The sequence below is a fragment of the Psychrobacter sp. UBA6739 genome (assembly GCF_002453835.1).
Lineage (GTDB): Bacteria > Pseudomonadota > Gammaproteobacteria > Pseudomonadales > Moraxellaceae > Psychrobacter > Psychrobacter immobilis_A.
Genome location: NZ_DKHR01000051.1, coordinates 1 through 57,671, shown reverse-complemented (window position 1 = coordinate 57,671; position 57,671 = coordinate 1). Strand labels below are relative to the sequence as shown.

The following is a 57,671-nucleotide window of genomic DNA, read 5'->3' as shown; positions in this document are numbered from 1 at the left end:
GATGGCAAAGTAGCTTATAAAGGTGATGCCACTTATATTGGTAATAGTGAGCAAGAAATCATTGGTGTTAATCCGATTATAGGTACCTCTGAGTTTGATGTGGACTTTGTCGACAGTCAAATAGATGGTACGTTATCATTTGAAGGTTCTAATGTCAGTGAGAAGAAAATCAAAGCCGAGATTATTGGAAATACCTTTGCTGGTAATTGGAATGGGGTTGATACTAAAGGGGGTTTCTTTGGTGAAGATGCAGGTCTATTAGGTGGTGTTTATCAAGTTTCTGGTGGTAAAGGCACTTATGGCGCTAGCAAAGTAGATCCAAGCGCTGCTCCTGCTCCAGTAGAGTCTACAATGACAGGCTTCCAATCTACCGCCTTAAGTAGCAAAAATAAAACATTACCATTGGGTCAAGGTCAACTGGTAGACGCGATTGGTTATGTGGAAATCAGAGATGATAAATCGGCATGGACAGAAACGAACGTTAAGGATGGTTCTAATGTCCCAATAGACAATCGCAAAGGCAACAATTTCAATAGCTTTAGTAAAGGCAAAGTACTTGCTGATATGGTTAAGCCAGACACGGTCCTTAAACCAATAGAGGTGTCTTTGACCAATGCAACTGGCGCAGTCACAGTTGATGCAGGGAGAGGTAACCTTAATCCAAGTTATCAATACAGCGCTGTTTATGAGAACTTTGACAATCAAATGCAGATTGGTCATGTATATGGCAATCTTAACTCATCGTTTGCAGGCGATGTCTCACGTGCAGCCAATGTATATGTACAAGGCTACTTAACCTCGCAAGCAGGTATGGACAGTCTGAAAGGTGTTAATGATGGTAAGGCTCAATATACAGGCAGTGCGACTTATATTGAAAATATCCATTTAGCGGATAATGCTTCGACAGCCCCAGTTAATGGTACTTCTGCTTTCAACGTTGATTTTGTCAATGGCTCAGTCGATGGCACATTATCATTTACTGGTACGGACTATAAATATATGCCTGCTGGCAATCAGATCAAAATTGATGCAGATATTGCGGGCAATACTTTTGTGGGTAATAAAAATGGCATCGATACCGCAGGTGGTTTCTATGGTGAAGGTGCGAAGTTCTTAGGCGGTATTTATCAAGATGTATCTGATCAAGGTGGAAAAGGAACTGCAGCTGGTACGGGGACTAAATTCCAAGGAACGTTCGGTGCGGCAAAGCAATAAGATAATATGACTGTATGATACAAAAGAGAAAGCGTCCTAGGGCGCTTTTTTGCTCGATTAAACCATTAAAATCCCTTAGGATGACTAAAGTTGGGAAAGTGTTTGGAAAGTTAATGATCGTACTTAGGTAAGGATACCCATGAATAATCAATATATACGTAAACCGCTCACCGCTTCTGTTTTACTATCGATGATGGCGATTTCTCTACCCGTTATGGCAGCACCAGAATTACCAGAAATAAAACCCGATCTTGATCAAGCTGCGGAGTTGCTTAGACGCGAAAATCAGACTTCTGTGTCAGATCCTACTGCACCCTCTACCGCTATATCAGATTCTGAAGCACAAGATGCTATTAGAAGTCGTCAGCAACTTGCCAAGGCAACGGCTTATAATCTAGAAGCGCTAAAAGCCAATCCAGCAGCGTTTAGCAAGTATTTAAATGATGCATTGTCTGCACAAGATATGGTAACGGTTAAAGAGTTATTGCCGCATTACAAAGCGTTAAAAACCAATGATCCAATGCTGATCAAATTCGCTGATGCGCTCATATATCGCAGTGAAGCCAAAAACAAACAAGCCATTACCATTTATCGTGACATGCTTGCAACTGATCCAGACTTTCATCCGGTACGTTTGAATATGGCCATTGCCATGCAAGCAGACAAGCAGTATGTGGCGGCAAAGGAGCAGTTTCTAAAATTGCAGGCAGTTGAGTTACCAGCACCTGTCATGGCTAGGGTGCAAAACTCATTGGCGCAGATCAATAGTTCAGAAAAATGGCAATTCAATGCCTCTGCCAGTTATGTAAGAGAGAATAATATTAATGATGCGCCATCGTCATCTATTCAATCTGACTTAGGGCGCTCGATTGAGCAAAAATCAGCCAATGGCCTTCAGGTGTCTGCTAGCGCGAATAAACGCTTTAACTTACCGAATAATTTCTATGCCACAGTGGGTGGTAATGCATCCCTAAAAGGATATTGGGATGAGCCTGACTATAATGATTATCTATTCACTGCCTCTACTGGAGTCGGCTACGATGATGCCAAAAACGACGTTTCTTTGACCCCATTTATCACCAAACGCTATTATGATGAAGCGCCCTATAGTTTGCGTAAAGGCGCAACTGTCAGCGGCTCACGCTGGGTTAAGCCCAAGCTAAAACTGTCAGCGACTGGTATTTTGTCCAAAGAAACCTTTGAAGATGATAGCAATGCAAATCGCGAAACAGATGGCAGATTCCTTGGTTTAAATGCTTTTTATATTAAGGATGCCAAGGAATACTTTTATGGGGGTGTAGGTAATTATCGAAACGATGTGCCCAAGTCGAGTATTATTAGCTATGATCGTAATTCTATAAACGCTGGTTGGGGTCGTGAATGGAGGCGTGGACTCTCAACATTAGCAACAGTAGGTTATGGTATCAAGGACTATGACGATCCTGCCGATGCTTATCCAGCAGGAAGTGGCGCATGGAAAGGCTATTATAATGCGGTAGGCGGCGTGCCGGGCTCAACCAGAGAAGACAAATCCACTTCATTAGGTTTGCAAGTCTGGAAACGTGATTTTACCTTGTATGGTTTGACACCGCGTTTGGTCTTTGATTATGAAACAACTTCAAGTAACTTTGCTTACTATGATGATCGTGATGAAAAGTCTGCAACGGTGTTATTAACAAAGACCTTTTGACGTAACCTATTTGACGCTTTGAGCCAGTAATAAAAAAACCTCACCAATGATGGTGAGGTTTTTTTTATAGTGATGATTGTAGCGATAAGCCTATTTATTTAAATTGAGTTCCATTTCTTTAAATTTCGCAGTAACAGAGGCTTTTGGACCGCCTGTCATGATACTTACCGCAAAAATGGCGATTGTACTTAAGATAAAGCCTGGAACGATAGCATATAACCAGCTATTGAGTGCCATGCCGTTCATCTGGAAAGGACCATAAATCCATAGAATAACCGTCAATGCACCGACGACCATACCAGCAACTGCACCGTTACGGTTCATACCGCGCCAGATTAGGCTGAAAATAACCAACGGTCCAAATGCGGCACCAAACCCTGCCCAAGCGTTAGAAACCAAATTCAATACTGAGCTTTCTGGATTAGACGCCAGTAAAATGGCAACAACGGCGACAATGATTACGGAAATGCGGCCGACCAATACTTGACGCGCCTCAGGTGCATCTTGATCAAAAAACAACTTATAGACATCTTTAGTCAATGAGCTTGATACCACCAATAGCTGTGATGAGATGGTACTCATAATCGCAGCTAAAATTGCAGCTAATAAGAAGCCTGAAACCAATGGATGGAATAAAAACTGCGTAAATACTAAAAAGATGGTTTCAGGATCATCTAAAGTCATCGCTGTCTTTTGCACATACGCACGACCAGCAAAACCTGTCATCAGTGCCCCGATAAGGCTGACAATCATCCAGCTCATACCGATGTTACGGGCAGTAGGAACATCTTTGACTGAGCGAATGGCCATAAAACGTACAATGATATGTGGCTGACCAAAATAACCTAAACCCCATGCCATCAATGACACAATGCCAAGGATACTCATCCCATTAGTAATGTTAAGCAAGCTTGGATCAATATTTCTAACCGCTTGTGTGGTGGCTGAAATACCACCCAGATCAGTGAAAGCGACGACAGGAACAATGACCATCGCAAACAGCATGATGATACCCTGTACAAAGTCAGTCATCGAAACGGCTAAGAAACCACCGAATAACGTATAAGCAACGACAACGCCAGCGGTGACCCATAGACCAGTGCTATAAGAAAGATTTAGTGAGCTTTCGAAGAGTTTACCACCGCCTACTAGGCTTGCAGCAGTATAAACCGTGAAGAATAAAATGATAACCACGGCTGAGATAACACGCAGCATGTGCGACTTATCTTCAAAGCGGTTGGCGAAATAATCGGGTAGAGTGATGGCATTGTCAGCCACTTCGGTATAAACGCGAAGGCGAGGTGCCACGATAAGGTAGTTTAAAAATGCACCAAGTGTCAAACCAAGTGCGATCCATATACTCACGACACCGTCAGCATACATATAGCCGGGCAAGCCAAGTAGTAACCAACCTGACATATCTGATGCACCTGCCGATAGTGCAGTGACTGCGGGACCTAAACTGCGTCCTCCTAACATATAGCCTTCAGTATCATTGGCTTGCTTAAAGTAAGCGTAAATGCCAATACCAATCATCACTAAAAAATAGGCGCCAAGTGATACCAGCACGCCACTAGAAACTCCGTTCATATAAATTGTCCTTAACCAACATGGTTGGCGGTAATTATTTTAACTATAAAGATTAAGTGTTATAGGACGATGTCCCAAACAATATCTAAAGACGAAAAAAGCCATTAAGTAGGACATAATGGCTTTTATTCAATATCTGCTGTTAGTTTTATATGATTGATGCTGTTCTAGGGCTAATACGAATTCGCAGTGCTTAGAGATCAATAAGAATGCCATATTACATCGACTGCTCGCATTTGCGACTCATTTATCAGTATTGGCCACCTATATAACCAATCATTTAAAACCATTAAACCTACTGTTAACCATCATATATTACTCGAAGTGTTCAATATATGACTATCAGTGTTCTTATAGTAAATTTTTGTTATAAAAACAACGTCAAGCGTATTATAACGCATGAGGGTTGTAAATGCGAATAGCGTGCTTTTTAGATTCCATAGCACGCTCTAATCCTCATTTAGCGAGAGTCTTATTCAATAGGCGCTAACAAGTCTAACAAAGCAGTAACGCTGCTAGATTGCGTCAATTTCGGATTGATAACCACACCCAAATAGCGTTGTAACTCTATATTGTCTGCCATATCGATACGTTCTAAATCTTGACTAATCATGGTTTGCGGTAATACAGACCATCCCAGACCAACAGAAACCAGCATGCGAATAGACTCAAGAGGATTGGTGCTCATCGTGGCATAGGGTTTCAGATTGTGCTTAGCGAATTCAGCCAAGGTAATTTGACTGGTAAAAGTGTTAGCAGACGGTAAAATAGCAGGATAGCGCGCCAATTGCTCTAGTGTCACATTAGATTTGGTCGCTAAAGGCGATAGCGTACCTGTCATAAAGTAAAGAGGGTCTGACCATAGCGTATGATAGGTCAAGCGCTTATCATAAACGGGCGGCAGTGTTAAAAATGCTAATGATAAATCGCCATCGAGTACGGCTTTGTGCGCTTTTTCTGAATCAACAAAATGTACTTCTAGTTGTACGGCAGGATAAGCTTGGATAAAATGCTTAAGTACAGGCGCTAAATGGTGCAAGCCAATATGATGACTGGTGCCGATCACTAATTTACCAGATACGATATGCTGAGAGTGTTGCAGATTAATCTTAAAATTCTCATAATCTTCTAGCCACCGCTTGGCATGCGGCAGCATTTCATTGGCTGCTTGGGTTGGTACAATGCCGCGTCCCACCGTATCAAACAAAGTAATGTTGAATTCATCTTCCAAATTTTTGATGCGTTTACTGACGGCAGGCTGTGTGATAAACAGTTTTTCTGCGGCACCTGAGATGCTGCCAGTGTGCATAACGGTAACGAATGTCGTCAAGTTTGTGGTGTTCAAACGGATGTCCTTAGCTACTTTGCGAGCTATAAATAAAAGTTGGCTGACCCAATCACAATGTATTAGAAATAAAAGTTTGCGTCTGGGCAAAAATCATCAATTATTATTATAGGATTAGCCTGCTATAATCACAAGACATCAAGACGTATTGTGACATATTTATTCTATTAAATTGACTATTCGCAGCTCATCGCACGTTTTAAGCGCTGATAATGGTCATCAATGTAAAATCACCAATATAAAAATATCGATTTTGATACAAGCGCCGCTGACGATGCCGCTGATAATAAAGTATCGCGACGTATAAAATTCAAAGAAAATTTTTACCATAGACTATAGTCGAGTCAACTTAAAAGTAGTACAAGGCAACCGAGTGTAGATGTATATTTAATGCTTCAAGCGAGGTTAACGCAGCAATACTTTTATAGTGGAATGACTATAAGCAAGTAAAAAACCAGTAATTAGCAACCAATAAAGGATAGCAACATGGCCGGTCAAACGTTATATGACAAACTTTGGAATGCTCACGAAGTCACCAAGCGTGACGATGGTTCGAGCCTGATTTATATCGACCGCCATCTGTTGCATGAAGTGACCAGTCCGCAAGCATTTGAAGGCTTGGAGCTGGCCAATAGAGCACCGTGGCGCCTGTCGGCTAACATCGCCAGTCCTGACCATAACGTACCCACAGTCACTAAAGAGCGTTTAGAAGGCGTGCTTGGTATCAAGGACAAGGTATCACGCTTGCAGGTAGTGACATTGGATGAAAATTGCGCCAAATTTGATATCGCCGAGTTTACGATTAATGATGCTCGTCAAGGCATTTTACACGTCGTTGGCCCTGAGCAAGGTTTGGTGTTACCGGGTATGACAGTTGTTTGCGGTGATTCGCATACTGCTACTCATGGCGCGCTGGGCTGCTTAGCGCACGGTATCGGCACATCAGAGGTTGAGCATGTATTGGCAACTCAGTGCTTGATTCAAAAGAAATCAAAAAATATGCAAATTCGCGTCACTGGTAAACTTGGTGCTGGCGTGACTTCAAAAGACGTGGTACTTGCTATCATTGCAAAGATTGGCACGGCTGGTGGGACAGGGCATGCTATCGAATTTGCTGGGCAAGTATTTGAAGAGATGAGTATGGAAGGTCGCATGACCGTCTGTAACATGGCGATCGAAGCAGGTGCTCGCGTGGGTATGGTTGCAGTCGATGACACGACCATTGAATATGTTAAAGGTCGTCCTTATGCGCCAACATCTGAGCAATGGACGCAAGCGGAAGCTTACTGGCGTACCTTATATTCAGATGATGACGCGGTATTTGATACTGTTGTTGAGTTGGATGGTAGCCAAATAGCGCCACAAGTCTCTTGGGGAACCTCTCCTGAAATGGTTGTCGATATCACTCAATCTGTACCAACACCTGATCAAGCGGTAGATGAAGCACAAGAAGAAGGCTGGTTACGTGCTTATACCTATATGGGTTTAGACGCTGGGCAAAAGATTACCGATATCCAGCTTGATCGCATTTTTATTGGTTCATGTACCAATTCGCGTATTGAAGATTTGCGTGATGCCGCCGCAGTCATTAAAGGTCGTAAAGTCGCGGACAATATCAAAGAAGCCATCGTTGTGGCAGGTTCTGGGCAAGTGAAATTGCAGGCTGAAGCAGAAGGCTTAGATGCCTTGTTTACTGAGGCGGGTTTTGAGTGGCGTGAGCCGGGTTGTTCGATGTGTCTTGCCATGAATGCTGATAAGCTTGAGCCACAAGAGCATTGCGCTTCAACGTCTAACCGTAACTTTGAAGGTCGTCAAGGTAATGGCGGTCGTACCCATTTGGTCAGCCCAGCGATGGCAGCAGCAGCAGCATTGGCGGGTCACTTTGTCGATGTAAGAACGTTTTAACTTTGCATTTCTATAGAGCATAAAAATGAAAATGCTGTTTGTTTTATTTTGCTTATTGGGTAGCTCTCAGCTAGCGATGGCTCGTGATTACTGTAATGGAAGATTTGCCTATTGTGTCGATGTGCCAAATCAACTGATATGGTTGCCTGAGGCAGATAATGGTGATGGTCGTCATTTTAAGTTACCCAATTCTAATGCCACTATTTTGGTCTTTGGGAGTAATACACCAACTGTTTTCTTTTATACAGATAGTGATTATCTACAAGAGAAGCAGCATCGATATAAAACAGGCATGACAGTTACTTACGAGCTGTTAAAAGACAAAACCTATACAGCAAGCGGCTATAGAAAAGACGGTCAAGTTTTTTATCATGTTATTAAAGTTAAGGATGGTCAGGAAGCAGTATTACATCTGAACTATCCTGAAAGTGAAAAAACTAAAATGACAAGTATTGTTAAACAAATGGCACGCTCTTTTAAGATTCATTAGACCGTCAAAAAATTTTACGTTAGTAATTGATACTTTAAGGAAAACTCATGCAAGCTTATAACACTCAAACGGGTATCGTTTGTCCATTAGATCGCGCAAACGTCGATACCGATCAAATTATTGCAAAACAGTTTTTAAAGTCTATTAAACGCACAGGATTTGGCGTCAATTTGTTTGATGATTGGCGTTATCTTGACGAAGGATATCCGGGGCAGGACAATAGCACACGCGTTATCAATCCAGAATTTGTGCTAAATAAGCCGCGTTATCAAGGCGCGACTATTTTGCTGGCACGCCGCAACTTTGGCTGTGGCTCGAGCCGTGAGCATGCGCCTTGGGCGTTGTCTGAATATGGCTTTCGTACGGTAATCGCGCCAAGCTTTGCAGATATTTTTTATAACAATTGCTTTAAAAATGGCATGCTACCAATTGTCTTGGACGAGGCAATTGTAGATACATTAATGAAAGACACGCTTGCTAATGAAGGCTATGAGCTAACCGCAGATCTTGAACGCCAAGTCGTCGTTACTTCGACAGGTGAAGAATATGCATTTGACGTAGATGCGTTTCGCAAACACTGCTTGTTAAATGGCCTTGATGATATTGGTTTAACTTTGCAGCAAAGCGATGCCATTAAAGATTATGAGCATAAGATGATGCAAAAAACACCATGGATATTTAACGATGTACGAGCATAAATCATGAATCTGCAAGCCATTACTTATAAAACTGCTGAACAGTAATAATGTAACGTTGAGTTATGGCGGTGAACTGGCTAAAATGAAGGGTAGTTTTTTTACGATATTTTATTATTTCTCTCATAAATAGTAGCCGCCATTATGAATAAAAAACGTTATGCTTTATGGACAAGTACGGTTGTTGCCGCAAGCTTATTGTTGTCAGGCTGTCAGCTATTGACTGGGTATCAGAAAATAGATGAGGCAGAAAATGCCAAAGCATGGGCAGGTAAGATTCAACCGATTGCGGGTGAAGTCAATATTGCCTGTATTGGAACTTATCATTGTGAAATTGCACGGATAGATAAGACACGAGTGATAGGGGCTGATACGCATGAGCCTATCAATCCTGCCATGCTGGTCGCGATGAAAGATATGAGTGCAAAGGGCAAAAGTCATACCAGCAATAAGCATGCACAAACATCAATGCACGCAAACATAGATATGACACCACTCGCTCATAAAAATGAGATTAAAATTGTACCTTTGTCTGCCTCAGGCATGCCGGGTTTAACCAATTATTATGCGCGGGTAAAACCTGCAAAACGCGAAGTACAGGTGAATTTCTATCCAGAAAACAATCTGGGCTATGTTGAGCGTTTTACTTTAATTCACGATTTTATTGACGCTGATACTTATCAATTACGCGCTTATCAGAAAAAATCTAACGATAATTCTGGCAGTTTATTAGACACCGCTTCACCACAGCCGCTATGTGTTGACCTGTATCAAGGCAACACTGTACAGCGCCGATTTTGTAAAGAGCTGTCTGCTGAGCATCAAGGAGAGTTTGTAGAAACTCGTATCGTGAAAGCATTGCCTGCATCATCGAAAGTAAAAGCCAAAGCTTAAAGCCTATTTGATTTTCAAAAATAGTAAATTGATCACGGTTTTTTGTGCTATTGAAGGCACTAAAAATCGTTTTTAGGAAAATATCGTAAATTTGTAGTATTAGGGCTTGTCCTCAATTCAATCGATTATCCTCTAAATGAGTTGAAAATGGCTAAATTTTGCCAAACATCGTTAAATAGCTTATCAATATCTCGATATTATTTGCGCTACTTTCCTTGTTTGACGGCAATTTTTATCACCATTTTTAAAATGAGGACATGCCCTAACATAAATAAAAAACTACCTACCCACAAGGATTAGTATGGCAACGATTTTAACATTAGCGGGCGATGGTATCGGTCCCGAAATCATGACTCAAGCCATTGACGTACTGAATGCGGTCAATAAGAAATTTGCGTTAGATTTGACACTTGAATCTGGATTGATTGGCGGTGTGGCCATTGACGCAACGGGCGAGCCTTTGCCAGATGAAACGCTAGACCGTGCCCGTGCAGCAGATGCGGTATTGTTAGGAGCGGTCGGTGGCCCTAAATGGGATGGTATTGAACGCAGCAAGCGCCCTGAACGTGGTTTACTTAAAATACGTGGTGAGCTTGGTTTGTTTGCTAATCTACGTGTGGCAAAGCTTTACCCGCAGTTGGTCAATGCGTCTAGTATCAAACCTGAGATTATTTCAGGCTTGGATTTGCTTATCGTTCGTGAGTTGACTGGTGGTATCTATTTTGGTGAGCCACGTGGAATCCGCACACTAGAGAATGGTGAACAGCAGGGCTACAACACCATGGTCTATAGCACAAGCGAGATTCAGCGTATCGGTAAAGTTGCTTTTGAATTGGCAAAAACGCGTGCGCAAGCAGCAGGCACAGCAGCGAAAATTTGCTCAGTGGACAAGGCAAACGTATTAGAAGTCACCGAGCTGTGGAAGCAAACGATGACCCAAATGCAGCAAGCAGATTATAGCGACGTAGCGTTATCGCACATGTATGCTGACAATGCTTGTATGCAATTGATCAAGAATCCTAAGCAATTTGATGTCATGGTGACAGGCAATATGTTCGGTGATATCTTGTCTGATGAAGCTGCTATGCTCACTGGATCTATCGGTATGTTGCCATCAGCCAGTCTTGATGAAGCAGGCAAAGGGATGTATGAGCCGTGTCATGGTTCAGCGCCTGATATTGCTGGGAAGGACAAAGCCAACCCATTGGCGACTATTTTATCGGTTGCGATGATGCTGCGTTATACTTTTAAGCAAGAAGCAGCGGCACAAGCGATTGAGCAAGCAGTGAGTGATGTCCTTGATGATGGTTTGCGTACGCTTGATATCTTGGACAGTAGTGAAGCTGGATTGAAGCAAGTGGGGTGCCAAGAGATGGGTCAAGCAGTGTTGGCTAAATTACTCTAGTCCCACTATAGTGATATAGATTGAATTTTCCCCTGTTTTATTTCGATAGGGATAAACTCTCATCTTTATCTTTAATCGTCGTTCTAAACCCATAGTTTGCTCAGCAAATTATGGGTTTTTTTTATGTTCATTTTAATCACTTTCTAGCGGTAACACACTAAACCAGATAGTTGTAAAAAAGTACTTGTTTTAACACAGACACCGCAGGACAAGGGCTTTATTAACATAAAGCTGTTATATGCTCACAAGGTAATATGACACTATAACAGCTTACAAACCACTAGAATCGCAGACTTTCACGTTAGAAGAGAGCTGATGAAAAGGTGTTTGAGTAAAGTTGGTTATGAAGGCGTTACAACTCAAAATAACAAGCCTTGATGACAACATAACAAAATAAAACTTATTATTTTTATAAAAATTAGGAGCATGAGGTGTATCAATTAAAAAAAATCAGCACAGCAGTAGCGATGATTGGTTTTTCTACGGCAGTTTTTATGGGGCAAAGCGTTGCAGCACCACTGGATAGTGTAAATGCTAACAATCAAGCAACGACCAATAACTTTGACAAACAAGCACCGACCAATAACGATGAAGCCAGTATTAGCAAAAATAATGCTAATAAGGCGAATGCTGCTGAAGAAGTCAGCCCTGTGACCAATGGCGTTAGCCAAAAGCTAGAACGTGATAGCAAAACCGCAAATGCTTCGAACAAATTTTTACCTACCATCAAGTACACGACAGACAATTTATCAGTTGCTGCGCAAAAGGTGAATGATGCCACTTGGAAAGAGGGGATGAATATCGACCGTATCATCGGTACTAAATTGCAAGCCTTATTGAATTGGCACCACAATGGTGTGGGTCCTGTTGATGGTTATTGGGGCAAAAATACCCGAAAGGCCATGCAAGCGTTTCAACAAGCAAATGGTTTGGCAGTCACTGACACGCTAAACAACGAAACATGGCAAGCGCTGACAAAGAATGAAAAACTCGCGGTGCAGCCAGTGCTAGTCAGCTATCAGATAACTGATGCGGATGTTAATATTAAAATGACAGAAATACCAGCTGGTGCTGAAGCCAAATCCAAACTTGAGGGATTGTATTATGAGAGCATCACGGAAGGGTTAGCAGAAAAATTCCATATTAGTGAAAGCTATCTCAAAGCGTTAAACCCTAAGGCTAGCTTTACGGCGGGTGAAACCATCACAGTTTATAATCCTGGCAATCCAAATACCAAGCCTGTCAGTCGAGTCGTTGCTGATAAAGCCACTGAAACGCTATATGCCTATGATGATAAAGACAACTTAGTTGCCAGCTATCCGACCACAGTAGGTAGTACGGCAACACCGTCACCAACAGGGACGCATACGGTAGAGGTGAAGGTACATGAGCCTAATTATACTTATACTGCTAAAGACGGTAGTAAGTCTATTCTTCCACCTGGCCCTAATAATCCAGTGGGCTCGGTATGGATCGGGCTTAGTAAGCCTTCTTATGGTATTCATGGCTCACCAGATCCTGACCGTATCAGCCGTCAAGCCTCAGCGGGTTGTATACGCCTGACAAATTGGGATGCACTTGCTTTGCTAGGGGTGATTCAAAACGGTGCGACTGTCGAGTTTAAATAGTACCTCACTATTTCTAAATCATGCTACTTATTAATCATGATTTAGAAATTTGAAAGTAAGTCAACTCATAAAATTTAGACAAAAAAATACCGCTGAAATTTAGCGGTATTTTTTATGATAAAAACAAATAACTAAGACTGAATAACTAAAATATTGATAGGCAATAATGAGCAGGTTAGCATTTTCATTATTATTATCAGTTAAACCACCCAAGCGTCTATATCAGCTATCAGCGAAAAGAAGCTATTTAGCAACCAGCTGTATTTATATAAATGCTTTTATAACCATTTTAGTGTGTAAGAAATTAGTTTTTGCCACGATAAGTAATACGACCTTTTGATAGGTCATAAGGTGTCATTTCGACCTTAACTTTATCACCTGTCAAGATACGGATATAATGCTTACGCATCTTACCTGAGATGTGAGCAATGATTTCGTGTCCGTTTTCTAAACGAACTCTAAACAGGGTATTCGGAAGGGTGTCAATGACTTCGCCTTCAAATTCAATAATATCGTCTTTTGCCATAGTTGGTATCAATCAATTAAAAATAAGCCCATATTATACGTAAGTTAGCGGATTAAAGCAATACAGCACTAGGTTTTTACTTGACAGCCTGTAATCGTTATGTATGCCAACTCCTATTTATTTAGTCAGGTAAATTTAGCCAAATGGGGGTTAAAGGAGCATTTGGCAGTCGTTGTTGAAAATGCTCAGGATAGTAAGCATTGATAAAATATAGACCATCACCAGAGGCAGTAGGCGGTGCGATAGTACGATCTTTTTTGGCTAAAATATCTAAAAAGGCTTCCGGCTGCAACTCGTGGCGACCGATGGCATACAAGGTGCCCATTAAGTTACGAACCATATGATGCAAAAATCCATCTGCTTGAATATCAAAAACGATAAACTGACCATGGGCAAAGAGTCTTGCGTGACTGACTGAGCGTACCGGTTGATTAGACTGGCAAGCAGCGGCGCGGTAGCTACTAAAATCGTGAGTACCGACGATCTCAGCCGCCGCCAGTTGCATCGCTGCTAAATCGAGCGGTTCATAGATGTGAGTGACTTGGTGATTCAAAATAGCAGGGCGCTGTGCTTGATTCAGCGTGATGTAGCGATAGCGACGGGCAATGGCACCAAAACGCGCATGAAAGTCGTCAGGCATTGGTTGAATCCAGCGCAGGGCGATATCATCAGGCAATAGACTGTTTACTCCGCGCAGCCAGTTATGAGTAGGACGATAGGCACGTGTCGTAAAGTGGGCAATCATATTACTGGCATGGACGCTTGCATCGGTACGACCAGCCGCGACGACTTCTACCGCCTCATTTGCGACTTTACCGATAGCGGTTTCTAATGCTTCTTGTACGCCTAATACTTCTCGTTGTTGCTGCCAGCCATGATAGCGCGTGCCCAAGAACTCAATTGCAATGGCTAATGTATAGGTTGTGGGCGTTTCAGCGTTGCTGCTGTTAATCTCGGACATGTTAATCTCGGACATGATTGGTATTGGACATGATTGGTATTGGTTCTTATAAAGTAAACATATTTAACGATAGTCTAACGTTTTTTGATAGTGGTGCCCGCCTGATTGACATTGTTCAACCAACGTTGTCTGCGCCGAGCGGGATTGTCATAACGCAGCAATAGCCATAATAATCGTGCATAGATAGCAGGAATCGTTAAGCGTCCGCCAGCAATCACATGATACTGGTATTGCCAACTACCAGCCGCATAGCTGTCACTGACACCGCCAAATGGAGACTGGCTGGCACATATCACCATGTGGCCGTTTTTATAAGCAAGCTCTAGTGCCTCTGCTAGCGCTTGAGAATAAGGAACATTACCTGCGCCAAATCCTAACAGGATAATGCCACATGGCGGCTGTGATAATAACGCCTGTAGCTGGCTAGTCATTACCTCAGTGTCGTTTGGCAAGCAATATAAAGCATGAATGCGTGCTTGCTCAGCCCGAGATTCGATATGGTCAATCATTGCTTGCTGATCATCGAGCCAATGCTGGCGGCGGGTATCCGGTAAGTTTTTGATATAACTATTGGCAGGATAGGCAGCTCTAGAGTGACCCGTAAATGCCATCAAATCATGGCTATGAATTTTTTGTACCGTTTGCGCAGGCCAAGACTCACCGCCAGAAGCAATCTTCACACCCGACTCACCAGCAGCAGCCAGTTTTAGTGAATCGCTGAGGTTATCCCATGCGTCGCTATGGTCATCGATATCATAGGAATGTATCACCTCGCTGTCTAACAATGGGCGCATACTACCAGTGACGATTATACAAATATCACTGCCAGCAAACGCTTCTGCTAAAAACGCACCCAAATAACTCAAAGTATCTGTACCAGTGATGAGTACAAAACGCCTGTCACCTTGTGCATAGGCTGCTAGCAAAAGCTGATAAAAATGTACAAAGTCGTTAGGGGTAAGCTGGCTACTGTCTTTAATTAAGTCGTTATCCAGCCATGAGATTTGAGACAAGTGGTTAGCGTTATCTCGGTCAGTCAATAGCTTTTGTAAAGTCGGTAAGAATATTTCTGCTGATAACGGTGCTAAGGGTCGTCCATAGCTACCAAAAGTACCGCCAGCATAAATGAGTTGGACAGGATTGGATAATGTATTTGTCATAGCAGAAAATGGCATAGTATGAGCCGTAATAAAGAAGTATGTGATAAAAAAGAGAAATTAAGGTTGGATGCTAATAGCGCTCAGTAATAATAAATAGTATAAAGGTTAAATGCAAAAAAAATCAGCAAGTATTCTTAGTGTTATAGAATACTTGCTGACAAAAGAACGATGGGGCTTTTACGCAGTACGATCTAGTAAGACTTTTGCTTGGTTCTGTTGCTCACTAGTGCCCTGAATTAATACCTCATTTAATAAGCGTTTGGCACTGTCGTATTCACCCAATTGTAAATATTGGCCTGCCAAATCTAGCGTAACTTGAGTGCTATCTAATGATTTTACAAAGTCAAAGTCGGCCGCAAAGCGGGAGGAGAAGTCTTCTGCTGTTTCAGCGGCATCTTCGGCGGTAAGGGTAGACTCGTCCTCAATTGGAGCAACTGGGCTGAGTGCTGTTGAAGAGTGAGTATCGAATTCATTGTCTAATAAAGAGTTATCATCGAACAGCAACGGGGCTGTCGGTGTGACACTAGATTCTTCAGCAAGAGCATATTCTGAATCATTATTATCAAGCGATTGTGCTTCGAGATTAATATTTTCAAAGCTCTCAGTTTCAAAACGATCTTCTTCAATAATGAAGTTATCAATATCACTATTTTCTTCAAGTACAGGCGCTTCGCTTTCTATTAATGTTTCTATGTTGTTTGGCGCATCGAGACTGTCTAAAGACAAAGTGAAATCATTTTCTTCGTCATTCTGGACAGTGTTGATAGACAATGCTTCAGCAGTTTCGTCAATATCTTTATCGACATCAGTTGCTAGATCATCAAAGTCTAAAATGAACGCGTCATCTTCTAGCGTCATTTCATCGTTAATACTATCAGGGCGTTCTGGAATGACAGAATCCGTTGCCTGCGCATCAGTTTCTTCAGATGAATCAAAGCTGAAGTCAAAATCACTAAGATCATTGAGATCATTATCTTCTGCGGACACCGCGACATCATTATCAGTTCTGTCGATATTGGCAGTGTTTAGGCTTTCATCATCTGTCATCTCTAATGATGAAGTGACTGGCGCCGTATCAGTCGCCTCAGATGCGCTAATATTACTCTCTAAATCACTCAGCGTAAGATCAAAGTTATCTTCTACATTGTCGCTAGTAAGACTGGACTCATAAGATGTGTTTGTTACTGCCGAGTTAGACAGGCTGTCATCTATCAGCGTACCATGGTTATCTTCAGAGGTTGCTGGCTGATCAGATAGCGCGTTCTTACTATCGATTTGATTAATCGGTAAGTCAAAATCTATGCTTTCAAAATGGCTATTATCTTCTACGGGTGCCTCTTTTGCTGCGACTTGATTCTGCTCTTCCGAAAATAAAGCTTTTAACTCATCAGCTAGCGCAAGACTTTTTGAGTCGCTTTGCGTCTTGATGGCATCATAAACTTTGTTAAAGTTCTCTGGCTGATTAATAGTCGCGTAGATGCTGAGTAATTTAACAGATAATTGACCATCATTCGGTTTTTCGCTTAGGCCGCGACTGAGGGTTTCAATGGCTTTGTCATAACGCTGTTGATCCATGAAGCGCTGGGCAATCGTAATATGATCAAACTTATTGTCATCATCTTTGTGGCTTTGGGCAGGAGTGTTGTGATCCGTTTTTGGCATCGGAGCTGGCGTGGCGGTACTCATTCCCAGCTGCGCTGAGGGCTTTTGCGCTTTCTTTTTGTACAATAGTAAACCGGCTACTATTAGAATAAGTACCAATCCGGCGATGATATATAGCATATTGTCCATAGTTACTCCCACGCCTATGATCACAGCACACTGCGTTGATCAGTTAGGCAATTATTGATTGCGTAGTTTTTTGAGACGAGCTTGGAGCTCAGCCAGTTTTTGGTTTTGTAATTGAATTTTTCTTGTATAGCTATCAAGTGCACTGCTGGTTTTTGACAGCTGCTGAGCTTGAGCTGCCGTACTTTGTCTTGAGGCCTTGAGCGTGGCTAATATATCTGTGCTGAGACCATTACCTGTTGCCGCTGCTGATGTTGCTTGGGTGCCATCTGCGTTGCCATTACGACCAGGTGCGAGCACTGAAAATTGTGCTTTTGGCAGCGTTTGTGTTTTAGTAATCATGGGTTTTTTGCGCTGTTTAGCGACTTGATTTGTTTCAGACGGTTTTTTAGAGGGTGCTTTTGCGGCCTTTTTTACCACAGGTGTGTTTGCTCTGCGGCTATATTGTCTTTGCGCCTCAATCGCCGCTTCTAGTTTTTGTTGTGATGGTACAACATCGTAACTGGGCAAGCTAAGCTTGGCATCCGCTTTGAGTTGACCCGCGTCTTTATTAATAAAGGCGTCAGGGTTTTGCTTCTGAATCTGCTTCATTACTGTTTGAATGTCTAAGTTATTTTCTTGCGCAATTTGCTGTGCAATAATCCATAGACTGTCGTTGCGCTGTACTTGATATTGGGACGCAGTAGTAGTGCTGGCTGCCGTACTGATAGAGGCGTTGTTGGTGACACTAGATGGGACAGTGGCGATAGCTGTATTGCTGGTATCAAGACTGGCTTTTGGTGTACTCGCTTTGTTGTCACTCGGCGGTGGCATAATAGGAGAAGCGGCCATCATGCCTGCTTCTGATTTGCTACTCGGCTGTATCTGGCGAGTGACTTGGATCTTCAGAATATCGAGCTGTTTATCAGTGACAGCTGTAGCTGATAGACTATTGTCTATTGGCATGGTGTTGTTATTGACTAGGGCTGTATCATTCGCTACATTCTTAGCAGAATTGAGGTCGATATTGCTGTTACCCATTGTGGTAACGTTGCCATTTGCACTCAAGCGACCATTGTCTAATCGACTGGTTGGATTACGATTATTGTCGTTAGCGTTAAGAGTGTTGTTAACGTTGTTTAAACGACCGTTATCTAGCCGGCTAGGCGCATAAGCAAGATTGTTGCCTTGCGAGGTAGGAGTCGTTGTAGGTGCTTGGATATTAGGTGCTGGCAATTTAGACGCCACCAACTCGCTCGTTGACGAGTGAGTAGTCGCTAGTATGGGCGATAATGTTAATGGCGGCGGTGCACCTTCTCTAACAGTCAACGGTTTAGCCGTATTAGAGGACACGCTGGGTAGATTCGGTTTTTTTGCGCCAGTAACGATGTGTTTAGGCGCGTCAATGGGCAAACGGCTATTGAGCGGCATCAACAATGTCTTGGGAATGACGTTGCGTTGACCCTTATCATTTATGTTTAAAACCACATCAGCAAAAGGTGTAGATACAGGTTTTGAGGTAGTAATAAATACTTGACCGCTGGTCGCTGAGGTAGGCTTGAAACGTACGGTCATCGAATCAGTTTGGGCCAAGCCCATTTGCTGATAAATAGTAGAGTTTGCCAAACTTGCTGAAAAGTCAGCGGCTCGAATATCACTGACCACAATGCTCGCAGCTAGCGGCTCATGTTGGGCAGAGGTGACTACAGTCTTACCAATCGTTGCAGCTTGTGCACTCGATACGAGAGCCGCATAGCCTACGGAACAAAGTAGTGCCATCGAGACCGCGCGATGTACCGTAGTCAACCGATGAGATAAATGACAAGACATGTGCAGACCTTTAAGATATAAGTTATCTGTGCTGTTATAACAAAATACCATTTAGTTTACCAGTTTATTTCACAACTGTTGTGGACAATACAAAAAATGTTTGAGTATTGTTTAATATGGCTTTCTATCCAGCAGCATTGCATCGCCATAACTAAAGAAGCGATAGTGTTCTTTAATCGCATGTTGATAAGCATGCTCAATGGCATCTTTACCCGAAAATGCCGACACCAGCATTAACAACGTTGATTTGGGTAAATGGAAATTGGTCAACAGTCGATCTATCACACCAAACTTAAACCCTGGGTAAATGAATATATCGGTATCACCTGACCAGCTGGAGAGAGGCTGCCCATTAACGGCTGTTTTTTGATAAGCCGTTTCGAGCACGCGTGTGACCGTGGTGCCAATAGCGATGACTTGTTTACCATTCGCATGGGTTTGATTGATGAGCTCAGCGGTTGCTTGTGGTAAATGTGCATACTCACTATGCATGGTGTGATTGAGCAAGTTGTCCGTTTTTACTGGCGCAAATGTACCAGCGCCAACGTGCAAAGTCACAAAAGCAGTACGAATACCTTTTGCCGCAAGTTTGCTCAGTACCGATTCATCAAAGTGTAAGCTTGCAGTCGGTGCAGCCACGCTCGCAAGCTTGGTTGGATCATGAAAAACCGTTTGATAACGAGTATTGTCTGTCTCATCCGCATGGCGTTCAAAGTAGGGGGGAATAGGCAGTTCGCCATAAAGCTCTAAATGCGGCAAGATCGGCGCATCAAACGCTAAAATAAATAAGTTGTCTTGACGACCAATCATCACCGCCTTCATATGACCGTCAGCAAGCTGCAAGTGTTGTCCAAGTTTGAGCGCTTTACTGGCTTTAACATGGCAAAGTGCAATATGTTCTTGATTCACGGGTTTGTCATTTACAGCTTCTACAGATTTTTCAGCTTCTACATATAAAGTCGCTGTCTCTAAATCTGAGATATCAACCAAGCGTTCAATCAATACTTCAAGCTTACCGCCAGTATCTTTTTGTCCAAAAAGACGCGCTTTCATCACCTTTGTATCATTAAATACAATCAAATCACCTTCATTTAATAACTCAGGTAACTCAGTGAATAAGCGATTTTCTACAAGCGTAGAGTCTTTTTGATTATTGGCGGGCAAATACAAAAGTTTTGAGGCAGAACGCTGTGAGAGAGGATAGCGTGCAATCAGGCTATCTGGCAGCTCATAATCATAGTCATCAACGCTCAAATAATTCAAACCATTGTTGTTTTTTTCGGCATCAATTGAGGCGGCAGTAGTAGAGTCTATAGTGTGAAAATCGGTCATAATTAATCTTTAAATGAATGTAAATTTTGGCGTAATTGTAGCAGAAACGATGTCATGAAAGGACAGTTTAGTAACGACTCATGCGCACAAAACGGTTTGTATATTAAATAGCCTAAACATTAATTGTTAGAATGAGTAATTAATAAAAGCGATAAGCGTCAGTATGTTATTCAAACAAATTTAACTGCGGCAACAATTGGGCGGCAGGTGCTAATGAAGAGAAAGTAACACCGACTAAGCGGATAGGTAGCTCACGAGGAATGTCTAAAAACAGTTTGTCTAACCAATAATGGGCAGAATCAGCACTGTTAAAGGCAGTCGATAGCGTGTGTGAGCGGGTGATTTGAGTGAAGTCTGCGTATTTAACTTTTAGAGTAATAGTATAGGCGACCAGCTGTTTTTGTTGCAGTTGATGAAAGGCATCGGCATTCTGTTCATAAATTTGTATACGTAATTCATGGTTATCACTTAGATTGTCTTTGAATGTGGTCTCAGAACCCACAGATTTATGCGCGCGCTCAGATTTGACAGCACGCTCATCACGCCCATGGGCAATATCGTGATAAAACTGCCCACGCTTGCCGAACTCCTGCACCAAGACAGCCGCTTGCATTCGCTTGAGATCCGCGCCAGTACTTACACCCATCGCATGTAAGCGCTTGGCAGTGGCTTTACCAATACCATGAAAGCGCTCGATAGGTAGCGTACTGATAAAGGCATTAGCGTCCGCTGGCGTGATGATAGCCGTACCATTGGGCTTATTGATATCAGAGGCAATTTTAGCCAGCATCTTGTTAAACGACACACCTGCTGAGGCCGTTAATCCAGTATGCGCTAGTATTTGTGCCCTTAGCCAGTTCGCCATCAAGGTCGCTGAACCTTTATGGACTTGTAGCCCTGTAACATCGAGATACGCCTCATCTAGAGACAATGGTTCAACATGTGGCGTTAAGCGGTACATAATCTGGCGAATATCGCTACTAACTGCGCGATAAACCTCAAAACGTGGCCTTACAAAAATGACTTCTGGGCAACGTTTACGCGCCTCATAACAAGACATGGCAGAGCGTACACCAAATTTACGCACCTCATAGCTGGCTGCTGCGACCACGCCGCGACCACTTGGATCGCCACCAACCACCAGTGGCTTACCGCGCAGTTCAGGAAAGTCACGCTGCTCCACACTGGCATAAAAAGCATCCATGTCTATATGAATGATTTTACGAGGGCTAGCATTTATAGAAGTTGTCATACTCACTATTTTACCTGATTCAAGCGCTTTGATTGAGTGTCAAAATTTGGATTTATCGATAGACTCCTTTGCTAGGTTAGCAGGACGCTAGCAACAGGATATGAATAATTTTATATGTCATAAATATTATATATCATAGAGTTAGTTAATGATAAACAGTGGTATTAATTCAAAAAAAACGTATTTAGCAAACATATTTTTGCTCTTGAATGATCTAGGTCTACTGTAAATCAAACTCATTTGTACTCTTGCACCACCTGTCGTATCCACCTCACCGTTTGTCATAAATCTCACATTTAGATGTTACAGTTTTGATTCTGGTGTTTTACAATATAGTATCCGTGCTAATGGATGACTGTAAAACAATAAGTAATGCCTTGTGCGCCTCTACGACCATGTAAAAAAGACATTGCTTATCGCTCATGCCAAGATCGAAAATGGAGTTTTGGTAAAATTAACTCTTTAAGAGCTTGATGTTAGAGAGTTTAGAATGACTAAGGAGCTGATGATGAATAATGAACTAAAAGGGAGCGATTTAACAAGGGCGATGCTAGCACGCGGCGATAAAAAAGTATGGTGTGCGGTTTGTGATGATAGTGATGAGCAAGCAATGATGGATCATTGTGGTAATGATTTTACGGCTTATATCGTATCATTTCGTGACGGACATTTTTATTGTAATGCTGGCATGCCGTGGGAGTTTGCCGTGCCCATTAAGATAATTGCGGTGCTGCAATCTGAAATAGAAATAGAAATAGAAATGTAAGTATAGCAATAATATTACCGGCACAAAAAAACCTCCTAATGAGGAGGCTGATTTGTTACTAATATTGGTACCAGTGGTCGGACTCGAACCGACACGCTTATTAGGCAACGGATTTTGAATCCGTCATGTCTACCAATTCCATCACACTGGCATGTTAGAAGATAAGGTCTATTAGATAGAGATTATCGAATTGGGCTACAGAGTTAACTCTGTATAGGCTGCGTATTATAGCAGCCTATTTTTATCCGTCAAGAATTATTTGATATAATTTTCAATTAAATCAAAAAAAATGGTTTAGCCTACAAAAGCACGTTCAACGGCATAATCTGCTTGGACACCCATGCGTGGTGAAACAGTCAAACCAAAATCATCCAAAATCGCTGAAATTTCAGCATTAAATGGCATGCTACCGCAGATCATGACACGGTCGTCTTCTTTATTCATCGGCGGTAAGCCAATGTCTTCAAAGAGCTTTCCTGAGGTCATTAAGTCAGTCACGCGACCTTGATTTTTGAAATCTTCACGAGTCACTGTTGGGTAGTAGATGAATTTTTCACGATACCATTCACCAAAGATCTCGTCGTTAGGTAATTCGTTTTCAAACATATCACGATACGCCAAATCATCGACATGGCGCACACCATGTACCAAGATGATTTTTTCAAAGCGTTCATAGACTTCAGGATCACGTGCCAACGATAAAAATGGCGCCAGTCCAGTGCCTGTAGAGAGCATATAAAGGTTTTTGCCAGGCAGTAAATCATCTAGTACCAAAGTGCCCGTTGGTTTTTTGCTGACCAACAGCTCGTCACCAACTTTGATATGCTGCAAGCGCGAGGTTAATGGACCATCTTGAACCTTGATAGAAAAGAATTCTAAGTGATCTTCGTAGTTCGGGCTAGCAATCGAATAAGCGCGCAATAGCGGTCTGCCATCGACAACGATTCCGATCATCGCAAATTCGCCATTACGAAAGCGCAGGCCATCGTCGCGAGTTGTCTTGATGCTAAATAGAGCGTCATTCCAGTGATGAACCTCTGTGACCGTTTCGGTGCGAAGTTTTGACATAAAGTCCTCGTTAATAAGTTGCTATCGGTTTTATTAAGTTTAAATGAGTGTTAAATTAAAATTTTCAATGAAAAAGGGTATAGAAGGGTAGTAAATTTTCAATCACTATTGGAACAGCCAATCGTTTAAAACCTCTGTCATGCAAAGTAAGTAGCATAGCCGATGTTTTAATCAATGTTGTGGGGCGATATTCTAACACCTTATTAAGCATTTAAAATCAGGAGAGGGACTTATAAAGTCTAAGGATAGATATGATTTAATCTGTCTCCTGTAAAACCACGGCAATGGCTGTTGCTGTAGATGGCTTATAAGGATTGAAAAATAAAGGCTCTCATCGAATTTATGGCTCATAATACCAAAATTTAAAATAAAAATCCGTCTGGCAGCGACGATGCGGCATGATAAAATGGAATATCGTTAGTGAGTAATTTTGTATCACTGGATAATATGCGCTAAACGCTCTCATAAAAGTAGATGCTTACTATTGAACGGTTTTTTGGAGAAACATGATGTCCGATGATAATATCTCTTTGGCGGGTTACCACCGTGCGCCAATGATTGGCTACCATCGTGCGCCGCTATCACAGAAATTTGGTGCGCCACGCCAGCCGAATTTGGTTGCGCTCACCAGTATCATTGAGGTGATAGCGCCTTATGACTCGCCAGCAGCATTTGCCGGTTTAGACGCGTTCAGCCATATCTGGATCAGTTGGCAGTTTCATCATAACTATACCAATAAAGACACTCATATTGGCAAAGGCGGCACTGGCTTTCGTGCGCAAGTTCGACCACCAAGGCTCGGTGGCAATCAAAAAATAGGGGTGTTTGCCAGTCGCAGTATGTATCGACCCTCAGCGCTTGGGTTATCTGTCGTTAAGCTTGAAAGTATCGAGGTTTGTGATGGGCGCGTGTTACTTATTATTAGCGGTGCAGATATGATAGATGGTACGCCGATTATCGATATTAAGCCCTATGTCGCTTATAGCGATGCGCTCAGTAATGCAAAAAGCGGGTTTGCGCCAACTGCGCCAGATTTATTAGAGATAATTATCACGGAGTCTGCTTACGAGCAATTTATGACGTTGGTTGACGCTAGACGATGCGATAAAAATGACAATGAGACTGAAAATAAAAATAATAAGAAAGCTATTCATGCAAAAAATAATAGTGTAGCGACGCTTATTCAACAAATGCAAGAGCAATTGCTTATTGCTGATATCGAGATTATTAAAGCGTTAATTGCGCAAGACCCGCGTCCAGCTTATCGTCGCGCGGAGATAGATACGCCGTTTGTCATGCGCTATAAGTCTGTCGATGTGAGCTTCCAGTTGATAGAATCAGGGCAGTTACAGATAACAGCTGTTGTCAAAGTGAGCTTATAGTGCTCAGCAATGCCATTACTGCCGCATGAATTATCCATAAATCATTCCTCAATAAATAACGCATCAATAATAAAAGAAGAACAATATGTCTGCTCAGAAATATTCAATCGTGATTGATTTACGTTGGTGCTTAGATGAACTATTGGCAGATAAGGTGATTGACCAGCGTGGCTACAATTTAGTGATGACGAGCCGCCGTGATAAAGCGCAGCATCCACTCCTGACCATCAGTGAATTTGGTCTGCCAAACGGTCATGCACTGGATAAAAATGTTGAGCATAAATTGACTTTGGTATGGTTAAATCAATGGTTGGCGGCCAAAGCAGGCATGGCACTTGTCCGTATTGATCCGTTAAAAGTCGATGTCCCAGCTGTAACTCAGTTGATGTCCTTTGAATATGCCCGCTCACAGCATATTTTGCCCATTGAAGTGACGAATGATGAAGTCGTCATCGGTACAGACCAGCCGTTTTGTACGGAGTGGCAGACAAGTATCGAAAAATTAATCAAGTCTAAAAGCTATCGTACGGTTTATATCAATCCTGAGCAAATCAATCGCTACCGTCAAGAGTTTTACCAAGTCACCCAAGCGATTGCAGGAGCAAATAGTGTCCATAAGCGGGCGGCGGCTGATGTCACCAATGTTGAGGCATTATTGCAACTGGGCGACAATACCAACCCTGATGCCAACGATCAACATATTGTCAGAGTTGTCGATTGGTTGTTGCAATATGCTTTTGAGCAGCGAGCCAGTGATATCCATTTAGAGCCTCGCCGTGAGACGGGTAAAGTCCGTTTTCGTATTGATGGCGTCCTACATACCGTTTATGAGATGCCATTGGCAATTATCGTCGCGGTGACGGCGCGGATTAAAATATTAGGACGACTGAATGTGGCAGAAAAACGCAAACCACAAGATGGTAGGTTGAAAACCCGTACGCCAAAGGGTCTGGAAACTGAGCTGCGCTTATCGACGATGCCGACAGCCTTTGGAGAAAAGCTGGTGATGCGGGTATTTGATCCTGAAGTGCTGGTGCGCTCGTTTGCTCAGCTTGGTTTGTCAGGTAAGCAGCTCGATACTTGGCATGAGCTGACCGCGCATCCCAACGGTATTATTTTGGTCACAGGGCCAACGGGTTCTGGTAAAACCACGACGTTGTACAGTACGCTTAAGCAGCTCGCCACAGAACAAGTTAATGTTTGTACGATTGAAGATCCCATCGAGATGATTGAACCAGCTTTCAACCAAATGCAGGTCAATCCAGGCGTTGATTTGCATTTTGCAGATGGTATTCGCTCTTTGATGCGCCAAGACCCAGATATCATTATGGTCGGTGAGATTCGCGATGCTGAAACCGCCAATATGGCCGTGCAAGCATCACTCACTGGACATTTGGTACTCTCGACGTTGCATACCAATGATGCACCAAGCTCACTTACTCGCTTGCATGATTTGGGCATTCAGCCGTTTTTGACCTCAGCGACGATATTAGGCGTCATGGCGCAGCGTTTGCTACGCACCTTATGTCCGCATTGCAAAAAAGCTCTAGACGTGACCCCAGACAGTGAAATTGCTGTGCAGTGGCAGGAATTGGTTCAGCCCTGGCGTGCGCCCGCTCCAGCGCAAATTTATACGGCGCAAGGCTGCGAGCATTGTCGCCATACGGGCTATCAAGGTCGCGTTGGTTTGTACGAGATCATGCCGTTGTCAAATGAGCTAAAAAAACTGGTCGCCGCCGATGCCAATTTAGATGTGCTTAAGCAGCAAGCGTACCGCGAAGGTGTGCAGCCATTGCGCTTATCGGGCGCAAAGCGTATTAGTGAAGGGGTAACGACCATAGAAGAAGTAATGAGAGTGGTGCCATTGCATTGATGTCAAATAGCCAGTGCTTGCTTTAGCAAAACGTTGCCTTGTAACTTAACTCTTTAACGCTCCCAGCGTACATTTTTGCGAATAATTTTGGCTGGTGTACCAGCAATCATGCAGTTGGGCGTCTCAACTGGTTTATTGACAAATGCCCCTGCTGCAATGATACAACCACTGGCGATAGAGACGTTTTTAGAAATGGTCACATTGGCGGCAATCCAAATATGGTCTCCTAAAATGACGTCTGTATGTGCCTTATTCACTCGCGCGTTAGTGTCTATATCATAGACCTTGTGAACGTCAGTCGCTCGAATTTCGATACCACGTGATATCATGCATGATTGACCAATGGCCACACTTTTATCACGCGCCAAAATATAGCAATCAATAGCGGTGGTATGATTGCCGATATAAATATGCAGATGATTACCGACAACCAATAATTGCCCCGAGAACTTAACTTTCTCTCCAATCGTGACTTGATTGTGATTGCCGTTGATGTCAATTTTTAACTCATTAAATTTGCCGCCCTTACCGATAGTAATTTGATTGTCATGACCTTTACGAATGGTAATGGTCGAATTGCCAATGATGCGTGCATCTTTGGCAATACTGATATGATTATTGAGCCCTTTGTCTTGTAATAAAAACCGCTTTTTATAGAGTTGTTTGGGTAATAATGTTTTTATAATCGGAGAAAGGCTGATGGTTTTTTTATGGTTCATAATAATGGGCTTATGAAAAGTGAGTAAAAGGCGTAATGTTTTCGCTAGCGAATGGCTTCTATGGTTGATTAGCTGTATTTATATCAAGACTCATGTCAAGAATATAGTCAGTTTTGATACCGTTTCAGACACGGTGAACCATAATTCTGATAGTGTACCGCTAAACTTTGCTTGAAAACAGTTGCCTTTGGAGCAATCAATACTCTAAGGTTTTAAACCTAATATTTTTTATTCATTCATGTTTATTAACGAGATTATTTATGTTTACTGATAGCCATTGTCATCTTAATCGCTTAGATTTAACCAAGTATGATGGTCAATTGTCTGGCGCGATTGACGCGATGAAAGCTGCCAATGTCACTCGGGCAATGGCGATTATGTGTGATTTTGCTGAATATGATGAGATTGCTCATATTGTCAGCACCTATAGCGATGAGGCGCTAAATCTTGGCATGAGCGTCGGTATTCATCCTTGTGAAGATATTAGTGTCTTGCAATCAGCGACGGTCGAGCGTTTGATCGAAACGGCTGATGCCGACCATGTATGGGCGATTGGGGAGACAGGATTAGATTATTACTGGTCAACGGAAAACAAAAAAGAGCAGCAAGCCAGTCTTGCTCGTCATATTTATGCCAGTCAAAGCCTGAAGAAACCACTCGTCATTCATATGCGTGATGCTAAAGAAGATACGATTGATATCCTAAAATCAGAAGGCGCTGAGCACGGTATTATTCATTGTTTTACCGAAGATTGGGAGACGGCCAAGCGTGCACTTGACTTAGGGTTTTATATCTCATTTTCGGGCATTGTTAGCTTTAAAAGTGCTCAAATGATTAAAGATGCAGCAAAAAATATGCCTAGAGACAGACTGCTTATCGAAACCGATAGCCCTTATCTAGCACCGGTGCCCAAGCGTGGTAGACCGAATGAGCCTGCCTACGTACCTTATGTCGCCAGTTGTCTGGCAGAGATGTATGGCTGTAGTAGCGATGCCGTTGGGGCATTAACTGCAAAAAACTTTGAGAATTTACTAGCACAGTATCACTAAAATGGTTATGCTATGACCACTCAGTCATTTATGATACAGTCCTGTTGCTTTACGTTATTTGCACTTATGATGTGGAACGTAAGCCTATGATTATCAATGACTATTTAGAAAACATAAGCATATCTCCTTTGGTGGTTTTCGAGCAGACTTTGTATGATGTTATACGCTTGTCGCCGATGCATTCATCCACAGGATGGTCATATGCTTAATCTTGTCAGGTTTTAGGAGAGATTATGAGTCGTCAGCATCAGTTCAAGGCACGAGAAGAGAATATCTTAGCGATGGCAGAGCAATTGCTACTTGAGTCGGGCGATGGTGATATTACTTTAGACAGTTTGGCAGACCAGCTGGATCTGGCTAAAGGTACACTGTATAAGCATTTCTCCAGTAAAGATGAACTCTATTTGCGTATTATTATCCGCTATGAAGAACAACTGTTTGAGATTAATCGTATTGATGATTGTCCATCAGCAGGCGTTGCTCGTATGATCTTTCAGCAGTTATTTAATCCACAAAAAGCCATGTTGCTCAATCAAATCGAAGAGCGTTTGGCGGCATCAGTGACGGGTCTTAATCGTTTATTTGGTGAGCTATATGATATTCGCCGTCAGCGTATGAAACGCTTGATTGACATTATCAGCGCGTATTTACAAGAGCAGCACAGTAGTTTGAGCACGCGCGACTATTTGTCCTCGATTTGGGCGATGGGTCAGGGCGGTGCTGGACTATTAAATTCAAGCTTTTACCAGCGGTATTTGGGTCGCCGTGATACCCTACGTTATGCTTTCGTTCAGCAAATGCTTGAGTTGCCGAGCCATTATCCTGCAGCTGACGATGAGGTGATGGATGAAGATATGCAGGAGTTGGTCGAGCAAATCGATACTGAGTCAGAAGAGCACCGTAATACCAGTTATTAATATCTTTGTTTAACTTATGGTCTTTTAACCCAAATTTTTTAAATTCGTGTTGCTATATTCGTTATCGCAGCACGGTGCATCCATGCTAAAAATGGATACATACTTACCAGCTTTAGCGCCCAATCATAGTTTTATTCTTTATACCACAACCTACTTATAGGTTTATAGGTGCAATATGCCGGTCACTGCCAAGACTCCGTCCAGCTCAGCGGTCACTTGCTATTCACACTTAAGTCATCAATATTTGCAATATAAAAACACGGATAGATATCTCTTACCTCTGGTTTATCAGCATAAATCCTTTCCAGTACAAAATGCTCACGTTTCCCCTTATAAATCCTCAAACTTTGCTCAGGTACAACAGGGCTTCACCCTTGTCGAAATTGTAGTGGTGGTCGTTATTCTGTCTATCTTTGCTGGCATGATGAGCTTGTCGGTGGGTAGTAGTGAATCGCGTAAAAACCGTGCTTTTTATGAGCATCTAACGGATTCGTTGAGCTATGTACGGTTGTTGTCTGCTGAGCGTATGCAGCCGATGGGTTTGAGCTTGCAAGCAGATAAACAAGGTCAAGTAGCTCCTGTGATTGTTACTTTATCAAATCCTTATATTGCCTATGAAACCAATGATACCCCGTCAAATAGCATGGACAGCACGCCTAAAAATTCGATGGAATTGTCTGCTGACCTGACAAGTAGGTCGGGGGCGATGGGAACGCAACAGCCAGTACCTAGCTGGGAGATTGAGCCAGAAGTCAGTTTGCCAGAGTTACCTGCTGGGGTTAGTTTAAGGGTGCAAAGCTTGGAGGCTGGCAATCTATCAATGCCTGAACAGGGGCAAACATTGCAGCCTTGGTTTGCCAATCAAGCAGTCCCACAGATATTATGGTTTGGTACAGGGCAAGCAACGCCTGTTACCATTGAGGTGCTGCACAATTCGCGTCTGGTGGGCGAGGTCATTACCATTATGCCTGATGGTAGTATGACGATCGGACAAGGGATGTAGCTGATGATAGATAAGGACGGCATTCTATCTGCTGATATAAACAAAAAGCCAATGCTATCAAAGCATGAAAGCGGCTTTACTCTGATTGAGGTAATGGTAGCGTTAGCGATTTTAGCAGTTGTTGCTGTGGCTGCTAGCCGTGCCAGTAGTGCTTATCTCAGCTCAGTGGATGTCTTACGCACACGCACACTGGCACATTTTGTCGCACAGAATGCGGCCGCTGATTTGCGTATTCAAGAGACTTGGCTGACGGCCAATCGCACACAAACAATCAATGCTCAAGGGCGTGATTGGCAAGTAGTTATGACGGTCAGTGATGCCATTACGCCTGCTTTAAAAGAGGTGAATATCGCTGTCGCACCCATTATAGATGGACAGACGCGTACCGCCGTGACTGATATCAACGTAATATTGAGCAATGCAGAGCAAGACATTGGTAGTTTGGACTTAAGCAGTTTGGGCGCTGATATTGCAGGGCAGTCTGGAGGCAATCCGTGAGGTCGCAGCGTGGATTTACGCTACTTGAATTGATGGTTGCCATGGCAATATTTGCGATGTTGGCAGTGGCTGGCTGGCAGGTGTTTGATAGCGTCAACCGTGCTCGCGAACGTGCACAATTTCATGCTGATAACTTAGCTGTTTTGCAATATGCTTATTTGCAACTACAGCAAGACATGGGGCAAATTATCCCTTATCAAATACCAAGTACTCAAAATATCAGTGTGAAAAATAACAGTACAAATACCAGTGATAGCACAAACAATAGCGCCCAAGCCAGTGAAACAGTGCCTGAGCCTTTTATGAGCTTGGATGGTGAGCATGTCAGCTTTGTTCGTTTTGCCGACCCCGATCCACGTTATCAAAGTAGCATGAGTGTCCAGCATATCGAATACATTTTTGCCGATGAGCGTTTAATTCGCCGCCAATATACCAGCATCGATGGTGGGCGCGATAGCATCAGCCTAGATAGTGTATTGCTCGAAGGCGTCACCGCAGGGCGTTGGCAAGCATATTTACCTGAATTGAGCACCAAATTCCCAGATGCAGACAGCAGTAATAACGGCAATAGCAGTACAAATACAACCTCTGGGCAGACGGTTAATGCCATAAGCGCCAAGCCAGCAGTGGTTTTATTGCCCAAAGGCATTGCTGTCAATTTTACTTATCAGGATATGCCCATCACTTGGCAGTGGGCGCTTGCGCCCCAACCAATGCCAATTAACAATACCAATAAAAGCAATAACAATGCTGCTAATAATGGCAATGGTAGCAATAACGATAGTAGTGATAATACTAATAATGACAACCCGAATAGCAATGTAAATAACAATGTAAATAACAATGCAGGAAGTAATATTTAACATGTACCATTGGGTTAATAATAAAGGCGGTTTAATTTAATGACAGCGCACTTTCAGCGCGGAGTAGCGCTGCTCACTATCTTACTATTGGTGGTCAGTATTACCGTGGTGGCGGGGGCGATGCTTGCCAGTCAAAAGATTGCTATTAGGCGTAGCGACTTATTGTTTGATCAAAATCAGCTGTCACAAGATATCAATGCTGGTCAGCAATTGGCCATCACGATGATTCGTGCTGACGATAAGCTGAATGACACAGATAGCGAGCAAGATATTTGGGCGCAGCCATTACCGCCCTATCTTTTAGCCGATCATAGCATCAGTATTGAAGTGCGCGATGAAGCCAGTCGTTTTAATATTAATAACTTATATCAGAATGGCGCGGTTGATAGTGCCGCCTTAGCCATATTTCAAAGACTGTTGACACAATTAAATCTGGAACCTGATATTGCCATTGCTGTTCTTGATTATCAAGATACGGATAGCGACGTTTATCAAGATGGTGGTGATGAGAGTGTGGTTTATTCTCAGCAATCAAGTGGCTCAGCGAGTAAGACTTTGCCCAATCAAGCATTGGTCAGTGTCGATCAATTGCAAGAGATTCCAGGGGTAAATGCTGAAGTACTAGCGGCACTACGTCCTTATATTACGGCGGTTCCTTATTATGTGCCTATTAATGTCAATACTGCCAGTCCAGTTTTGCTGGCTGCACTGATAGATGGCGCAACCAGCCAACAGATGCAGGGATTGGTCGATATGCGGGCAAAGCAGGCGTTAGCCTCTATCGATGATGTATGGCGATTACCGATGTTGAGCAGCCTAAATGATGATCAGCGAAAGGCATTAAAACCACTGCTCGCAGTCGATAGCCAAGCCTTTATGGCGCTTATTACCGCAACGGATAGTGCAAGTCTTGGTCAACAAAGACAACGGTTTGCAACCGTATTGATTAGTAAAATTGCGACTGATACTGGCGCGGCAGCAGGGAGTAATGCGAATAGCAGCACGCCTAACAATAATAATGGCAATAATAAAAAAGCCAAAGAAATTAAAGTGGTGACACAGCGTTTATGGGCATTTAGACCCAGTTTCTAACGTTGAGCCACCTAAAAAGAGTCTTGCTTAATACCGAGGTAGAATAGCTGACGTCACCTAATCTCCTAAGTGCGTCTCTTCCGTAGACTTCCAGTTATAAGCCCCATAAAACAGCATCTGTGCTTGGCGAGTACAATTATGGAGCATCAGCTGTTTATTTTCTTCAATCTCATTCAGATCGATTTCATCATCATGGTCTTCAGTATAAGTCAGCTCCAACCAATCGATAATCCAAGAAAAGAACATATTTACCCCAGCTTCAGCCAGTAGGCGACGGTCATAGGCATTGATATGAGTAAAAGCAGGCTGTAGCGCTAAATCATCAGCCAAGCTTTGAGCATGTTTTTTGACAAGTTCATTAATGGCTTTGCGTACAGCTTCTGAGCCACCGTAGCGCTCACTGACTAAAAATTGCCAGTAATAAGGCTGATCACTAACCATATACAAGAACAGCTGAATGCTCTTAGCAATTTGGCGATCAAAGCTACGCTTGCGCCCAATTTGCAAGCTATCGCTTAGGATCGCCAGCGTACCGCCTAGCTCTTCTACCACCAATGCTCGACCAAGCGATTCCATGTCATCAAAATGCCGATAAAATGCGGTCGGCACCACGCCAACCTCACGCGTTACTTGCCTGAGGCTGATTGAGCTAAAAGACTGCCCTGTCATACATAAGTCAAGCACAGCATTAAAAAAGGCGTGCCGAGTTTGAAGTTTCTTTTGTTCGCGACTGCTCATAATATTTCAAAATTGTCCAATAAGGGTTTATCATACTCATTTCAGCGTAAAAATACGACTGAAATACGCAACTTGTGTTAATTTACTAGACCTGCACGGGTCTTTTAAACCATCGTACCCCAATGGCCTTGTAACTCTTGTGCCAATCGATACGCCTCATGATCATTCATTCCAGTGATAAAGTCCAATATATTTAAGATATTATGATAGACATTATCTGATAATAGCCGCCGATGCTCATCTAGATGTGGCTGTAACAACATTAGTAGGCGCTGCTGCTCAAAGGACATGGATTGAGGATCAGATGTTGCTCTACTACTTGTCCAAGCTAATGGCATAAAAGCATCTAATAAACGATGCAAGCATTGATTGGCCATTAGCTCCATTCGGACTTTGCTTGGGTGATTGAATATTTTCTCACGTGCCAACTGTTTGGCTTGGTTGATGCCACTTTGCACACTGATATCACAGTGGTCAAATAAACTGCCTTGCAGTGTACCAGCCAGCAATGCATCACTGTTGGCAACAAAGGCATCGGTCACCGTGTTTACCAAACGCATCATCGCACGTGCTCGCAATGACGCTAAGCTCTGCCTGACAGACATGTGTACGGGCAGATTGATACTGTTAGGGCGCTCACCAATCAGCTCATAAAATATGGCGGCAACATCACTATAGGTCAGCATATTGAGATTGATACCATCTTCTAAATCGATCAAGGCATAGCAAATATCATCTGCCGCTTCTAGTAAATAAGCCAGCGGATGACGCGCAAAACCATCGTGCTGTGTTGAACGTGGTAAATGCAAACAGGCTGCCAACTCTTCTAATTGTGCTGACTCACTATAAAAGCAGCCAAATTTTTGTATATTTTGATGATGTTTGTCATTGACATCGTTGCTGTGAGAGGCAAGCCACGGATACTTCATAAAAGCGCCTAAGGTCGCACAAGTGAGACGCATACCACCTTTATCGGGATGGTGCTCATTACGCGCCAACAGTCGAAACCCTTGTGCATTACCTTCGTAGGCCAGTAAGTCCAAGCGCTCGTTGCTACTTAACTTTTGTAATATCGCTTGAGGGTCAGGCTGCCTAAACCAATCTCGAATGGCATACTCTCCCGCATGACCAAAAGGCGGATTGCCAATATCGTGAGCTAGGCAGGCGGCTTGTACAATGACACCGACATCGGCTGGCGATACGCCTGCTGGTAGACCGCTGGCCAATTTATCATGGAGCTTTTCTGCTGCCATCATTGCTAAAGAGCGTCCAATAGAGGAGACCTCAAGCGAATGAGTCAGACGTGTATGGATACCGAGCTGATTGGTCAACGGATGGACTTGGGTTTTTTGATTCAACTGCCGAAAGGAGTGCGAAAATACCAGTCTGTCGTAGTCTTTGTGAAACTGAGAGCGAGTGCTCTTATTAGCGTTGAACTTCTTGGCAGCACCAAGACGCTGCGAGTTGAGGAGATGAGACCATTGCGTAGTAGGAGACGGCAAAGAGGTTGGAGTAGTTAGCATATTGAAACATCCGAAACCAAGGGAGCCTCTAGCATAGCAAAATAGCGCCCTTGATACAGATATATAGTCAGAGAACTACATTAAGATTTTTGGCAGTTAAAAAGCACTTCTTCTTTTTCAATAGCGACATTGCTGTCCAATGTTTTATTGAGCAAGATTGCTTTGTCACCATTTACTTGCCATATGATGCCATGGGTATTATCCAATCCGATATCACTGGTATAGATGTTTTTTTCAGTACTGGCGTCGCTATCAGAGGTAGCGGTCAAATCGTATTCGATACCATCGATGAGTAGGTGCACTGTCTGCAATGGAGCATCATCATGGTAGGACACGCCGATAGTAGCAGTAGGCTCACAAGAGAATGGTGTGCTGTTACTGGCATGTTCTGCATGGTCGTGGCCTGCGTGCGCGCTTTCTTCGTGGCTATGACTTTCATGATTGTGTCCTTCATGACCTTTTTCTATAGCATCGTGCTCTTCATGAGCATGTTCAGCGTGATCGTCTACGGGCGTTACTTCTTCGGATACTACCGTATCACTTTCTGCATTAGGCTGACAGCCCAATAGAGAGCCTGTCATGATACTTCCTACCAGCGCAACACTGGCAAATCTAGAAAAAGAGAAATAGTCAGTCACAGTATAAGTCCTCAAATAGTAAAATAAAGATATGTTATAATATAACAATGTTAAGATAAAATAAAGCCGATGATGGAGAATTTCCAACATCGGCTTATTAACTATCAGTCAGGATGTACCGCTTAACGTTACACGTTAAATCTAAAGTGCATGATATCGCCATCTTGTACGATATAGGTTTTGCCTTCTAAGCGTGATTTGCCAGCGGCAGCTGCGCCTTTTTCACCGTTGTATTCGATAAAGTCATCATAAGCAATGACTTCGGCACGAATGAAACCGCGCTCAAAATCGGTATGAATCACGCCAGCTGCTTGCGGAGCCGTTGCGCCAACTGCAACCGTCCAAGCGCGCACTTCTTTAACACCAGCAGTAAAGTAAGTCTGCATATCTAGCAAATCATAACCACCGCGAATGACTTGATCAAGACCGGCCTCGAGCATATCCATCTCAGCTAGGAAGTCTTTTTTGTCGTCTTCATCAAGCTGAGCGATTTCAGATTCGATTTGGTTGCATAGAGCGATAACGATAGAATCTTCGCCAGTCGCATAGTTGCGTACCGCATCAAGGTAAGGATTGTTTTCAAAGCCATCTTCACTGACGTTAGCGATATACATGGTTGGTTTTAGGGTGATTAAACCATAACTTCTGATGAGCTTTTTCTCATCAGCATCTAGGTTCGCTGCGCGTGCCGCTTTACCTTCTGCTAATAAAGGCTCAACTTTTTTGAAGATATCAAGCAATGCTTGCGCGTCTTTGTCGCCACCTTTAGCCTTCTTGGTTTGATTGTGAATGGCACGCTCAATGGCCTCTAAATCTGCCAATGCCAATTCAGTATTAATGGTTTCGATATCATCGATTGGGCTGACGCGACCATCAACGTGGACGACGTTGTCATCATCAAAACAGCGCACGACATGAGCAATCGCATCAGTCTCACGAATGTTGGCTAAGAATTGGTTGCCCATGCCTTCGCCTTTCGAAGCACCAGCGACTAGACCTGCGATATCCACAAACTCCATCGTCGTTGGCAATACGCGCTCAGGCTTAACGATATCAGCCAGTTTCTTTAGGCGTGGGTCAGGTACTGGTACGATACCTGTGTTGGGATCTTTGGTACAAAATGGAAAGTTTTCAGCGGCGATACCCGCTTTGGTCAACGCATTAAACAAGGTGGATTTACCCACGTTTGGTAGGCCGACGATGCCGCAATTAAAACCCATAACATTCTCTCAATATAGTAATAAAATCAGTTGGTATAAAGATTGGTTAAATGATAAATCAAAATTGGGCACATTGTAGCAAATTTACCTGAATAGGGGTGAGGTTGTTGTGTTGTATACTGAGATTTTGCGTTTGGTCATGACTGGTAATTTTGCTGTTTTATCGATTATGGTAAGCTGTGCTATAAAACGATAGTTTGGCTTGTAGGCGTATGACAGGTAAGCGCCTACGACTCGTTACACTGTACGAGTAATCTTCATTATGAACACCAAGCGCTCTCAGTCAAATCTGCAAAACACTATGTATAAATGCGCCGTCTCGATAAAGGCCGCTAAAATAAAATGAAAGGCAAAATCCTATAATGACCAACACGATTTTTGATACGCGCCACTACAATTATCCGCAAAACTTCATCGAGATTAAGCCTAAGCTGGCACGACTTGAGCAGGCAATTAAAAAGCTAGAGGCAAATTTAATCGATGCTAATAATGCTGTAAATATTGAGCTTTTAACTGAAAGGCTGAATGGTGAATTAGGGTTAAAAATAGACTATGCCCGTGAGTTAAATCCTGACCAATTATTAGCAGCCACCACTATCGAAGGCAAGGTGCTAGTCATTGCTGGTGCAGGCTCTGGCAAGACTAAAACGCTCACGTACCGTACCAGTTATTTATTAGAGAACGGGGTCACGCCCAAAAGCATCTTGCTACTGACTTTTACGCGTAAAGCCGCCAATGAAATCAAAAGCCGCGCCAAAACCTTACTTGCGAATACCTTATTTGATAAACAGTCTGATGAAGACTTGGTAAAGGATAAGCTGCCAACTGATAAACGGCTCAACGATATCACCAGTGGTACTTTTCACTCATTCTGCAATATGCTGCTGCGTCAATATTCAGGTTTATTGGGCATCAATCCGCGATTTACGATTTTAGACACGGGCGATAGCGAAGATGCCATCGACTTAATTCACAAAGAAAAAAAGTATCCCGCGCAAAATAAGAGCCAAGCATTCCCGCGCAAAAAGACACTGCAAAATATTATTTCTAGCTCTCGGAATAGACGTATTCATATCCGTGATTTAATCGAAAGCAGTTATCCTGATATCGCCGTGCATATTCCTATTATCGAACAATTGGCAGTCGATTTTCATGAGTATAAGCGTGCCAATCATCTCTACGATTTTGACGATATTATCAGTCAGGTCGTGCGCCATTTGAAGACGAATGATACCTTTCGCCAAATGCTACAAAACCAATATCGCTACATCATGGTTGATGAATATCAAGACACCAACATTCCGCAAAAGCAGCTGATAGATTTGATTGGTGCATCTGAGTCCGTCTCGCTGATGGTGGTCGGTGATGACAATCAAAGTATTTATGCTTTTCGCGGTGCCAATTACGAAAATATTCTGTTATTCGGTGAGACCTATCCCGATGCCAAGCTGATTAAGCTCGAACAAAACTATCGCAGTACGCCTGCTGTTTTGGATTATATCAATGCTCTGTCAGCGCAAATCACGCTAGGCTATCAAAAAAAATTGTACTCTGGCGTATCGATAAGTGGGGATAAGCCAGTGTTTAGCCGCCTAAGCAATGAGACGAAAGAAGCAAAATATATCGCTGATAAAATCATCGAGCTAAAGTCAGATCATGATTACAATGATTTTGCGGTACTGTGCCGAACCTCGTTTCAGTCCAATTATGTACAGTTAGAATTTATGGAGCGTCATATTCCATTCATTGTGGTGGGCGGTATCAAGTTCATTGAAAGGCGACATATCAAAGACGTTTTGGCATTCGTTAAAGTCCTCTACAACCCGAATGATACGATTGCTTGGCATCGCATTTTAACCTTATTCCAAGGCGTGGGAACAGTAACCGCGACGCGTTTGACCCAAGCCATTAATGCCGATAACAACTCCTTTGAGCCACTACTCACGCCAAATTTTGCTAAAAAAAGCGCACAGCTTGAGCCTTTATATAATATGCTGACTAAGGCAAATCAGGCTGAATCCGTCGAGACGGTTATTGAGCTGATTTTAGAGTTCTATATTCCTGTCCTAAAAACGATTGAGGAAAATTGGCGAGAGCGCAACGAGGACTTTCGTGTGCTCAAAAATTTGGCAATAGAACATAGTAGCCTTGATAACTTCTTAGAAAATTTGGCACTCGATCCACCCAATGACTCGGTAGCCACAACCAGTCAACCTGATGATAATAACAATGATAAAGTTACTATTTCGACCATTCACAGTGCCAAAGGGCTGGAGTGGCCAGTGGTGTTTGTTAACTCATTGGTCGATGGTATCACACCGCATCATCGCTCTTTGGATGACTTTGAGGCGCTAGAAGAAGAACGAAAATTATTCTATGTTGCTTGTAGTCGCGCCAAGAGCAGACTGTATCTAACGGCACCTGATTACTTCGCCAGTTATTCAGGGTATTTTGACAAGCCGTCGCGGTTTATCGCTGAGTTGTCTGCTGATGAAGTGACGGTAGAAAATTCTAAACAAGTGAGAGAAGAGAGTGATGATCCAGTGTGGTGGTGATTTTTTTGTTTATCGATAAATAATGTAAAAATACAGGCATAAATAATGCACGTTTGTTGTTAGAATGGTATCGGCGACCGATTCTTTACACCAACATTCGTACTACTCAGCATGGACTTTATCATTAATGAAAAATTTTATTGCCGACGTGAAGGCACTTTTTAAACAAAAATATGATGCCGACGCTCAAGGTAATAAAGCAAATAAGCCCGCCTTTATAGACTTGCCACCTGATATCAAGCCCGATAACCGGCATAGAGTAAGTCAGTCTAGTCAAAATGATGATACAGATGATTTCGCGTCATTTATCATCTCATCTGGTAAATCCAACAATGCTTCTAGTGCTTCAGCCAACAAGCAGTTAGGACGCTGGTTCAAAGAAAACGAATCCTTTAATATTAAAGGACGTTCTATTGAGCGCGGTTTTTATTATGTTGGTGGTCAGCTCACAATGCTAACGGGGTTCGGTACTGAGCCTTCGCTAGTCGATGACAGCTTACCTGCCAGCTCCCCAAACGTCATCCACAGTATCTCACGTATTTATCATGATGAGTCGCTTGGTTATTGGCCAAGTTATGAGCGTTTGTCCGCCAAATGCCGAGGCACTTATCTTGATTGGCTAGCCTCAAATCGCGCGTACCCAAGTACATCTATCGGTTATGTGTTCATTTATTTTGGCGGTTTTGAGCGCCGTAATTATTGAACATATTAATGATGATGTTGTTTCTGATGCTGAGTTTATTGCTATCTATGAAGAAGTGGCTCGAATCAATCGCGTCTATGGCATCCAGTCTGCTTCATTCGACAGTTATTCAGCGCATTTTTTAGCATTTATGACCCTTATCCGTTCCTTGTTATTTGAAGATAAAGCACAAACGGAGCATTTACCGTCACCGCCTGTCACTAGCCAAAACCTAAACTTTAAGATGCATTTAGCAAAGACAGTAGCGTTGCAATTGCCTATTCCTGCGTCACTAGCGTGGGATTGGTTGGTATATTCCAATGAATACAACTTTAAAACCCCTGCCAAGCGCTGTGAAGATACATTCAAAGATTTATTTGAAATTCTTTATCATAGTGATTATCCAAACGGATTCGTAGTTCCTGCTAATAAGACTAGGCTCAAGCTTAGCTACACCGCTGCGAGTCGTTCTATCGTTAGCGTAGAGCTTACGCTTGATGACTTGCCGGACCCTAGCGTCCTGCGAGCGCCTGTCAAAAAATTTATAAGTATCGCTGAGCAATGTAATGATGCTTTAGATGCTTACAGTCGTTATTTGGGCAAGGAAGGGAGCTCGGCTGATGATATTGCCGCTATTATGTTACTGCCAAAACCCTTACTTCATAACAGTCGTCACCCTGTCATTGAAAAATTTAAGATATGGGCTGAGTCTGTTATAGAAAACAATGAAGGGCTGACAACGACTAAAGAGTTATGGGTATATTTGGATGAACCATTGCCACAGACAGCTAGCAAAGCGCTGAGTAAAAAGCAAAATGAGCTGATTATTGATTTGGTAGAGCTTGCTGGTTTTGGTGTTGCTCCAGACCAACGTTATCATCAGACGCGCTTGCAATCGGATGGTTATGCCGTACTATTTTCTGGCGGTCATAGTACGCATTATGAAGATTTTGAACCGAGCTCGTCGTTCTATCAGGTCAGCCTAGCTATGAGATTAGGGGCAATGGTAGCGACTATTAATGGTTATGTTGATAAAAGGGAAGTGGATACACTATTGACGCTGCTCAATCAAGACAGTCAACTGACCACTATTGAAAAAGAATCGCTGACTGCTTATTTGCTATGGCAGTTAAATACCCCAGCAAATATGGCAGGTCTAAAAGCGACATTGGCTGATCTTGACGCGCAATATATTGGCTTTATCAGCCGTTTTATCATTACTGTTGCTTTAGCGAATGGCAATATTGAACCCAGTCAAATCAAACAAATCGAAAAATTATATCAAGCTTTAGGTCTGGATAAAACGATGGTGACTAGTGATATTCATCAGCTAACGACGAATAAAAAAGTAAACATAGGCATAAAAAATGAGCCCGAAACCAAAGATAATAGCAGCAAAAGTAGCCGTTCATTTAGTTTTGATGCTGAACTGTTGGCGCTACATGAACGTGAGACTGCAGTGGCTAAAGCGATGCTAAGTAAGATCTTTGCTGTAGAAGATGAAGAAAGCGAAGATGATATAAAAGATAGTGTACTATTAAAAATAAGCAGTAAGACGGCGACTGAGCATCAGAGTAACGTGCCTGTTAACAAGCATAGTTCAGGTAATGAGGCGGTCATAAAGGGACTAGATCGTAGTCACAGCCAACTGTATCAAGAGCTTATTAGTGCCGAAGTATGGCAACGTGAAGCCGTCAACGAATTATGCGAATCGTTAAATCTAATGATAAATGGCGCTATCGAAACCATTAACGACTGGGCATACGATAAAGTTGATGCACCCGTATTAGAAGATGATGATGAAGTGGTCGTTGATTTTGAGATTGTCGACGAGTTAAAAGCGTTGAATTCATAGCACATAAAAATTAGCACACTAAAAATAGTGGATTAAAAAGGAATAAAGATGAGTGGTAAAAAAATTAGAGCCAAAGAACGCGACGCGATTATCCAGTCGCTCAAGGCTGGCGTTACCCCCAAAGTTGGTATTCAGCATATCCAAGTGGGACGTATTAATGAGCTCAAAGCTTTGATAGATGATATTGAACGTGTGGCTGATGGCGGTTCTGCGTTTCGGCTGATTATTGGGGAATATGGGTCGGGCAAGACTTTCTTTTTGAGCGTGGTTCGCGCCATTGCACTTGAGCGTAAATTGGTCACGGTGAATGCGGATTTATCGCCTGACAGACGCATTCAAGCATCGTCAGGCCAAGCGAGGAATTTATATTCTGAGCTGATGCGTAACTTATCGACGCGCAATAAGCCTGATGGCAATGGGCTTGCTAGTGTGGTTGAGCGTTTTATTACCGAAGCACGAAAACAAGCGGACAGTAGCGGAGAGGCTATCAGTGACGTTATCCAGCAAAATTTAGCTGAATTGACTGAGTTGGTAGGTGGTTATGATTTTGCAAAAGTCATTGAAGCTTATTGGCAAGGGCACGAAGAAGGTAATGACGAGTTAAAAGCCAACGCTATTCGCTGGTTACGTGCAGAATACGCTACTAAGACTGATGCCAGACGCGACTTAGGTGTGCGCACTATTATTTCCGACTCATCCTTTTATGACTCTTTAAAAATCATGAGTTTATTCGTCCGTCAAGCTGGTTATCAAGGATTGCTCGTTAATTTGGACGAGATGGTCAATCTATACAAGCTTAACAGCACTCAAGCGCGCCAAGGTAACTATGAGCAAATATTGCGTATCTTAAATGATTGTTTGCAAGGTACAGCTGAGCATTTAGGGTTTTTATTAGGGGGTACGCCTGAGTTTTTACTCGATCCGCGCAAAGGCTTATACAGCTACGATGCTTTGCAAACTCGCTTAGCGGACAACAGCTTTGCCAAGCAGGCAGGGGTAATTGATTATTCTTCTCCAGCGTTACATTTGGCTAGCCTAACGCCAGAGGAGCTGTATATTTTGCTAAAAAACCTACGTCATGTTTATGCAGGCGGCGATGAGTCTGCATATCTAGTGCCTGATGAATCACTACAAGCTTTCTTGCAACACTGTAGCCAAACGATTGGCGATGCTTACTTCAGAACGCCACGTAATACCATCAAGGCATTTTTAGATATGCTAGCTGTCATCGACCAAAATCCTACTATCTCATGGAATCATCTGATTCAATCCGTAGCTATCGACCCTGAAACACCTTCAGATATGGACATCGATATGAGCGACCTTAGTGACATGGATGAAGATGATGGACTAGCAGACTTTAGCTTATAAGACGAATGCCTACTTTGAGAGATTTAATTTGAGAGATGCCCATACTGAGCTTGATAAGCGTATACAACGCTGGATATTTGACCAAGGCTGGCATGGACTCCGGGAAGTACAAGCCAAAGCCATTGCGCCCATTTTATCAGGGCAAACGGATGTGCTTATTAGTGCGGCAACCGCTGCGGGTAAAACAGAAGCTTTCTTTTTGCCTGCCTGTAGCGCTATCGCTCATCAAGACAAGGGCGTTGGTATTCTTTATATCAGTCCGTTAAAAGCTTTGATTAATGACCAGTATCGACGCTTGCAAAGTCTAGCAGAGCTGCTCGATATGCAAGTGACGCCTTGGCATGGTGACAGTGCGCTAGCTAAAAAGAAGCAACAGAAAAAGTCGCCATCGGGTATTATTTTGATTACCCCTGAATCGCTTGAGTCTCTACTAATACGAGATGCAGGCTGGGTGAAACAAGCTTTTGGCGAGCTCAAATATATTGTCATTGACGAGTTTCATGCCTTCTTGGGTAGCGAGCGTGGTCAGCATCTATTGTCACTTTTGACCCGTCTTGAGCATGTAGCTGGACGGCTAGACGCGCCTATTCCACGAGTGGCATTAAGTGCAACTTTGGGCGATATAGAAACTGTGCCTTTATCACTACGCCCCAATAATTCTTTACCTTGTGTCATTATTAAGGATACTGAATCGACTTCCAACGTCAAAGTTCAGCTAAAAGGTTATGTAGACCCTAACCAAGTAATGCACAAGCTTCAAAGCAATGGGTCTAAGAGCTATTATGATAATAATGACATTGATGAGAGCTATATAGCTATTGATTCGAAAAGCGAAAGTGCTCAGATTAGTGAGTTTAAGGATGATAATTCTCTAATTCATAGTTATCAGCTTGCTCATGATGCTCAATCACAAATATGCACGGATTTATATCGCTTCTGCCGTGGCGGTAATCATCTTATATTCGCCAATAGCCTTAAGCGTACTGAACTCATAGCTGCATTGCTAAGTGATGAGTGTGAGCATAATATCGTTCCCAATGAGTTTTTCCCCCACCACGGCTCGTTAGCAAAAGAATTAAGAGAAGGTTTAGAGCAGCGTTTGCAAAAAGAGGATTTGCCGACTACCGCCGTCTGTACCATGACTTTAGAGCTAGGTATAGATATTGGTAAAGTTGATTCTGTCGTACAAGTGACAGCTCCGCATTCAGTTTCAAGCTTACGGCAACGGCTTGGGCGCTCGGGTAGGCGCGGTGGTTCGTCAGTGCTGCGTATGCTTATCACCGAAAAGCAAATCGATGTCGATACCAGTTTGGTGGATAGACTGAGACTACAGCTTATACAGTCATTAGCAATGATAAGACTGCTTATCGCTAGCAGATGGTTTGAGCCTGCCGATACGTCGCTCTATCACTTCTCAACGCTCCTTCATCAAGTGCTCGCGACTATCGGTCAATGGGGTGGTATCCGTGCCGACCAAATTTATAATTTGCTATGTAGACAAGGACCTTTTCAAAAGATAACGCCTACTCACTTTAAATCCTTATTATCACAAATGGGCGCGATGCAACTGATTACTCAGCTTGGCAATCAGCAATTGGTATTAGGGATAGTAGGCGAGCGTATCGTTGGTCATTATACTTTTTATGCGGTGTTTAAAACGCCAGAGGAATATCGTCTTGTGGCTGGTAGTAAAACACTAGGCACATTACCCGTCACTACTTTGCTGCTACCCGAACAATACATCATCTTTGCGGGTATACGCTGGCAAGTCAAAGATATCGATATGGATAAAAAGGTCATTTATGTGGTTGCTGTCCAAGGCGGCGGTCAGCCTCCAAAATTTGATGGCGGCGGAGATATGTCGATACACGACCGAGTCCGTCAAGAGATGTATGACATATTAACTACAGGTGACTATCGTATTTCAGTCGGCGATAAAAAAGTCGATTTTGCTGATAAAACGGCGCGTGAATTGTTTACAGAAAGCATTGAGACTTTTGATAGGTGTCAATTGCGTCATCGGCCAATAATAGATCAAGACGGTAATACTTATATTTTTACATGGCGCGGAGACAAAGTCGTTCATACCCTAGCAGCTTTGCTTATGCAGCATGATTTCTCTACTGAGGTATATGCAGGAGTTATCTGTGTTCATAAAGTCAATTCGGTTCAGGTTATTAGGTTTTTGAGAGATTTAGCCTCCAATAATATGCCGTCTGCGACTGAGCTTGCCGAAAACGTACCCAACAAGATGATTGAGAAATTTGATGAATATTTGCCTGAGGATTTATTAAATCTTGGCTATGGTGCAAAGGCTTTTGATACTGATGGTCTCAGTGACTGGTTGCAGCTATTATTTGAAAGAGAAGTTGACTACAAATAAAATTTTGGAAGCTACGCAACGCACCACCTTTTTGTAAAATATGTTTATTACTTCAATAGCGTTTCTAAATAACCGACTAGAATTACCTATATTCATTTTAGAAAGAATAATTTAAAGACAAAACCTTCGTTAACTTATTAAATTATTCCTATCAAAAATACCTTTTCAAAAACCCTATAACCAAAAGTATTTAATAGCAAAAATATTTATGAGATTGGGGTTTAATATTCAGCTCAATGCGTTACTATTACCACCTTATTCCGTTAGACCCTCATATTTGATACTTTGTATTAACACCATAAGAAAAGGATAGGTTATGCGCTATGAAGTGATCGTTATCGGTGCAGGTATGGTTGGCACGTCAGTCGCGTGGCATTTACAAAAAAATAATTCAAAAGTACTGATGTTAGACAAGAAGTTGCCAGGGTCAGAGACCTCGTATGGCAATGCAGGATTGATTCAGCGCGAAGCCATTCATACCCATCCTTTTCCTCGTCAACTGACTGAGATGATCCGAGTATTGCCGAACCAAGGTACTGATATTCGCTATCGTATCCCAGCAATTTTGCGTTACCATCAAGCGCTGCTACAGTACTGGAAATACTCTACGCCCGCTTCGGTCAAAAAAATAGAATCAGAATGGCAGACACTGATCGCGCATTGTACCAGTGAGCATCAGACAATGATTTCAGCATCTGGTGCTGACGAACTAATCACTCGTGACGGCTGGTTGCAATTGCATCGCTCGGAAGAAACGTTTAAAGAAGCACAAGCATCAGCCATTGATGCGCGCAATCAAGGCGTTGAGCATAACGTACTAAACCTTGAAGCGCTAAAAGCCATGGAGCCTAGCGCTAATTTTGAAGGTTTCGTTGGTGCGATTCATTGGAAAAACTCTTGGCAAGTATCGAACCCAAGCTCGCTAGTAAAAGCCTATGCGAAAAACTTCCAAGAGATGGGCGGTACAATTAAAGAGAGCGATGTAAAAGAAATCGTACAAGACGGTGAAGGTTGGAAAATCATTACTGATAATGACACTTATTATAGTGACAAATTGGTCATCGCAGCAGGTCCATGGTCGAACGATTTGATCAAGCCACTTGGCTATAATCTGCCATTGTTCCCAATGCGTGGCTATCATCAGCATTTCAAAGTAACAGAAAAAAATACCATCAATCACAGTATGTTTGATATGGACAAAGGCTTTGTGATGGGCCCAATGCAGCAGGGTATCCGTATCACGACCGGTGCTGAGATGACCACGATGGATGCACCAAAGAACTTTGGTCAATTAAAAACGGTTCTGAAGCTGGCTCGCAAAATCTTACCATTAGAAGATGCGGTTGAGAGCGAAGCATGGGCAGGATCGCGTCCTTGTATGCCTGATATGAAGCCAGTTATTGGTCCTGCAGACAAGCATGAAAAACTATGGTTTGCCTTTGGTCACAGTCATCAAGGCTTTACTTTAGGGCCTATGACAGGGCGTCTGGTTGAAGAGATGATTCATGACAAGCCATTATTAGTAGATGTTGCGCCATTCAGTGCCCAGCGTTTTTCTAATTAACAGCGTATTTGCCAGATTTAGCACAGACTTAAATTAATAAATTGAAGGTATATAACATGATAAAGAAGCTGCATAGCAATCAACGTATGAGCAAAACTGTAATTCATAACCAGACTATCTATTTATGTGGTCAGGTAGGTAATGCAGAAGACGATATCAAAGCGCAAACATTGACTTGTTTGGAAAAAATCCAAACCTTGCTAGAAGAAGTGGGTAGTGACAAATCAAAGCTACTATCAGTAACGGTTTGGATCAAAGATATGGCAGACTTTGCTGCTATGAATGAAGTCTATGACAATTTTTTTGAAGGCATTCAGCCACCAGCACGTGCTTGTGGCGAGTCAGCCCTAGCACGCCCTGAGCTATTGGTTGAGATGATAGCTATCGCTGCTGAGTAATAGATTGCCCGTAGTATCCGTATTAAATAAAAAAGGCCATGATAGCAATATCATGGCCTTTTTCGTGCTTGGTACATAATCTGGCTCGAATGCTATTATGGACGGTTAATAAAAAAATAACAGTAGCTAAGTAGGTGGCAGCCACAGCTGTAGTTAACATCCTTTCCATACCGCTTGGCGCTTTTCAATAAAGGCGTCAATACCTTCACTCACATCGCCTGCCATCATATTACAAGTCATCACTTCACTGGCATAGCCATAAGCATCTTCGACGCTCATATTCAATTGCTTATAAAACATATCTTTGCCAGTTCTTACCGCTACCGGAGATTTGGCGGTGATAGCTGTGATTAAAGACTGTAAGACTTGTTCTAATTGCTCTGCTGGGGCTACTCGATTGATCAATCCATATTGCAAGGCAGTATGTGCATCGATAAACTCACCAGTAATCAGCATCTCAAACGCTTGCTTACGAGGTAGGTTGCGACTGACAGCAACGGCAGGCGTGGAGCAAAAAAGCCCAACGTTTATCCCTGAAGTGGCAAATTTGGCTTCATCAGCGGCAACGGCCAAATCACAGGCGGCGACCAGTTGGCACCCTGCTGCTGTGGCAATGCCTTGCACTTTTGCAATCACGACTTGCGGCATACGATTAATAGTGAGCATCATGTGACTGCATTGTTGGAATAGGGCGCGCTGAAAGGCTTCATCTGAATGTGCGCGCATCTCTTTTAGATTGTGACCGGCACAAAACGCTTTACCATTTGCTGCAATGACGACTACACGGATATTGTCATCTTGAGCGATACTGTCCAGTTCCGCTTGTAGCGCAGAGAGTAGCTCAACGGATAAGGCATTGAATTGCTTTGGTCGGTTTAAGGTGAGGGTGACCACGCCACTTTTTCTATCGTCTTTTCTAATAACGAGAAAGTCGTCCATGGCTAAGGCAACGTCAGAGTTTGTCATTTATCATCCTTGATAATGGGTTATGTCGTTTGGTAGATGCTATGTATAGCTACCTAAATAGTAGCATGGCTTACCTCTTATATAATAGGTTGCTCATGTAGAAAGCAGACAAATAAAAATAGCGATCTCATATTCTGAGGTCGCTATTTGTTTATCAGTCAGATACAAGCCAAGGCTGTATTAAGCTGTATTTAGTATGCGCCTTCGCTATAAATAAGCTCGTAGCTGTGGCTGTATATCTCGACGATATTACCAAACGGGTCTTCCATATAAATCATGCGGTAAGGTTTTTCACCAGGGTAATAGTAGCGTGGTTTTTCCATACGCTTTTTACCACCTGCTGCAACGATGCGCTCAGCCAACTCTTCAACATTTGGATCTTGAACGCAGAAGTGAAAGATACCTGTCTTCCAATACTCAAAGTTGTTTTCAGGGTTTTCTTGATTTTTAAATTCAAAAATCTCAACACCGATACGGTCACCAGTAGATAGGTGAGCAATACGGAAGCTGCCCCAACCTGAACCGAATACTTCAGTACACATCTCACCAATCGGGCTATTATCTTCAACAATCTCAGTTGGTTCCATGATGGTGTACCAACCCATTACTTCAGTATAAAATTTTACGGCGGCTTCTAGGTCGGGAACTGAAAGGCCAATGTGCGAAAAACTCCTTGGATAAACGTTGTTCATAGCTTTTGCTCCTGTTAGTTGTACTCTTATTTAACGTGAGGCCAGTATACAAACATACGATTATTATGTAAAATTATCAAATATTATATAAATAATTATGTATCGTAATGATAAATATTACATGGTTGCGCACTTTTTGTGCGCTTGCCGAGTTCGGGCACTTTACTCGTACGGCTGAACGCTTACACATGACCCAATCTGGCGTGAGTCAGCACATACGCAAGCTAGAAGATCAGTTGGATACAGACTTACTGATTCGTCAAGGAAAGCAGTTTTCACTGACCAATGCAGGTGAGCAGCTCTATAAAGAAGCAGGCGAGATATTGCAGCGCTTATCAAATCTGGAGCAGCGCATCGGTGAAGATCCTCCTTATGAAGGATTGGTACGTTTGATGTCGCCTGGTAGTGTGGGACTCAAGCTATATCCGCAGCTTTTGACCTTACAACAGCAGCATCCAAAGCTAGTGATTGATTATCGCTTTGCTCCAAATTCTGATATAGAGAAGGCGCTTGCCAATCATGAGATTGACATTGGTTTTATGACGGATGTCTCAGATGAGGAGACAGTCAGTTGTAAGTCTATGGCTCAAGAAGCGCTAATATTAGTAACACCTGCAACTACGGTGGAGCCGAGCTGGGAGCATCTCACCGAGCTTGGTTTTATTGATCATCCAGATGGTGCACATCATGCAGGTATGCTACTGACTGCCAATTATGAACAATTCCAGCATATCAATGACTTTGAGAAAAAAGGCTTTTCTAATCAGATTGGTTTAATTTTAGAGCCAGTCAGTAGGGGTATAGGCTTTACCGTGCTACCTGCACATGCAGTGGCTGCTTATCCAAAGCCTGAGCTTATTAACAGTCATCATCTACCAGTTGCCGTTAGCGAGACGCTATATCTTGCGGTAAGACGACGGCATGCACTCTCTAATAGAATGTATACTGTCATTGATGAAGTAAAAAAATGGTTATAGATATTTTGAGAATGAATGATAAATGCACAGCTATCAAAGGTTAAATAGCTGTACATTTAATAGAAGCCGCTTATTTAATAGACTATCATTATTTCAAGTTTTGCCCAAGTTTGATACTCGCAGCGATATTTACAGCCGTGGTTTCAATATTGTCATAAGCCTGACTCAGTACGTTTTCGATGGTATCTACTTTTTGAATGCTAGGCATAACAATATTGAACTGGCTGGTTTGCGCAGGTTTGAGTCCGTCAACACTGCCGCAGATAGCGATAACAGGTGTATGGCTAGCCTTGGCGATTTGACTGATACCACCTGCCACTTTACCCATGGCTGTCTGCGCATCAAGCTTACCTTCGCCAGTGATAACGAGATCAGCCTCTGCGATATGCTGCGATAAATGAGCCACCTCAGCAACTGTGTCAAAGCCTGATTTTAGCTGAGCTTGAAAGAACGTCATCATCGCGTAGCCAAGACCACCAGCTGCTCCAGCGCCTTCGACATGTTGGCAGTCCTCATAACCGTGATGACCGCACATGGTGGCAAAGTGACTGAGTGCTTTATCTAAAGCTTTTACTTGCTCTGGACAAGCGCCTTTTTGTGGACCAAATACTGCGCTCGCACCCAAAAGACCACATAATGGATTGGTCACATCACAAGCGACTTCAAATACTGTGTCTAATACCTTTGCATGAAGATTTATATTATCAAGCCTATGTAGGCTAGCAAGTGCGCCACCACCATGAGTGAGTAGAGTGTCATTGATATCGTGAAATGTGATGCCTAATGCCATTAGCATGCCAAGACCTGCATCATTGGTTGCGCTACCACCTAGACCAATAACGATACGTTTAGCCCCTTCTTCTAACGCATCAGCAATCAGCTCGCCGACACCGTAACTGCTAGCAATGACAGGATTGCGTTCATCGCTTGTCAGTAGATGTAATCCGCACGCTTGAGCAACTTCGATGACAGCCGTAGCGTCGGGCAATAACAAATACTTTGCCGTTATCGGTCTCATCAGTGGATCATTGACAACCACTTCTTTCCAGCGTCCACCCAATACATAAGACAGTACCGCAGATGTGCCTTCGCCGCCATCAGCCATCGGCAATAGCTTATAATCAGCCTCTGGAAACACTTGACTGAAGCCAGATTGAATGGCGCGGCAAACATCCAATGCGTCTAAGCTTTCTTTAAATGAGTCGGGAGCAATTAAAATTTTCATGAATGTCTCTTTGAATCTCTTTAAATAAATACCAAGGTTAATAACCAGATAAAGACGATGCTGGTCACGCCTTGAATACCCGTTGCCATAGAATGGGCTTTGTAAGCCTGCGCCACACTCATACGACTAAACTGACTGACAATCCAAAAAAAGCTGTCATTGGCGTGCGAGATAGTCATGGCACCTGCACCAATGGCCATCACACAGAATACGCGACCAAGCTCACTGTCGAGACCAATTTGATCCAATAACGGCGCGATCATCGCAGAGGTGGTGACCAAGGCGACTGTGGTTGATCCTTGTGCCGTTTTTAGAGCAGCAGAGACAATGAATGGCATAAAAATACCAAGCCCTAACGCAGATAGCGTTGTGCCCAAATAGTCACCAATAGGTGTTACTTTTAGCATGGCACCAAATGCACCACCTGCGCCAGTAATCAATAGGATAGGCGCTGCCACAACCAAACCTTGCGCTATGCTGTCGCTAATTTGCTGTGTTTTTTGCTCAGTGTTAATTAGCAAGAAAGACAAGAATAAACCAATCAGCAATGCCGTGAGTGGATTGCCGATAAACACTAAAATATCTGTCAACGTGCCACTGCCAAATGGCGCACTTGGGAAGTTCGCAACAGACGATAAGCAAATCAATACGATAGGGACAATAATAGGCAAAAACGCCATTGTTGCTGACGGCATGCTGCTATAGTCGTCGCGTGTTTTCATGTTTTCAGGCAAAGTCGCTGCTGGCGCATCCAGTGCGTCGATATTGTCGGGAGCGACATTCAAGAAGCGATTAGACCACCACCAGCCAGCCAATACAGCAACCGCTGTCACCACCACACCAACCATGATGACCAAACCTAAATTGGACTCTAGTCCTAAGTTACCTGCTGCGGCAATTGGACCTGGGGTTGGTGGTACAAAGGTATGGGTTGCGTATAAGCCTGTCGCTAAGGCAATGCTCATCGCCACACTGGATACGTGTAAACGCTCGGCCAATGTTTCTTTTAATGAATTTAAAATAATATAGCCAGAGTCACAGAATACTGGCACTGAAACCACAGCACCAACGATAGACATGGTCAAAGTAGGGAAGCGAGGTCCCAAAACTTTGATGACCGTTTCTGCCATTACAATGGCGGCACCTGTTTTTTCAAGGATTAGCCCGATGATAGTACCGAAGACAATAACCAGACCGATGTAACCTAAAATACCGCCAAAGCCATCAGAAATGGTTTTAGCAACAGTATTAAGCGGCACTTGGTAAAATAGCGCTACTAAAAAGGCTGATAATATCAATACTAAAAAAGGATGCCACTTTAACTTTGCTGTGGCAAAAATAATAAAAAGAATGGTCAGCACAAGCCAAAATACGATCATTACTGTCTCTACATGTAGGGTTGATAGCGATAATTGTGGATGCTGCTACTGAGCTATTATTTCATTAATAGCAGCATCAATAGGTATATGGATTTTTAAAGGGGCATATTCTATAGTAAATCCAAGCTGCTAGGGAATCTATTCGGCTCATATTTGATTTTATTCATGGTAAAGCTTAGATACTCTGCTAGTATGTGCTTTTTGCTTCACACGTACCATTATCAGGATGCCTACCTTGACCATATTTACTGCGCCTACTATAGCCAATATAGAAAATGATGAATTACGTCTGCAGCTACAGCAGATTATAGACCTAAAAACCAAGCCGCTGGGCGCGCTTGGGCGAATAGAGGCACTCGCTGTGCAGTTGGGCATGATTCAAGGAACGATCACACCGCATATTGAGCAAGCGCAAATACGAGTGTTTGCGGCAGACCATGGTTTGACTAAGCATGGTACATCAGCGTTTCCTAGTGCTGTCACTGCGCAAATGGTTCATAACTTTTTGCAAGGTGGTGCCGCCATCAACGTATTGGCACGCCAGCATAATATTGAGTTAAAGGTTGTTGACGCTGGGGTGGATGCCGACTTTGCTCCTCATCCAAAATTGCTAGATTATAAAGTTCGCTATGGTAGCCGAGACGCGCTAACAGAGCCTGCGATGACAGAAATAGAATGTTTAGCAGCGCTAGAAAACGGCATGAAAGTCGTCAAGAATCTGGCGGGTAATCTGTTGATTGTTGGTGAAATGGGTATAGGCAATACTTCAGCAGCGAGTCTTTTGCTCGCAAGACTGGGCGACTTGTCTATTGCTGATTGTATCGGTCGCGGCACAGGGCTTGACGATGCAGGATTAGAGCATAAGACGGATATTTTGACGCAAGTATTAGAGCGTCATCAACAGGCACAAGCACCGTTTGATGTACTCGCTGCATTGGGCGGGCTTGAGATTGCCATGATGGCGGGTGCGCTGATTCAGGCTGCTAGTGAACGGCGTATTCTCCTGATTGACGGTTTTATTGCCAGTAGCGCATTATTGGTGGCTGAACGCCTAGCACCCGGTGTTGCTCAATACGCGATTTTTGCTCATCATTCTGTTGAGCCGGGGCACGCGCATTTATTGAAATCACTAAATGCTGAGCCTTTACTTAATATGGGCATGCGCTTAGGCGAGGGTAGCGGGGCTGCGCTCGCGTATCCATTGTTGCAATCCGCTTGCGCCATTATCAATGAGATGGCAAGTTTTAGTGACGCTGGTATCAGTGAGCAAAACAACTGATGTCACAATCATTAAACAAACCATCAAATCAGCTAGAGCCATCAAAACCGTCTTTGCCTAGACGAACCCTTGTTCAATTGATAAAGCATGAATGGATCTTGTTACTGGTCGCCATTCAATTTTTAACAAGATTACCAGTACCGCCATTTAAACATTATAATCCGCAATGGTTGCATCAGAGTAGCCGCCATTTCCCCGCAGTCGGTTTACTGGTTGGCTTACTCTGTGCTGGCGTGTTTTGGCTGGGCAGTCTGTTATTTACGCCCCTAGTTGCTGCAGTGCTGAGCACAGCTTTTGGAATTAAGCTCACTGGCGCTTTTCATGAAGATGGTCTTGCGGATAGCTGTGATGGTCTAGGCGGTGGTCTGACTCGCGAGCGCACACTGACTATTATGAAAGACTCGCGCCTAGGTACTTATGGTGTATTAGGTTTGGTGTCGGCGCTATTACTCAAAATTAGCTTACTTGCCTCGATGCCCATACCGATAGCTGTCATCGCGCTTATCATAGGACATACCGCGTCGCGTTTACTTTGCATTAGCCTGCTGTCTTTACTGCCTTATGGTGGAGAGATAGAACACGCAAAAGCCAAACCGATGGCGCAGCAGTTGACGCCAATACAAGGGCTATATAGCAGTGGCTGGCTAATAGTGGCTATTATTTTAGTCGCACTTATATTTCCCAATACGATGCAGCAGATTGGAATGGGTCAATGGTTGTTAGCCATGATACTGGCGCTGATAGCCACTGACTATATGCGACGTTTATTGCGCAGGCGCTTGGATGGTTACACGGGCGATGGGCTCGGTGCGACGCAGCAGCTTAGTGAAATTGCTATTTATATCGGACTGGCTGCTTCTATACCCTTTATTTAAATCAAATCGTCAACAAGGACCATACTCATTCATGATTCTCTATATTTGGCGTCATCCCAAACCGATGAATACTGAAGGAATTTGTATTGGACAAACTGATATCGGCGTCGATAAACGTAAGTTGAAACGTCTTGCCAATAAAATCGAGCGCTTTGTGCGTTTGCATCAATTACCAAAAATAATTTGGGTCAGCCCCTTACAACGTTCACTAAAAGTCGGGCAAATATTAGCGCAACGTGGTTTTGAGTGTCGCGTCGCGCCTGAATTGGCTGAGATTCATTTTGGCGAATGGGATGGATGTCGGTGGGCGCAAATCACTAAGCAAGAGATTGATGAGTGGTGTCATAATTTTGCCCATTTTGCCCCCAGTCATGGAGAGAGCTTACAGCAGCTATTTGAGCGTGTTGAAGGTTGGTTGGTTAAGGTTTCAGCTGAACAAAAAGATAGCCCAGTATTAGTCATCGGTCATGCAGGCTGGATAAATGCAGCCAAGATAATAGCTGCTGACCAAGAAGTGCCGAAAACAGCCGCTGAGTGGCCGCGCTCTGTCGCATATCTGTCCTGTAATCGTATTGATATTTAATTAAAAAAACGGCCATTATGTTGACCGTTCTTAAATTTTGAATGCTTTTGAGTGCTTTTGAATAGTTCAGGAGGCTGCTAGCTTTCAGCTTGTAGCTCATCGATCTTTTCAAAGTAAGCTCTCTCGTTTTCTGCTAAGCCTAGGTTCGAATCAAAGCTCACATAAATGCCTCTATCATCCAGTGTTGCATACCAGTGGTCTGCATCATTATCGGTTAGGATTTGAAAGTATTTATTATTAACGATTCTACCCACCTTATAAATTTCACCTTCGCTATAAAAATGATTGCCTTGGGTGCAGCGTAATTTGTCGTCAGTATTTATCATGTCATTGCAGCCTATCGTTATCTAAATAAAATCTATCAATTAAATACAACGAGCATATCAACTCAAGTGACAATAATAAAGATGACTTTATAGGTAGTATCTTATTGTTAAGTATAGGCTTTCCAAGCTATTTATTACAAATAGTTGCTAGAATATATCACTGTTCAAGATACCTGATAAAATCATCAATTAAGCGCGATAGCAAAACGCAAAAAAGCCAGCAACATGACGTTACTGGCTTTTTTAGACTAGATCTAGATATTCAAAAAATTACTCTTCTGAATAATCTTCGTTCTCGTCTTCAACTTCTGTTGCTGACTCTTCGTTGTCGCCATCTTCAGAAAGAATGGTAACTAGAATAGTAGCGGTAACGTCATGATGTAGCTGAATATCAACATTGTATTCGCCAACTTGACGTAAAGTGCCTTCAGGAAGCTTGATTTCAGCACGGTCTACTTCTAGACCTGAGTTAGTCAATGCTTCAGCAATATCGCGAGTACCGATAGAGCCGAATAGTTTGCCTTCGTCGCCTGATTTAGCACGCATGATGACATTAACGTCAGTTAGCGCATCAGCACGTTCTTGAGCAACAGCTACTTCTTTCGCTTCTTCAGCTTCAAGCTCNNGCACGACGTGCTTCGAACTTTTCAATGTTAGCTGCAGTAGCAGGTAGTGCTTTACCCAAAGGGATAAGAAAGTTACGTCCGTAACCTGGTTTCACATCGACAGTTTCACCGAGTTTACCAAGGTTGACGATACGCTGTAACAAAATAATTTGCATGAGTCATTCCTAGTTAAAGTTAACGGTTAACCCTGATGGTTATCAGTGTATGGAAGTAGCGATAAATAACGAGCTTGCTTGATAGCAGTCGCTAGTTGACGCTGATATTTAGTAGATGTACCGGTAATGCGGCTTGGTACGATTTTACCATTATCACTGATGTACTGTTTTAGCAATTCAACATCTTTATAATCGATGTGAGTGATGCCTTCAGCAGTGAAACGGCAGAATTTGCGACGGCGATAGAAACGTGCCATGAGTATTCTCCTTTAATTAGTCTTCACTGTTGTCGTTGTCGTCATTATCGTTTTCACGACTGTCTGGACGACGAGTAGTTGCTTTGCGTGCGCGTTTTTCATCGGCATTCTTGGCTAACTGCGACTCTTCAGTGACAGCGTCGTCACGGCGCATAACTAGACTACGAATGATCGCGTCGTTATAACGGAATAATTCTTCAAGTTCAGCCAAAGTTTCACCGTCAGTTTCAATGTTGAAAAGAACGTAATGAGCTTTATGAATCTTGTTAATTGGGTAAGCCAGTTGACGACGACCCCAATCTTCTAGACGATGGATTGTGCCGTTGTTGTCTTGAACCAACTTGATATAGCGTTCAACCATGCCGACCACTTGGTCGCTTTGGTCTGGGTGTACAAGTAACACCAGTTCGTAATGTCGCATTATGACTCCTTACGGATTAGTAGCTATTAACCCTATGTTAATAGCAAGGAGATTTATAAGGTAAGCCC

Annotated in this window: 49 protein-coding genes, 1 tRNA gene and 2 pseudogenes (1 of these 52 running past the window's edge); 28 read left to right on the top strand and 24 right to left on the bottom strand. The window is 43.0% G+C overall.

Annotated features, from left to right (window positions below; genetic code table 11):
* Together B2575_RS10860 and B2575_RS10855 are read left to right on the top strand one after the other, a co-directional pair.
* Positions 1 to 1,215 carry the final stretch of a transferrin-binding protein-like solute binding protein gene (locus tag B2575_RS10860; protein WP_296241990.1) on the top strand. Its footprint begins 2,748 nt before the window's first position, so the window shows 1,215 of its 3,963 coding nt (coding positions 2,749–3,963); its start codon lies beyond the left edge, outside the window; its stop codon occupies positions 1,213 to 1,215.
* Positions 1,216 to 1,354: 139 nt separating this feature from the next.
* Positions 1,355 to 2,905: a surface lipoprotein assembly modifier gene (locus B2575_RS10855; RefSeq protein WP_296241988.1), complete on the top strand. Its 1,551-nt coding sequence runs from the start codon at positions 1,355 to 1,357 to the stop codon at positions 2,903 to 2,905.
* A 90-nt stretch (positions 2,906 to 2,995) separates the two neighbouring features.
* On the opposite strand, the gene putP is transcribed toward B2575_RS10855, so the two are convergent.
* The gene (gene putP, locus B2575_RS10850) at positions 2,996 to 4,495 is read right to left on the bottom strand and encodes a sodium/proline symporter PutP (protein WP_045446819.1); all 1,500 of its coding nucleotides are present in this window, start codon (positions 4,493 to 4,495) and stop codon (positions 2,996 to 2,998) included.
* A gap of 472 nt (positions 4,496 to 4,967) precedes the next feature.
* Positions 4,968 to 5,840: a LysR family transcriptional regulator gene (locus B2575_RS10845; RefSeq protein ID WP_045446822.1), complete on the bottom strand. Its 873-nt coding sequence runs from the start codon at positions 5,838 to 5,840 to the stop codon at positions 4,968 to 4,970.
* Positions 5,841 to 6,326: 486 nt separating this feature from the next.
* On the opposite strand from B2575_RS10845, the gene leuC reads away from it, so the two are divergent.
* From leuC to B2575_RS10815, 6 genes are all read left to right on the top strand, one after another.
* The gene (leuC, locus tag B2575_RS10840; RefSeq protein WP_201501500.1) at positions 6,327 to 7,745 is read left to right on the top strand and encodes a 3-isopropylmalate dehydratase large subunit; all 1,419 of its coding nucleotides are present in this window, start codon (positions 6,327 to 6,329) and stop codon (positions 7,743 to 7,745) included.
* Between the two features lie 25 nt (positions 7,746 to 7,770).
* The gene (locus B2575_RS10835) at positions 7,771 to 8,235 is read left to right on the top strand and encodes a hypothetical protein (RefSeq protein WP_201501499.1); all 465 of its coding nucleotides are present in this window, start codon (positions 7,771 to 7,773) and stop codon (positions 8,233 to 8,235) included.
* A 47-nt stretch (positions 8,236 to 8,282) separates the two neighbouring features.
* Entirely contained in the window at positions 8,283 to 8,933 is a 651-nt protein-coding gene (gene leuD, locus B2575_RS10830; RefSeq protein ID WP_055124341.1) for a 3-isopropylmalate dehydratase small subunit, read from the top strand.
* 141 nt (positions 8,934 to 9,074) lie between these two features.
* Positions 9,075 to 9,824: a hypothetical protein gene (locus tag B2575_RS10825; protein WP_060490803.1), complete on the top strand. Its 750-nt coding sequence runs from the start codon at positions 9,075 to 9,077 to the stop codon at positions 9,822 to 9,824.
* A 301-nt stretch (positions 9,825 to 10,125) separates the two neighbouring features.
* Positions 10,126 to 11,229: a 3-isopropylmalate dehydrogenase gene (leuB, locus tag B2575_RS10820; protein ID WP_296241980.1), complete on the top strand. Its 1,104-nt coding sequence runs from the start codon at positions 10,126 to 10,128 to the stop codon at positions 11,227 to 11,229.
* Between the two features lie 431 nt (positions 11,230 to 11,660).
* Complete coding sequence (locus B2575_RS10815) at positions 11,661 to 12,857, top strand: L,D-transpeptidase family protein (RefSeq protein ID WP_296241979.1); 1,197 nt, start codon at positions 11,661 to 11,663, stop codon at positions 12,855 to 12,857.
* A gap of 304 nt (positions 12,858 to 13,161) precedes the next feature.
* Here B2575_RS10815 and infA read toward each other — a convergent pair whose 3' ends face one another.
* The 7 genes from infA to dinB all read right to left on the bottom strand — a co-directional run bounded on the left by infA (position 13,162) and on the right by dinB (position 21,685).
* On the bottom strand, positions 13,162 to 13,383 hold the full coding sequence (gene infA, locus B2575_RS10810; RefSeq protein ID WP_045446828.1) for a translation initiation factor IF-1: 222 nt from the start codon (positions 13,381 to 13,383) through the stop codon (positions 13,162 to 13,164).
* Positions 13,384 to 13,504: 121 nt separating this feature from the next.
* Complete coding sequence (gene truA, locus B2575_RS10805; RefSeq protein ID WP_296241977.1) at positions 13,505 to 14,344, bottom strand: tRNA pseudouridine(38-40) synthase TruA; 840 nt, start codon at positions 14,342 to 14,344, stop codon at positions 13,505 to 13,507.
* Between the two features lie 74 nt (positions 14,345 to 14,418).
* Positions 14,419 to 15,504, bottom strand: coding sequence for an asparaginase (locus B2575_RS10800; RefSeq protein ID WP_414707436.1), 1,086 nt, complete (start codon positions 15,502 to 15,504; stop codon positions 14,419 to 14,421).
* Between the two features lie 177 nt (positions 15,505 to 15,681).
* On the bottom strand, positions 15,682 to 17,295 hold the full coding sequence (locus B2575_RS10795; protein WP_296241973.1) for a FimV/HubP family polar landmark protein: 1,614 nt from the start codon (positions 17,293 to 17,295) through the stop codon (positions 15,682 to 15,684).
* 51 nt (positions 17,296 to 17,346) lie between these two features.
* Positions 17,347 to 19,101: a type IV pilus assembly protein FimV gene (locus B2575_RS10790; protein ID WP_296241971.1), complete on the bottom strand. Its 1,755-nt coding sequence runs from the start codon at positions 19,099 to 19,101 to the stop codon at positions 17,347 to 17,349.
* Positions 19,102 to 19,212: 111 nt separating this feature from the next.
* Complete coding sequence (gene queA / locus B2575_RS10785) at positions 19,213 to 20,433, bottom strand: tRNA preQ1(34) S-adenosylmethionine ribosyltransferase-isomerase QueA (protein ID WP_201501494.1); 1,221 nt, start codon at positions 20,431 to 20,433, stop codon at positions 19,213 to 19,215.
* A gap of 166 nt (positions 20,434 to 20,599) precedes the next feature.
* Positions 20,600 to 21,685: a DNA polymerase IV gene (dinB, locus tag B2575_RS10780; RefSeq protein WP_201501493.1), complete on the bottom strand. Its 1,086-nt coding sequence runs from the start codon at positions 21,683 to 21,685 to the stop codon at positions 20,600 to 20,602.
* Positions 21,686 to 22,193: 508 nt separating this feature from the next.
* Between dinB and B2575_RS10775 the strand changes: the two genes are divergently transcribed.
* The gene (locus tag B2575_RS10775) at positions 22,194 to 22,451 is read left to right on the top strand and encodes a hypothetical protein (RefSeq protein ID WP_296241969.1); all 258 of its coding nucleotides are present in this window, start codon (positions 22,194 to 22,196) and stop codon (positions 22,449 to 22,451) included.
* Positions 22,452 to 22,516: 65 nt separating this feature from the next.
* On the opposite strand, the gene B2575_RS10770 is transcribed toward B2575_RS10775, so the two are convergent.
* Both B2575_RS10770 and B2575_RS10765 read right to left on the bottom strand, forming a co-directional pair.
* A tRNA-Leu gene (locus B2575_RS10770) sits at positions 22,517 to 22,602 on the bottom strand.
* Between the two features lie 143 nt (positions 22,603 to 22,745).
* Entirely contained in the window at positions 22,746 to 23,519 is a 774-nt protein-coding gene (locus tag B2575_RS10765; protein WP_201501491.1) for a ferredoxin--NADP reductase, read from the bottom strand.
* Positions 23,520 to 24,028: 509 nt separating this feature from the next.
* Here B2575_RS10765 and tsaA point away from each other — a divergent pair.
* On the top strand, positions 24,029 to 24,901 hold the full coding sequence (gene tsaA, locus B2575_RS10760; RefSeq protein WP_296241966.1) for a tRNA (N6-threonylcarbamoyladenosine(37)-N6)-methyltransferase TrmO: 873 nt from the start codon (positions 24,029 to 24,031) through the stop codon (positions 24,899 to 24,901).
* Between the two features lie 85 nt (positions 24,902 to 24,986).
* Entirely contained in the window at positions 24,987 to 26,774 is a 1,788-nt protein-coding gene (locus B2575_RS10755; RefSeq protein WP_296241965.1) for a GspE/PulE family protein, read from the top strand.
* Positions 26,775 to 26,827: 53 nt separating this feature from the next.
* On the opposite strand, the gene B2575_RS10750 is transcribed toward B2575_RS10755, so the two are convergent.
* The gene (locus B2575_RS10750) at positions 26,828 to 27,493 is read right to left on the bottom strand and encodes an acyltransferase (RefSeq protein ID WP_296241963.1); all 666 of its coding nucleotides are present in this window, start codon (positions 27,491 to 27,493) and stop codon (positions 26,828 to 26,830) included.
* A gap of 260 nt (positions 27,494 to 27,753) precedes the next feature.
* Here B2575_RS10750 and B2575_RS10745 point away from each other — a divergent pair, with 260 nt between their 5' ends.
* The 6 genes from B2575_RS10745 to gspK all read left to right on the top strand — a co-directional run bounded on the left by B2575_RS10745 (position 27,754) and on the right by gspK (position 32,915).
* A complete protein-coding gene (locus tag B2575_RS10745; protein ID WP_296241961.1) occupies positions 27,754 to 28,542 on the top strand; it encodes a TatD family hydrolase in 789 nt (262 codons plus the stop codon).
* A 233-nt stretch (positions 28,543 to 28,775) separates the two neighbouring features.
* On the top strand, positions 28,776 to 29,459 hold the full coding sequence (locus B2575_RS10740; protein ID WP_045446854.1) for a TetR/AcrR family transcriptional regulator: 684 nt from the start codon (positions 28,776 to 28,778) through the stop codon (positions 29,457 to 29,459).
* A 175-nt stretch (positions 29,460 to 29,634) separates the two neighbouring features.
* Complete coding sequence (locus B2575_RS10735) at positions 29,635 to 30,462, top strand: prepilin-type N-terminal cleavage/methylation domain-containing protein (protein ID WP_296241957.1); 828 nt, start codon at positions 29,635 to 29,637, stop codon at positions 30,460 to 30,462.
* Positions 30,463 to 30,465: 3 nt separating this feature from the next.
* Positions 30,466 to 30,960, top strand: a complete 495-nt coding sequence (gene gspI, locus B2575_RS10730) for a type II secretion system minor pseudopilin GspI (protein WP_060490814.1) — start codon at positions 30,466 to 30,468, stop codon at positions 30,958 to 30,960.
* Positions 30,957 to 31,823, top strand: coding sequence for a type II secretion system minor pseudopilin GspJ (gene gspJ / locus B2575_RS10725; RefSeq protein ID WP_296241954.1), 867 nt, complete (start codon positions 30,957 to 30,959; stop codon positions 31,821 to 31,823). Before gspI ends, gspJ begins: the two co-directional genes overlap by 4 nt.
* Positions 31,824 to 31,862: 39 nt before the next feature.
* Positions 31,863 to 32,915: a type II secretion system minor pseudopilin GspK gene (gspK, locus tag B2575_RS10720; RefSeq protein ID WP_296241952.1), complete on the top strand. Its 1,053-nt coding sequence runs from the start codon at positions 31,863 to 31,865 to the stop codon at positions 32,913 to 32,915.
* A gap of 57 nt (positions 32,916 to 32,972) precedes the next feature.
* On the opposite strand, the gene B2575_RS10715 is transcribed toward gspK, so the two are convergent.
* The 4 genes from B2575_RS10715 to ychF form a co-directional block, all read right to left on the bottom strand.
* Positions 32,973 to 33,653, bottom strand: a complete 681-nt coding sequence (locus tag B2575_RS10715; protein ID WP_045446867.1) for a TetR family transcriptional regulator — start codon at positions 33,651 to 33,653, stop codon at positions 32,973 to 32,975.
* Positions 33,654 to 33,757: 104 nt separating this feature from the next.
* Entirely contained in the window at positions 33,758 to 35,176 is a 1,419-nt protein-coding gene (locus B2575_RS10710) for a deoxyguanosinetriphosphate triphosphohydrolase (RefSeq protein WP_296241949.1), read from the bottom strand.
* Between the two features lie 80 nt (positions 35,177 to 35,256).
* Positions 35,257 to 35,757: a hypothetical protein gene (locus B2575_RS10705; RefSeq protein ID WP_296241948.1), complete on the bottom strand. Its 501-nt coding sequence runs from the start codon at positions 35,755 to 35,757 to the stop codon at positions 35,257 to 35,259.
* A 185-nt stretch (positions 35,758 to 35,942) separates the two neighbouring features.
* Entirely contained in the window at positions 35,943 to 37,034 is a 1,092-nt protein-coding gene (gene ychF / locus B2575_RS10700) for a redox-regulated ATPase YchF (RefSeq protein ID WP_296241947.1), read from the bottom strand.
* A gap of 362 nt (positions 37,035 to 37,396) precedes the next feature.
* On the opposite strand from ychF, the gene B2575_RS10695 reads away from it, so the two are divergent.
* From B2575_RS10695 to B2575_RS10665, 7 genes and pseudogenes are all read left to right on the top strand, one after another.
* Positions 37,397 to 39,589: an ATP-dependent helicase gene (locus B2575_RS10695; protein WP_296241945.1), complete on the top strand. Its 2,193-nt coding sequence runs from the start codon at positions 37,397 to 37,399 to the stop codon at positions 39,587 to 39,589.
* 64 nt (positions 39,590 to 39,653) lie between these two features.
* Positions 39,654 to 40,557, top strand: a pseudogene (locus B2575_RS13615) (TerB N-terminal domain-containing protein); the annotation flags it as partial.
* 351 nt (positions 40,558 to 40,908) lie between these two features.
* The gene (locus B2575_RS13610) at positions 40,909 to 42,126 is read left to right on the top strand and encodes a tellurite resistance TerB C-terminal domain-containing protein (RefSeq protein ID WP_414707435.1); all 1,218 of its coding nucleotides are present in this window, start codon (positions 40,909 to 40,911) and stop codon (positions 42,124 to 42,126) included.
* 48 nt (positions 42,127 to 42,174) lie between these two features.
* Complete coding sequence (locus B2575_RS10680) at positions 42,175 to 43,497, top strand: ATP-binding protein (protein ID WP_296241940.1); 1,323 nt, start codon at positions 42,175 to 42,177, stop codon at positions 43,495 to 43,497.
* A 28-nt stretch (positions 43,498 to 43,525) separates the two neighbouring features.
* On the top strand, positions 43,526 to 45,880 hold the full coding sequence (locus B2575_RS10675; protein ID WP_296241938.1) for a DEAD/DEAH box helicase: 2,355 nt from the start codon (positions 43,526 to 43,528) through the stop codon (positions 45,878 to 45,880).
* A gap of 316 nt (positions 45,881 to 46,196) precedes the next feature.
* Positions 46,197 to 47,444, top strand: a complete 1,248-nt coding sequence (locus B2575_RS10670) for an NAD(P)/FAD-dependent oxidoreductase (protein ID WP_109590201.1) — start codon at positions 46,197 to 46,199, stop codon at positions 47,442 to 47,444.
* A gap of 59 nt (positions 47,445 to 47,503) precedes the next feature.
* The gene (locus tag B2575_RS10665) at positions 47,504 to 47,842 is read left to right on the top strand and encodes a RidA family protein (RefSeq protein ID WP_045452271.1); all 339 of its coding nucleotides are present in this window, start codon (positions 47,504 to 47,506) and stop codon (positions 47,840 to 47,842) included.
* 153 nt (positions 47,843 to 47,995) lie between these two features.
* Here the strand turns inward: B2575_RS10665 and B2575_RS10660 are convergent, their stop codons facing one another.
* The gene (locus B2575_RS10660; RefSeq protein ID WP_296241935.1) at positions 47,996 to 48,808 is read right to left on the bottom strand and encodes an enoyl-CoA hydratase; all 813 of its coding nucleotides are present in this window, start codon (positions 48,806 to 48,808) and stop codon (positions 47,996 to 47,998) included.
* 191 nt (positions 48,809 to 48,999) lie between these two features.
* Complete coding sequence (locus tag B2575_RS10655) at positions 49,000 to 49,500, bottom strand: lactoylglutathione lyase family protein (protein ID WP_055124259.1); 501 nt, start codon at positions 49,498 to 49,500, stop codon at positions 49,000 to 49,002.
* 107 nt (positions 49,501 to 49,607) lie between these two features.
* Between B2575_RS10655 and B2575_RS10650 the strand changes: the two genes are divergently transcribed.
* Complete coding sequence (locus B2575_RS10650) at positions 49,608 to 50,477, top strand: LysR family transcriptional regulator (RefSeq protein ID WP_296241933.1); 870 nt, start codon at positions 49,608 to 49,610, stop codon at positions 50,475 to 50,477.
* An 88-nt stretch (positions 50,478 to 50,565) separates the two neighbouring features.
* On the opposite strand, the gene B2575_RS10645 is transcribed toward B2575_RS10650, so the two are convergent.
* Entirely contained in the window at positions 50,566 to 51,702 is a 1,137-nt protein-coding gene (locus tag B2575_RS10645; protein ID WP_296241931.1) for a glycerate kinase, read from the bottom strand.
* 20 nt (positions 51,703 to 51,722) lie between these two features.
* Positions 51,723 to 53,081: a GntP family permease gene (locus tag B2575_RS10640; protein ID WP_296241930.1), complete on the bottom strand. Its 1,359-nt coding sequence runs from the start codon at positions 53,079 to 53,081 to the stop codon at positions 51,723 to 51,725.
* Between the two features lie 226 nt (positions 53,082 to 53,307).
* Between B2575_RS10640 and cobT the strand changes: the two genes are divergently transcribed.
* Genes cobT through B2575_RS10625 form a run of 3 tightly spaced genes read left to right on the top strand, consistent with a single transcriptional unit; the run spans position 53,308 to position 55,818 of the window.
* Positions 53,308 to 54,360: a nicotinate-nucleotide--dimethylbenzimidazole phosphoribosyltransferase gene (gene cobT, locus B2575_RS10635; RefSeq protein ID WP_296241929.1), complete on the top strand. Its 1,053-nt coding sequence runs from the start codon at positions 53,308 to 53,310 to the stop codon at positions 54,358 to 54,360.
* Positions 54,360 to 55,235 (top strand): adenosylcobinamide-GDP ribazoletransferase, encoded by an 876-nt coding sequence (gene cobS, locus B2575_RS10630; protein ID WP_296241927.1) that lies wholly within the window; start codon positions 54,360 to 54,362, stop codon positions 55,233 to 55,235. Before cobT ends, cobS begins: the two co-directional genes overlap by 1 nt.
* Before the next feature lie 31 nt (positions 55,236 to 55,266).
* Complete coding sequence (locus tag B2575_RS10625; protein WP_296241926.1) at positions 55,267 to 55,818, top strand: histidine phosphatase family protein; 552 nt, start codon at positions 55,267 to 55,269, stop codon at positions 55,816 to 55,818.
* 77 nt (positions 55,819 to 55,895) lie between these two features.
* Here the strand turns inward: B2575_RS10625 and B2575_RS10620 are convergent, their stop codons facing one another.
* The 4 genes and pseudogenes from B2575_RS10620 to rpsF form a co-directional block, all read right to left on the bottom strand.
* Complete coding sequence (locus B2575_RS10620) at positions 55,896 to 56,144, bottom strand: hypothetical protein (RefSeq protein WP_055124252.1); 249 nt, start codon at positions 56,142 to 56,144, stop codon at positions 55,896 to 55,898.
* Positions 56,145 to 56,414: 270 nt separating this feature from the next.
* A pseudogene (gene rplI / locus B2575_RS10615) lies at positions 56,415 to 56,925 on the bottom strand (50S ribosomal protein L9).
* Between the two features lie 26 nt (positions 56,926 to 56,951).
* Entirely contained in the window at positions 56,952 to 57,182 is a 231-nt protein-coding gene (gene rpsR, locus B2575_RS10610) for a 30S ribosomal protein S18 (protein WP_010198808.1), read from the bottom strand.
* 16 nt (positions 57,183 to 57,198) lie between these two features.
* Entirely contained in the window at positions 57,199 to 57,603 is a 405-nt protein-coding gene (gene rpsF / locus B2575_RS10605) for a 30S ribosomal protein S6 (RefSeq protein ID WP_193012851.1), read from the bottom strand.
* Positions 57,604 to 57,671: the final 68 nt, after the last annotated feature.

Excerpts from the sequence above, each read along its gene's own strand:
- B2575_RS10855 (WP_296241988.1), top strand. The coding sequence starts at position 1,355 with ATGAATAATCAATATATACGTAAACCGCTCACCGCTTCTGTTTTACTA.
- B2575_RS10645 (WP_296241931.1), bottom strand. The coding sequence starts at position 51,702 with ATGAAAATTTTAATTGCTCCCGACTCATTTAAAGAAAGCTTAGACGCA.
- tsaA (WP_296241966.1), top strand. The coding sequence starts at position 24,029 with ATGTCCGATGATAATATCTCTTTGGCGGGTTACCACCGTGCGCCAATG.
- leuD (WP_055124341.1), top strand. The coding sequence starts at position 8,283 with ATGCAAGCTTATAACACTCAAACGGGTATCGTTTGTCCATTAGATCGC.
- B2575_RS10660 (WP_296241935.1), bottom strand. The coding sequence starts at position 48,808 with ATGACAAACTCTGACGTTGCCTTAGCCATGGACGACTTTCTCGTTATT.
- infA (WP_045446828.1), bottom strand. The coding sequence starts at position 13,383 with ATGGCAAAAGACGATATTATTGAATTTGAAGGCGAAGTCATTGACACC.
- leuB (WP_296241980.1), top strand. The coding sequence starts at position 10,126 with ATGGCAACGATTTTAACATTAGCGGGCGATGGTATCGGTCCCGAAATC.
- B2575_RS10640 (WP_296241930.1), bottom strand. The coding sequence starts at position 53,081 with ATGATCGTATTTTGGCTTGTGCTGACCATTCTTTTTATTATTTTTGCC.
- rpsR (WP_010198808.1), bottom strand. The coding sequence starts at position 57,182 with ATGGCACGTTTCTATCGCCGTCGCAAATTCTGCCGTTTCACTGCTGAA.
- B2575_RS10625 (WP_296241926.1), top strand. The coding sequence starts at position 55,267 with ATGATTCTCTATATTTGGCGTCATCCCAAACCGATGAATACTGAAGGA.
- B2575_RS10800 (WP_414707436.1), bottom strand. The coding sequence starts at position 15,504 with ATGACAAATACATTATCCAATCCTGTCCAACTCATTTATGCTGGCGGT.
- B2575_RS10775 (WP_296241969.1), top strand. The coding sequence starts at position 22,194 with ATGAATAATGAACTAAAAGGGAGCGATTTAACAAGGGCGATGCTAGCA.
- B2575_RS10735 (WP_296241957.1), top strand. The coding sequence starts at position 29,635 with ATGCCGGTCACTGCCAAGACTCCGTCCAGCTCAGCGGTCACTTGCTAT.
- leuC (WP_201501500.1), top strand. The coding sequence starts at position 6,327 with ATGGCCGGTCAAACGTTATATGACAAACTTTGGAATGCTCACGAAGTC.
- B2575_RS10765 (WP_201501491.1), bottom strand. The coding sequence starts at position 23,519 with ATGTCAAAACTTCGCACCGAAACGGTCACAGAGGTTCATCACTGGAAT.
- queA (WP_201501494.1), bottom strand. The coding sequence starts at position 20,433 with ATGACCGATTTTCACACTATAGACTCTACTACTGCCGCCTCAATTGAT.
- B2575_RS10790 (WP_296241971.1), bottom strand. The coding sequence starts at position 19,101 with ATGTCTTGTCATTTATCTCATCGGTTGACTACGGTACATCGCGCGGTC.
- putP (WP_045446819.1), bottom strand. The coding sequence starts at position 4,495 with ATGAACGGAGTTTCTAGTGGCGTGCTGGTATCACTTGGCGCCTATTTT.
- dinB (WP_201501493.1), bottom strand. The coding sequence starts at position 21,685 with ATGACAACTTCTATAAATGCTAGCCCTCGTAAAATCATTCATATAGAC.
- B2575_RS10620 (WP_055124252.1), bottom strand. The coding sequence starts at position 56,144 with ATGATAAATACTGACGACAAATTACGCTGCACCCAAGGCAATCATTTT.
- B2575_RS10680 (WP_296241940.1), top strand. The coding sequence starts at position 42,175 with ATGAGTGGTAAAAAAATTAGAGCCAAAGAACGCGACGCGATTATCCAG.
- gspI (WP_060490814.1), top strand. The coding sequence starts at position 30,466 with ATGATAGATAAGGACGGCATTCTATCTGCTGATATAAACAAAAAGCCA.
- B2575_RS10745 (WP_296241961.1), top strand. The coding sequence starts at position 27,754 with ATGTTTACTGATAGCCATTGTCATCTTAATCGCTTAGATTTAACCAAG.
- B2575_RS13610 (WP_414707435.1), top strand. The coding sequence starts at position 40,909 with ATGTTACTGCCAAAACCCTTACTTCATAACAGTCGTCACCCTGTCATT.
- truA (WP_296241977.1), bottom strand. The coding sequence starts at position 14,344 with ATGTCCGAGATTAACAGCAGCAACGCTGAAACGCCCACAACCTATACA.
- ychF (WP_296241947.1), bottom strand. The coding sequence starts at position 37,034 with ATGGGTTTTAATTGCGGCATCGTCGGCCTACCAAACGTGGGTAAATCC.
- B2575_RS10825 (WP_060490803.1), top strand. The coding sequence starts at position 9,075 with ATGAATAAAAAACGTTATGCTTTATGGACAAGTACGGTTGTTGCCGCA.
- B2575_RS10750 (WP_296241963.1), bottom strand. The coding sequence starts at position 27,493 with ATGAACCATAAAAAAACCATCAGCCTTTCTCCGATTATAAAAACATTA.
- rpsF (WP_193012851.1), bottom strand. The coding sequence starts at position 57,603 with ATGCGACATTACGAACTGGTGTTACTTGTACACCCAGACCAAAGCGAC.
- cobS (WP_296241927.1), top strand. The coding sequence starts at position 54,360 with ATGTCACAATCATTAAACAAACCATCAAATCAGCTAGAGCCATCAAAA.
- B2575_RS10650 (WP_296241933.1), top strand. The coding sequence starts at position 49,608 with ATGATAAATATTACATGGTTGCGCACTTTTTGTGCGCTTGCCGAGTTC.
- B2575_RS10755 (WP_296241965.1), top strand. The coding sequence starts at position 24,987 with ATGTCTGCTCAGAAATATTCAATCGTGATTGATTTACGTTGGTGCTTA.
- B2575_RS10740 (WP_045446854.1), top strand. The coding sequence starts at position 28,776 with ATGAGTCGTCAGCATCAGTTCAAGGCACGAGAAGAGAATATCTTAGCG.
- cobT (WP_296241929.1), top strand. The coding sequence starts at position 53,308 with ATGCCTACCTTGACCATATTTACTGCGCCTACTATAGCCAATATAGAA.
- gspK (WP_296241952.1), top strand. The coding sequence starts at position 31,863 with ATGACAGCGCACTTTCAGCGCGGAGTAGCGCTGCTCACTATCTTACTA.
- B2575_RS10705 (WP_296241948.1), bottom strand. The coding sequence starts at position 35,757 with ATGACAGGCTCTCTATTGGGCTGTCAGCCTAATGCAGAAAGTGATACG.
- B2575_RS10715 (WP_045446867.1), bottom strand. The coding sequence starts at position 33,653 with ATGAGCAGTCGCGAACAAAAGAAACTTCAAACTCGGCACGCCTTTTTT.
- B2575_RS10655 (WP_055124259.1), bottom strand. The coding sequence starts at position 49,500 with ATGAACAACGTTTATCCAAGGAGTTTTTCGCACATTGGCCTTTCAGTT.
- B2575_RS10795 (WP_296241973.1), bottom strand. The coding sequence starts at position 17,295 with ATGGACAATATGCTATATATCATCGCCGGATTGGTACTTATTCTAATA.
- B2575_RS10670 (WP_109590201.1), top strand. The coding sequence starts at position 46,197 with ATGCGCTATGAAGTGATCGTTATCGGTGCAGGTATGGTTGGCACGTCA.
- B2575_RS10835 (WP_201501499.1), top strand. The coding sequence starts at position 7,771 with ATGAAAATGCTGTTTGTTTTATTTTGCTTATTGGGTAGCTCTCAGCTA.
- B2575_RS10695 (WP_296241945.1), top strand. The coding sequence starts at position 37,397 with ATGACCAACACGATTTTTGATACGCGCCACTACAATTATCCGCAAAAC.
- B2575_RS10710 (WP_296241949.1), bottom strand. The coding sequence starts at position 35,176 with ATGCTAACTACTCCAACCTCTTTGCCGTCTCCTACTACGCAATGGTCT.